The sequence below is a fragment of the Streptomyces camponoticapitis genome (genome assembly GCF_014646115.1).
In the GTDB taxonomy this organism is placed as follows: domain Bacteria; phylum Actinomycetota; class Actinomycetes; order Streptomycetales; family Streptomycetaceae; genus Streptomyces; species Streptomyces camponoticapitis.
The window spans coordinates 293,971-350,503 of record NZ_BMMV01000004.1; the positions used below are offsets into that span (position 1 = coordinate 293,971).

General features: G+C 71.0%; 54 protein-coding genes and 2 pseudogenes (1 of these 56 cut by a window edge). 38 read left to right on the forward strand and 18 right to left on the reverse strand.

What is annotated here, in order from left to right:
• Window positions 1–250 (reverse strand): annotated as a pseudogene (locus tag IEY79_RS37275) (helix-turn-helix transcriptional regulator); the annotation flags it as partial.
• A gap of 159 nt (window positions 251–409) precedes the next feature.
• On the opposite strand from IEY79_RS37275, the gene IEY79_RS08370 reads away from it, so the two are divergent.
• Window positions 410–2,146: an AMP-binding protein gene (locus IEY79_RS08370; protein ID WP_189106695.1), complete on the forward strand. Its 1,737-nt coding sequence runs from the start codon at window positions 410–412 to the stop codon at window positions 2,144–2,146.
• Window positions 2,147–2,206: 60 nt separating this feature from the next.
• Here the strand turns inward: IEY79_RS08370 and IEY79_RS08375 are convergent, their stop codons facing one another.
• Window positions 2,207–2,722: a GNAT family N-acetyltransferase gene (locus IEY79_RS08375; protein ID WP_189106696.1), complete on the reverse strand. Its 516-nt coding sequence runs from the start codon at window positions 2,720–2,722 to the stop codon at window positions 2,207–2,209.
• 47 nt (window positions 2,723–2,769) lie between these two features.
• Entirely contained in the window at window positions 2,770–3,336 is a 567-nt protein-coding gene (locus tag IEY79_RS08380; protein ID WP_229700746.1) for a hypothetical protein, read from the reverse strand.
• Between the two features lie 271 nt (window positions 3,337–3,607).
• On the opposite strand from IEY79_RS08380, the gene gcl reads away from it, so the two are divergent.
• Window positions 3,608–5,395 carry a glyoxylate carboligase gene (gcl, locus tag IEY79_RS08385; RefSeq protein WP_189106698.1) on the forward strand — a complete coding sequence of 596 codons (1,788 nt, stop codon included), beginning with the start codon at window positions 3,608–3,610 and terminating at the stop codon, window positions 5,393–5,395.
• Between the two features lie 115 nt (window positions 5,396–5,510).
• Here the strand turns inward: gcl and IEY79_RS08390 are convergent, their stop codons facing one another.
• The 3 genes from IEY79_RS08390 to IEY79_RS08400 all read right to left on the reverse strand — a co-directional run bounded on the left by IEY79_RS08390 (window position 5,511) and on the right by IEY79_RS08400 (window position 8,165).
• A complete protein-coding gene (locus IEY79_RS08390) occupies window positions 5,511–5,867 on the reverse strand; it encodes a hypothetical protein (protein WP_189106699.1) in 357 nt (118 codons plus the stop codon).
• Between the two features lie 460 nt (window positions 5,868–6,327).
• Window positions 6,328–7,218, reverse strand: a complete 891-nt coding sequence (locus IEY79_RS08395; RefSeq protein WP_189106700.1) for a 2-hydroxy-3-oxopropionate reductase — start codon at window positions 7,216–7,218, stop codon at window positions 6,328–6,330.
• Window positions 7,219–7,298: 80 nt separating this feature from the next.
• Window positions 7,299–8,165, reverse strand: a complete 867-nt coding sequence (locus IEY79_RS08400; protein ID WP_189106701.1) for a TIM barrel protein — start codon at window positions 8,163–8,165, stop codon at window positions 7,299–7,301.
• Window positions 8,166–8,531: 366 nt separating this feature from the next.
• On the opposite strand from IEY79_RS08400, the gene IEY79_RS08405 reads away from it, so the two are divergent.
• The 7 genes from IEY79_RS08405 (at window position 8,532) to IEY79_RS08435 (ending at window position 14,504) form a co-directional block, all read left to right on the forward strand.
• A complete protein-coding gene (locus tag IEY79_RS08405) occupies window positions 8,532–8,786 on the forward strand; it encodes a YkoF family thiamine-binding protein (RefSeq protein ID WP_189106702.1) in 255 nt (84 codons plus the stop codon).
• A 62-nt stretch (window positions 8,787–8,848) separates the two neighbouring features.
• Window positions 8,849–9,160, forward strand: coding sequence for a helix-turn-helix domain-containing protein (locus IEY79_RS08410; protein ID WP_189106807.1), 312 nt, complete (start codon window positions 8,849–8,851; stop codon window positions 9,158–9,160).
• Between the two features lie 170 nt (window positions 9,161–9,330).
• Complete coding sequence (gene uraD, locus IEY79_RS08415; protein ID WP_189106703.1) at window positions 9,331–9,840, forward strand: 2-oxo-4-hydroxy-4-carboxy-5-ureidoimidazoline decarboxylase; 510 nt, start codon at window positions 9,331–9,333, stop codon at window positions 9,838–9,840.
• Window positions 9,841–9,844: 4 nt separating this feature from the next.
• Window positions 9,845–10,267 (forward strand): hydroxyisourate hydrolase, encoded by a 423-nt coding sequence (uraH, locus tag IEY79_RS08420; RefSeq protein WP_189106704.1) that lies wholly within the window; start codon window positions 9,845–9,847, stop codon window positions 10,265–10,267.
• Window positions 10,268–10,270: 3 nt separating this feature from the next.
• Entirely contained in the window at window positions 10,271–11,182 is a 912-nt protein-coding gene (gene pucL, locus IEY79_RS08425; RefSeq protein ID WP_189106705.1) for a factor-independent urate hydroxylase, read from the forward strand.
• 181 nt (window positions 11,183–11,363) lie between these two features.
• Window positions 11,364–12,740 (forward strand): 8-oxoguanine deaminase, encoded by a 1,377-nt coding sequence (locus IEY79_RS08430; protein WP_189106706.1) that lies wholly within the window; start codon window positions 11,364–11,366, stop codon window positions 12,738–12,740.
• Window positions 12,741–13,055: 315 nt separating this feature from the next.
• The gene (locus IEY79_RS08435; RefSeq protein WP_373292495.1) at window positions 13,056–14,504 is read left to right on the forward strand and encodes a nucleobase:cation symporter-2 family protein; all 1,449 of its coding nucleotides are present in this window, start codon (window positions 13,056–13,058) and stop codon (window positions 14,502–14,504) included.
• Window positions 14,505–14,570: 66 nt separating this feature from the next.
• Here IEY79_RS08435 and IEY79_RS08440 read toward each other — a convergent pair whose 3' ends face one another.
• A complete protein-coding gene (locus tag IEY79_RS08440) occupies window positions 14,571–15,434 on the reverse strand; it encodes a chitosanase (RefSeq protein ID WP_229700748.1) in 864 nt (287 codons plus the stop codon).
• A 175-nt stretch (window positions 15,435–15,609) separates the two neighbouring features.
• Here IEY79_RS08440 and IEY79_RS08445 point away from each other — a divergent pair, with 175 nt between their 5' ends.
• Entirely contained in the window at window positions 15,610–16,719 is a 1,110-nt protein-coding gene (locus tag IEY79_RS08445; protein ID WP_189106707.1) for an ABC transporter substrate-binding protein, read from the forward strand.
• A gap of 19 nt (window positions 16,720–16,738) precedes the next feature.
• Here the strand turns inward: IEY79_RS08445 and IEY79_RS08450 are convergent, their stop codons facing one another.
• Complete coding sequence (locus IEY79_RS08450; protein ID WP_189106708.1) at window positions 16,739–17,095, reverse strand: VOC family protein; 357 nt, start codon at window positions 17,093–17,095, stop codon at window positions 16,739–16,741.
• Between the two features lie 83 nt (window positions 17,096–17,178).
• Window positions 17,179–17,997, reverse strand: a complete 819-nt coding sequence (locus IEY79_RS08455; RefSeq protein ID WP_189106709.1) for a chitosanase — start codon at window positions 17,995–17,997, stop codon at window positions 17,179–17,181.
• 143 nt (window positions 17,998–18,140) lie between these two features.
• Here IEY79_RS08455 and IEY79_RS08460 point away from each other — a divergent pair, with 143 nt between their 5' ends.
• Complete coding sequence (locus tag IEY79_RS08460) at window positions 18,141–20,378, forward strand: HEAT repeat domain-containing protein (RefSeq protein WP_189106710.1); 2,238 nt, start codon at window positions 18,141–18,143, stop codon at window positions 20,376–20,378.
• 86 nt (window positions 20,379–20,464) lie between these two features.
• Here the strand turns inward: IEY79_RS08460 and IEY79_RS08465 are convergent, their stop codons facing one another.
• The 4 genes from IEY79_RS08465 to IEY79_RS08480 form a co-directional block, all read right to left on the reverse strand.
• Window positions 20,465–21,079, reverse strand: a complete 615-nt coding sequence (locus IEY79_RS08465) for a TIGR03086 family metal-binding protein (protein WP_189106711.1) — start codon at window positions 21,077–21,079, stop codon at window positions 20,465–20,467.
• A gap of 84 nt (window positions 21,080–21,163) precedes the next feature.
• A complete protein-coding gene (locus IEY79_RS08470) occupies window positions 21,164–21,448 on the reverse strand; it encodes a hypothetical protein (RefSeq protein ID WP_229700749.1) in 285 nt (94 codons plus the stop codon).
• 108 nt (window positions 21,449–21,556) lie between these two features.
• Window positions 21,557–23,179, reverse strand: a complete 1,623-nt coding sequence (gene aceB, locus IEY79_RS08475; protein ID WP_189106713.1) for a malate synthase A — start codon at window positions 23,177–23,179, stop codon at window positions 21,557–21,559.
• Between the two features lie 202 nt (window positions 23,180–23,381).
• Entirely contained in the window at window positions 23,382–24,008 is a 627-nt protein-coding gene (locus IEY79_RS08480) for a nucleotidyltransferase family protein (RefSeq protein ID WP_189106714.1), read from the reverse strand.
• Window positions 24,009–24,276: 268 nt separating this feature from the next.
• On the opposite strand from IEY79_RS08480, the gene IEY79_RS08485 reads away from it, so the two are divergent.
• Both IEY79_RS08485 and IEY79_RS08490 read left to right on the forward strand, forming a co-directional pair.
• Complete coding sequence (locus IEY79_RS08485; protein ID WP_189106715.1) at window positions 24,277–24,588, forward strand: DUF5955 family protein; 312 nt, start codon at window positions 24,277–24,279, stop codon at window positions 24,586–24,588.
• A gap of 29 nt (window positions 24,589–24,617) precedes the next feature.
• Entirely contained in the window at window positions 24,618–24,797 is a 180-nt protein-coding gene (locus tag IEY79_RS08490) for a hypothetical protein (RefSeq protein ID WP_189106716.1), read from the forward strand.
• A gap of 62 nt (window positions 24,798–24,859) precedes the next feature.
• On the opposite strand, the gene IEY79_RS08495 is transcribed toward IEY79_RS08490, so the two are convergent.
• Window positions 24,860–25,672 carry an IclR family transcriptional regulator gene (locus IEY79_RS08495; RefSeq protein ID WP_189106717.1) on the reverse strand — a complete coding sequence of 271 codons (813 nt, stop codon included), beginning with the start codon at window positions 25,670–25,672 and terminating at the stop codon, window positions 24,860–24,862.
• A 392-nt stretch (window positions 25,673–26,064) separates the two neighbouring features.
• Between IEY79_RS08495 and allB the strand changes: the two genes are divergently transcribed.
• Complete coding sequence (allB, locus tag IEY79_RS08500) at window positions 26,065–27,429, forward strand: allantoinase AllB (RefSeq protein ID WP_373292497.1); 1,365 nt, start codon at window positions 26,065–26,067, stop codon at window positions 27,427–27,429.
• Window positions 27,430–27,432: 3 nt separating this feature from the next.
• Window positions 27,433–28,599 (forward strand): allantoicase, encoded by a 1,167-nt coding sequence (alc, locus tag IEY79_RS08505; protein ID WP_189106719.1) that lies wholly within the window; start codon window positions 27,433–27,435, stop codon window positions 28,597–28,599.
• Between the two features lie 11 nt (window positions 28,600–28,610).
• On the opposite strand, the gene IEY79_RS08510 is transcribed toward alc, so the two are convergent.
• Entirely contained in the window at window positions 28,611–29,366 is a 756-nt protein-coding gene (locus tag IEY79_RS08510; RefSeq protein ID WP_189106720.1) for an SDR family NAD(P)-dependent oxidoreductase, read from the reverse strand.
• Window positions 29,367–29,623: 257 nt separating this feature from the next.
• Here IEY79_RS08510 and IEY79_RS08515 point away from each other — a divergent pair, with 257 nt between their 5' ends.
• From IEY79_RS08515 to IEY79_RS08530, 4 genes are all read left to right on the forward strand, one after another.
• Window positions 29,624–30,847: a sensor histidine kinase gene (locus IEY79_RS08515; protein WP_189106721.1), complete on the forward strand. Its 1,224-nt coding sequence runs from the start codon at window positions 29,624–29,626 to the stop codon at window positions 30,845–30,847.
• On the forward strand, window positions 30,844–31,527 hold the full coding sequence (locus IEY79_RS08520) for a response regulator (protein WP_189106722.1): 684 nt from the start codon (window positions 30,844–30,846) through the stop codon (window positions 31,525–31,527). Before IEY79_RS08515 ends, IEY79_RS08520 begins: the two co-directional genes overlap by 4 nt.
• A gap of 95 nt (window positions 31,528–31,622) precedes the next feature.
• Entirely contained in the window at window positions 31,623–32,834 is a 1,212-nt protein-coding gene (locus IEY79_RS08525) for a cytochrome P450 family protein (protein WP_189106723.1), read from the forward strand.
• A 45-nt stretch (window positions 32,835–32,879) separates the two neighbouring features.
• Entirely contained in the window at window positions 32,880–33,302 is a 423-nt protein-coding gene (locus IEY79_RS08530; RefSeq protein ID WP_189106724.1) for a PaaI family thioesterase, read from the forward strand.
• 45 nt (window positions 33,303–33,347) lie between these two features.
• Here the strand turns inward: IEY79_RS08530 and IEY79_RS08535 are convergent, their stop codons facing one another.
• On the reverse strand, window positions 33,348–34,355 hold the full coding sequence (locus IEY79_RS08535; RefSeq protein WP_189106725.1) for a Gfo/Idh/MocA family protein: 1,008 nt from the start codon (window positions 34,353–34,355) through the stop codon (window positions 33,348–33,350).
• A gap of 172 nt (window positions 34,356–34,527) precedes the next feature.
• Between IEY79_RS08535 and IEY79_RS08540 the strand changes: the two genes are divergently transcribed.
• From IEY79_RS08540 to IEY79_RS08590, 11 genes and pseudogenes are all read left to right on the forward strand, one after another.
• Window positions 34,528–35,316, forward strand: coding sequence for a GntR family transcriptional regulator (locus IEY79_RS08540; RefSeq protein ID WP_189106726.1), 789 nt, complete (start codon window positions 34,528–34,530; stop codon window positions 35,314–35,316).
• Window positions 35,317–35,466: 150 nt separating this feature from the next.
• Entirely contained in the window at window positions 35,467–36,480 is a 1,014-nt protein-coding gene (locus tag IEY79_RS08545) for a substrate-binding domain-containing protein (RefSeq protein ID WP_189106727.1), read from the forward strand.
• Between the two features lie 97 nt (window positions 36,481–36,577).
• On the forward strand, window positions 36,578–37,600 hold the full coding sequence (locus IEY79_RS08550; RefSeq protein WP_189106728.1) for a sugar ABC transporter substrate-binding protein: 1,023 nt from the start codon (window positions 36,578–36,580) through the stop codon (window positions 37,598–37,600).
• The gene (locus IEY79_RS08555) at window positions 37,597–38,682 is read left to right on the forward strand and encodes an ABC transporter permease (protein ID WP_189106729.1); all 1,086 of its coding nucleotides are present in this window, start codon (window positions 37,597–37,599) and stop codon (window positions 38,680–38,682) included. Before IEY79_RS08550 ends, IEY79_RS08555 begins: the two co-directional genes overlap by 4 nt.
• Window positions 38,679–39,614 carry an ATP-binding cassette domain-containing protein gene (locus IEY79_RS08560; protein WP_229700750.1) on the forward strand — a complete coding sequence of 312 codons (936 nt, stop codon included), beginning with the start codon at window positions 38,679–38,681 and terminating at the stop codon, window positions 39,612–39,614. The genes IEY79_RS08555 and IEY79_RS08560 overlap by 4 nt, the downstream gene beginning before the upstream one ends.
• Before the next feature lie 243 nt (window positions 39,615–39,857).
• Window positions 39,858–41,009 (forward strand): annotated as a pseudogene (locus IEY79_RS08565) (ROK family glucokinase); the annotation flags it as partial.
• A gap of 215 nt (window positions 41,010–41,224) precedes the next feature.
• Window positions 41,225–41,800, forward strand: a complete 576-nt coding sequence (locus IEY79_RS08570; protein ID WP_189106730.1) for a hypothetical protein — start codon at window positions 41,225–41,227, stop codon at window positions 41,798–41,800.
• Window positions 41,801–41,896: 96 nt separating this feature from the next.
• Window positions 41,897–43,213, forward strand: coding sequence for a bifunctional 3-oxoadipate enol-lactonase/4-carboxymuconolactone decarboxylase PcaDC (gene pcaDC / locus IEY79_RS08575; RefSeq protein ID WP_189106809.1), 1,317 nt, complete (start codon window positions 41,897–41,899; stop codon window positions 43,211–43,213).
• A gap of 116 nt (window positions 43,214–43,329) precedes the next feature.
• Entirely contained in the window at window positions 43,330–43,962 is a 633-nt protein-coding gene (locus IEY79_RS08580) for an MBL fold metallo-hydrolase (RefSeq protein WP_189106810.1), read from the forward strand.
• Window positions 43,963–44,105: 143 nt separating this feature from the next.
• Window positions 44,106–44,885 carry an exodeoxyribonuclease III gene (locus IEY79_RS08585; RefSeq protein ID WP_189106731.1) on the forward strand — a complete coding sequence of 260 codons (780 nt, stop codon included), beginning with the start codon at window positions 44,106–44,108 and terminating at the stop codon, window positions 44,883–44,885.
• Window positions 44,886–44,997: 112 nt separating this feature from the next.
• Window positions 44,998–45,438 carry a DUF6278 family protein gene (locus IEY79_RS08590; protein WP_189106732.1) on the forward strand — a complete coding sequence of 147 codons (441 nt, stop codon included), beginning with the start codon at window positions 44,998–45,000 and terminating at the stop codon, window positions 45,436–45,438.
• Between the two features lie 658 nt (window positions 45,439–46,096).
• Here the strand turns inward: IEY79_RS08590 and IEY79_RS08595 are convergent.
• Window positions 46,097–46,840: a hypothetical protein gene (locus IEY79_RS08595; protein ID WP_189106733.1), complete on the reverse strand. Its 744-nt coding sequence runs from the start codon at window positions 46,838–46,840 to the stop codon at window positions 46,097–46,099.
• A 127-nt stretch (window positions 46,841–46,967) separates the two neighbouring features.
• On the opposite strand from IEY79_RS08595, the gene ggt reads away from it, so the two are divergent.
• Window positions 46,968–48,803 (forward strand): gamma-glutamyltransferase, encoded by a 1,836-nt coding sequence (ggt, locus tag IEY79_RS08600; RefSeq protein ID WP_189106734.1) that lies wholly within the window; start codon window positions 46,968–46,970, stop codon window positions 48,801–48,803.
• 81 nt (window positions 48,804–48,884) lie between these two features.
• On the opposite strand, the gene map is transcribed toward ggt, so the two are convergent.
• Window positions 48,885–49,652 (reverse strand): type I methionyl aminopeptidase, encoded by a 768-nt coding sequence (gene map / locus IEY79_RS08605; RefSeq protein ID WP_189106735.1) that lies wholly within the window; start codon window positions 49,650–49,652, stop codon window positions 48,885–48,887.
• Window positions 49,653–49,694: 42 nt separating this feature from the next.
• Between map and IEY79_RS08610 the strand changes: the two genes are divergently transcribed.
• From IEY79_RS08610 to IEY79_RS08640, 7 genes are all read left to right on the forward strand, one after another.
• Window positions 49,695–49,946 (forward strand): helix-turn-helix domain-containing protein, encoded by a 252-nt coding sequence (locus IEY79_RS08610; protein WP_189106736.1) that lies wholly within the window; start codon window positions 49,695–49,697, stop codon window positions 49,944–49,946.
• A 67-nt stretch (window positions 49,947–50,013) separates the two neighbouring features.
• A complete protein-coding gene (locus IEY79_RS08615) occupies window positions 50,014–50,394 on the forward strand; it encodes a PPOX class F420-dependent oxidoreductase (RefSeq protein WP_189106737.1) in 381 nt (126 codons plus the stop codon).
• Between the two features lie 224 nt (window positions 50,395–50,618).
• The gene (locus tag IEY79_RS08620) at window positions 50,619–52,205 is read left to right on the forward strand and encodes a hypothetical protein (RefSeq protein WP_189106738.1); all 1,587 of its coding nucleotides are present in this window, start codon (window positions 50,619–50,621) and stop codon (window positions 52,203–52,205) included.
• 229 nt (window positions 52,206–52,434) lie between these two features.
• Window positions 52,435–53,277 carry a nitrilase-related carbon-nitrogen hydrolase gene (locus IEY79_RS08625; protein WP_189106739.1) on the forward strand — a complete coding sequence of 281 codons (843 nt, stop codon included), beginning with the start codon at window positions 52,435–52,437 and terminating at the stop codon, window positions 53,275–53,277.
• Window positions 53,278–53,381: 104 nt separating this feature from the next.
• The gene (locus IEY79_RS08630; RefSeq protein ID WP_189106811.1) at window positions 53,382–54,668 is read left to right on the forward strand and encodes an aspartate aminotransferase family protein; all 1,287 of its coding nucleotides are present in this window, start codon (window positions 53,382–53,384) and stop codon (window positions 54,666–54,668) included.
• 115 nt (window positions 54,669–54,783) lie between these two features.
• Window positions 54,784–56,187, forward strand: a complete 1,404-nt coding sequence (gene hydA, locus IEY79_RS08635; RefSeq protein ID WP_189106740.1) for a dihydropyrimidinase — start codon at window positions 54,784–54,786, stop codon at window positions 56,185–56,187.
• A 20-nt stretch (window positions 56,188–56,207) separates the two neighbouring features.
• Window positions 56,208–56,533, forward strand: partial view of a TIGR03842 family LLM class F420-dependent oxidoreductase gene (locus IEY79_RS08640; protein WP_189106741.1) — the 5' end (the start) only. 676 nt of this gene lie beyond the right edge of the window; 326 of the gene's 1,002 nt are visible here — the first part of the coding sequence; it begins with the start codon at window positions 56,208–56,210; the stop codon falls past the right edge of the window.

Genomic DNA, 56,533 nt, shown 5'->3' on the forward strand with positions numbered 1-56,533 from the left:
CGGCCACGGCGGCGTCGTACTCGTGGCTGATGTGCCGCGCCTGCCGGTAGTCGGTCACCGCGCACGGGCGCAGCAGGGCGATCGACTTGCCGCCCAGCCCGTTCCCGACGCAGATCCCGAGTCCGCGCAGCGCGTTCGTCGCCGTGCCGTTCAGCTCCGCGATGCGCACCTGGCGCGTACCGTGCAGCAGCCCGCCGAACGCGACCGGCAGTCCCGTCGCGCGGCGCAGCGTCAGCAGCGCCGTGCGCATCTCGACCGCCTCGACCGCCTCAGTCACAGCGCCTTCCTTCTCCCGGTCCTTCGGGTCTCTCCGCCGGTGACGCGGTCGGTTCACCCCCGTCGGGGGGTGGTGAGACGTACATCACTCGTTACACGATGCTAGTGAACGGGCGAGTGATGAGGAGGGCACATGAGAGCAGTCGATGCGACCGAGCAGTTCCGCGCCGCCAGGGACTTCCTGCTGCGGCACCGGGATGACTACACCGCGGCGTACGAAGGCTTCGTCTGGCCCAGGCCCGCGCTTTTCAACTGGGCGCTCGACTGGTTCGACGTCATCGCCGAGGGCAATGACCGGCCCGCGCTGCACATCGTCGAGGAGGACGGCACCGAGAGCGTCACCTCCTTCGCGGCGATGTCCACCCGGTCCGACCAGGTGGCCAACTGGCTGCGCGCCCAAGGCGTGGCGGCCGGGGACCGCCTCCTCGTCATGCTCGGCAACCAGACGGAGCTGTGGGAGACGGCGCTGGCCGCGATGAAGCTCCGCGCCGTCGTCATCCCGGCGACCCCGCTGCTCGGCCCCCTGGACCTGCGGGACCGGATCGGGCGGGGGCAGGTGCGGCATGTGATCGTCCGGGCCGGTGACACCGGGAAGTTCGCTCAGGTGCCGGGGGAGTACACCCGGATCGTGGTCGGCGCCGAGGGCTCCGAAGTTGACGCCGGGGGCCCGGACGGCGGCCCCGGCGGCGGTTCGGGCCCCCGCGAGGCCGGCTGGCGGTCGTACGAGGAGTCCTACGAGCAGCCCGTGGACTTCGAGCCCGACGGGGTCACCCGCGCCGACGACACGCTGATGCTCTACTTCACCTCCGGCACCACGGCCCACCCCAAGCTCGTCGAGCAGACCCATGTCTCGTACCCGATCGGCCATCTCGCCACGATGTACTGGATCGGACTCAGGCCCGGCGATGTGCATCTGAACATCTCCTCACCCGGCTGGGCCAAGCACGCCTGGTCCAATCTCTTCGCGCCGTGGAACGCCGAGGCGACGGTCTTCATCCACAACTACACGCGCTTCGACGCCGGCCGGCTGATGGCCGAGATGGACCGCGCCGGCGTGACCAGCTTCTGCGCGCCGCCCACCGTCTGGCGGATGCTCATCCAGGCCGACCTCACCCAGCTGCGCAACCGCCCCCGCGAGGTCGTCGCCGCGGGTGAACCGCTCAACCCCGAGGTCATCGAGACCGTCCGCAGGGAGTGGGGCGCGACGATCAGGGACGGGTTCGGCCAGACCGAGACGGCCGTCCAGGTCGCCAACTCACCGGGACAGCTGCTCAAGGCCGGTTCGATGGGCCGGCCGACCCCCGGTTACGTCGTCGAGCTGCTCGACCCGGTCACCGGAGCGCCCGGCGTCGCCGAGGGCGAGATCTCCCTGGACCTGTCGCACTCCCCGGTCGGCCTGATGACGGGCTACCACGGAGACCCGGAGCGTACGGCCGAGGCCATGGCGGACGGTTTCTACCGCACCGGCGACATCGGCTCGCGCGACGCCGACGGCTACATCACGTACATCGGCCGCAGCGACGACGTGTTCAAGGCGTCCGACTACAAGATCTCGCCGTTCGAGCTGGAGAGCGCGCTGCTGGAGCACGAGGCCGTGGCCGAGGCCGCCGTCGTACCGGCACCGGACCCGGTGCGGCTCAACGTGCCGAAGGCGTACGTCGTCCTGGCGGACGGCTGGGAGCCGGGTCCGGACACGGCGAAGCTGCTCTTCGCGCACTCGCGCGCGGTTCTCTCCCCGTACAAGCGGGTGCGCCGGATCGAGTTCGCCGAGCTGCCCAAGACGGTCTCGGGCAAGATCCGCCGGATCGAGCTGCGCGAGCGGACGGCGGAGGGCTCGGCCGCGGAGTACGAGGAGAATGACCTGCGCTGAGAGTGGAGACGCGCGGGACCCAACCGTGCCGCCCGCGCCACGACTTCTCTCCGCCGGGTCTCAACCGGCCGTGGTGGTACGGCGCATGCAGACACGGGGCCAGTGGTCGAGACCGTGCGCGGCCTCGGCGCGCCTGATCTCCCGCAGCCCGTCGGTGAGTTCGTTCTCGGCGAGGGTGCGGAAGCCCAGCCGGGCGTAGTACGGCGCGTTCCACGGCACGTCCGCGAAGGTGGTGAGGGTGAGTCCGGCCAGTCCCGCGGACCGCGCCCGTACGGCGAGGTGCTCGATGAGCGCGCGGCCCACGCCGCGCCCCGACGCCGCGGGGTGGACGGAGACCTGCTCGATATGGGCGGCGCCGTCGACCTCGTCGTAGATCAGATACGCGACCGGGCGGCCCTCGGCGTTCTCGGTCACCCAGGCGTGGCCCGCGCGCAGATAGCGGTCGAGGAGATCGAGGCCCGGGGGGTCGTCGTCGGCGATAGCCGCCATACCGACGGCGCGGAACGGTTCACCGGCGGCCCTCTCGATGTCCTGGAGAAGGGGGAGGTCGGCGGGGACCGCGGGGCGGATTCGCATGGAGAGAGTATGCCCGCGTGACCACGTGCGCGGTTGTGGTGTTCCGGTCAGGCGTGCGAGCCATCCAGCTCGGCGGCGGGGCCGTTGACGGGTCGCGGGGTGCCCGCCGGGTCCAGGACGAAGAGCGGAACCCCGAGGCTGTCGGCCCGGTCGCGCGCCTCGTCCGCGTAACCGGCCAGGGAGAAGAAGGCGCTCACCGCCGACTCGTTCAGCGCGTTGAGCCACAGGCACTCGACGGCGCGCGGGTCGGCGGGACGCGCGCCCGAGTCGACCTGGGCCACGAGTCCGGGACCGCGCAGATCGATACCTGCCTCCGGCGGCACCTGGGCCCGTACGACGTCCTGGAAGCCGATCGCGCGCAGATAGAGCGCGGCGGCGCGCACGGCGTCGTACGTCGCGCCCGCCGTCACCGGCCTGACCGGCACCCGCAGTATGGCCCCGCACTGGCAGCCCAGCTCCGGGTGCGGCCACTGGTCCCGCCGCCCGCACCCGGAGCAGCTGACGGTCACCCACTCGTCGTCCCAGGTGCGGCGCACTATGCGGGTCGCGGGCGCGCCCGCGACCAGGGGCGCCGAGACGGCCGATCCGCAGGGGCAGGGGTAGGCCGGCGCCATGAACAGATGGCTGTGTCCGCAGTCGGGACAGCGCACAGGAAAGCTTTTTCCCACCTTCGGTACCCCCTTTTGCCGCCCATCGTCCATCACCGGACGGCCGTTGGGGAGGGGCTTCGGCGATCCCTTGACGCCGCTGGGAAGGCACTTTAGATTTGATTCCACATAGTAGAACACAGTTTCCGCATTATGGAAAAGAAGGAATCGACTGGAATCGACGCTCTCAGGTGGCGCGACAGAGCCCGAGTCCACCAGGCCGAAGCAGGAGCACTCCATGCCTCGTATGACCGCTGCCAGAGCGGCAGTTGAGATCCTCAAGCGCGAAGGCGTCACCGACGCGTTCGGTGTGCCGGGCGCGGCGATCAACCCCTTCTACAAGGCCCTCGAACAGGCCGGTGGCATCGACCACACGCTCGCCCGTCATGTGGAGGGCGCCTCCCACATGGCCGAGGGCTACACCCGTACGAAGGTCGGCAACATCGGTGTCTGCATCGGCACTTCGGGTCCGGCCGGCACCGACATGATCACCGGCCTGTACTCCGCGACCGGTGACTCCATCCCGATCCTGTGCATCACCGGCCAGGCCCCGACCGCGGTGATCCACAAGGAGGACTTCCAGGCCGTCGACATCGCGTCGATCGCCAAGCCGGTCACCAAGGCGGCCACCACCGTCCTGGAGGCCGCGCAGGTCCCCGGCGTCTTCCAGCAGGCGTTCCATCTGATGCGCTCGGGCCGTCCCGGCCCGGTCCTCATCGACCTGCCGATCGATGTGCAGCTCACCGAGATCGAGTTCGACATCGAGACGTACGAGCCGCTGCCGGTCTACAAACCGTCCGCGACGCGCGCGCAGATCGCGAAGGCTCTGACGCTGCTCACCGGTTCCGAGCGCCCGCTGATCGTGGCCGGCGGCGGTGTCATCAACGCCGACGCGTCCGACCTGCTGGTGGAGTTCGCCGAGCTGACCGGCACACCGGTCGTCCCGACCCTGATGGGCTGGGGCACCATCCCCGACGACCACGACCTCAACGCGGGCATGGTCGGCATCCAGACCTCGCACCGCTACGGCAACGAGACCTTCCTCGCCTCGGACTTCGTCCTCGGCATCGGCAACCGCTGGGCCAACCGCCACACCGGCGCGCTCGACGTCTACACGGAGGGCCGCACCTTCGTCCACGTCGACATCGAGCCCACCCAGATCGGCAAGATCTTCGCGCCGGACTACGGGATCGCCTCGGACGCCAAGGACGCGTTGAAGCTCTTCGTGGAGGTGGCGAAGGAGCTGAAGGCGGAGGGGCGGCTGCCCGACCGCACGGAGTGGATCGCGTCCGTGCTGGAGCGCAAGGGCACCCTGCACCGCAGGACGCACTTCGACAACGTGCCGCTGAAGCCGCAGCGGGTGTACGAGGAGATGAACCGCGCCTTCGGTGCGGACACCCGCTACGTCACCACCATCGGGCTCTCGCAGATCGCCGGCGCGCAGATGCTGCACGTCTACCGGCCGCGCCACTGGATCAACTGCGGCCAGGCCGGACCGCTCGGCTGGACGATCCCCGCCGCGCTCGGTGTCGCGAAGGCCGACCCGGACACGACGGTCGTCGCGCTCTCCGGCGACTACGACTTCCAGTTCATGCTCGAAGAGCTGGCCGTCGGCGCGCAGCACAAGATCCCGTACGTCCATGTGCTGGTGAACAACGCCTACTTGGGGCTGATCCGGCAGGCGCAGCGCAATCTCGACATCAACTTCCAGGTCAACCTGGAGTTCGAGAACATCAACTCACCGGAGCTGGGCGTCTACGGCGTCGACCATGTCAAGGTCGTCGAGGGCCTGGGCTGCAAGGCGATCCGGGTCACCGAGCCCGACCAGCTGCTGCCGGCCTTCGAGGAGGCCAAGAAGCTCGCGGCGGAGTACCGGGTGCCGGTGGTGGTCGAGGCGGTCCTGGAGCGGATCACGAACATCTCGATGGGTGTGCGGATCGACAAGGTGAACGAGTGGGAGGAGCTCGCCACCGAGCCCGGCCACGCGCCGACGGAGATCAAGCCGCTTGTGGACAAGGCTGTGTGACGCCTCGTCAGGACCGCTCAGGGGCCTCCCGCCCGGAACTCCGGTGCGGGGGGCCGCTGCCGTCCCCTGGAACTGGACCTGGACTTGGGACTGGACTTGGGCGGGGACCGGGAGGTCAGCCGCCACAGCCACATCCTCCGCAACCGCCGCACCCGCCGCCGCAGCCCGCTCCGCCGCCGTCCTTGCCCCCGTCCTTGTCCTTGTCGGCGGCCCTGGCGTCCGGCTTGTCGTCCGGTACGCGGTCGGCCCACCAGCTGGAGGCCGCGACGGTCCCGGCAACGCCGACGCCGACCCCGGCAGCGGCGGCGGCACCGTCGACGGGAGCTGACGGCTTCCGGTTCTTGCCGGGCCGGAAGACATCGAGTCCCACGAGCAGGAGAAGGACGACCGGCGGGATCAACCAGGTGGCGTTCCTCTGGACGACCGCCAGGACGACCGCCGCGGTCAGCACGAGGAATATGGCGAGACGCATCTTTTCAGTGTGCCGACCGGACGAGAACGCACAAGGGCCCGGCCGAGGAATCGGCCGGGCATTTCCTGCGCGCCACGGGAGTTGGAGACCGTCCGACGGTGCGAGGCCGGCGCGACTGGACTTTCGCACCGCCGGACGGCGTTGACGGAGCCTCGCAGGGAGGCTGTGGGACCGCGGCGACGGCGACGGGGAGCGCCGGCCGGCCCTCCTCTTGGTCAGGAGGGTGACCGGCGCTCCCCTTGCCACCGCACTGGCTCGCGCGCCGCCGCGGTCCCGGGGAAGTCCCTCCCAGCGGCCACCCCTCACGAGGGCCGTTGGGAGGGACGGCTGTCGGCCCCCGTAACGGTGGGTTGGTGGTTCCCGGGCTGCGGCGGCGCCTGGGCGCGACAGGACAGGTGTCAGCGCCGCCACAACCCGGAGTTCGGTGGGCCCGGTTGGGCCGTGCGGGTCGGACCCGCGGTCAGGCCTGCCGGCCGGAGAGGCGCTCCACTCCGCGCAGGAGCGCCGAGTGGTCGAGACCGCCGTCACCCTGCGCGCGCAGCGACGCGACCAGTTGCGCGACGACCGCGCCGACCGGAAGCGCGGCACCGACATTGCGGGCGGCGTCGGTGACGATGCCCATGTCCTTGTGGTGCAGGTCGATCCGGAAGCCGGGCGCGAACTCGCGGTTGATGAAGTTGTCCTTCTTACGGGCGAGGACGGTCGAGCCGGCCAGACCGCCGGCCAGGACGTCGAGCGCGGCGTTCAGGTCCACGCCCGACTTCTCCAGGAAGACCACGGCCTCGGCGCACGCCTGGATGTTGACGGCGACGATCAGCTGGTTGGCCGCCTTCACCGTCTGTCCCGCGCCGTGCGGACCGCACAGGACGATGGTCCGGCCGAGCGCGTCGAAGACCGGCCTGGCCTGGTCGAAGTCGGCCTGCTCACCGCCGACCATGATGGAGAGCACCGCCTCGACGGCCCCCGCCTCGCCGCCGGACACCGGCGCGTCGAGGACCCGGATGCCCTTCTCCCGGCCGGCCTCGGCCAGATCGATCGACGTCTGCGGGGTGATCGACGACATGTCGATCAGAAGGGCGCCCTGCCGGGCGTTCTCCAGGATGCCGTCCTCGCCGTAGGCGATGGCCTCGACCTGGGGGGAGGCGGGCACCATCGTGATGACGACATCCGCGCCCCTGACGGCGTCGGCGATCGAGGAGGCGACCGTGCCGCCGTTGGCCGCCAGCCGGTCCAGCTTCTCCTGCTCCAGCGTGAAGCCGGTCACGGAGTATCCGGCCTTGATCAAATTCTCGGCCATGGGGGACCCCATGATGCCGAGGCCGATCCATGCCACCTTGGGAAGAGTGCTCATCGGGGGTGCCTCTCTCGCATACGTGTGTGTCTACGTGTGTGCGTCGTGTCCGGGTGTCGTGACCAGGTACGGACTCGGGCTCAGCGCGCCGCCCGCGCGCCGGCCGGCAGCCACTCGAAGGACTCGGCGCTCGGGCGGTCACCGGGCTTGTACTCAAGCCCGACCCAGCCCTCGTAACCGGCCTTGCGCAGCCGGTCGAGCAGGTCCTGGAGCGGCAGCGTGCCGGTGCCGGGCGCGCCCCGGCCGGGGTTGTCGGCGATCTGTACGTGACCGGTCCTGTCGGCGTACGTGTCGATGACCGCGGTCAGCGCTTCGGCGTCCAGACCGTTCATCGACAGGTGGTAGATGTCGAGGAGGAACGCGGCGTTGCCGAGACCCGTCGCGGCGTTGACCCGGTCCACGACGTCGACCGCGGCCTCGGCGCTGACGAGCGGATAGTGCGGGGACTCGGGCCTGTTGAGCGCCTCGACCAGCAGGGTGGCCCCGATCCGGTCGGCCGCGCGGGCGGCGAGGACCAGATTCTCCAGGGCGAGTTCGTCCTGCGCGCGCGGGTCGACACCCTCCACGCGGTTCCCGTACAGCGCGTTGAGCGCCTTGCAGCCCACCGAGGCGGCGAAGCCGGCGGCCACGTCGATGTTCGCGCGGAAGCGCTCCGACTCCTCGCCGGGCAGCGAGAGCGCGCCACGGTCGGGGCCGGGCAGTTGGCCGGCGTAGAAGTTCAGTCCCACGAGCTGGGTGCCCGCGTCGTCGAGGGCCCTCTTCAGGGCGTCCAGCTCGGCCTGCGGCGGGGTGGGGGTCTCGACCCAGGGCCACCACAGCTCCACGGCGGTGAAGCCCGCCGCGGCCGCCGCCGCGGGACGCTCCAGCAGCGGGAGTTCGGTGAAGAGGATCGACAGGTTCACATTGAAGCGCTGCTCGGAGCCGGGCCTGTTCGTGAAGGGGGCCATGAGGGGTTCTGCGCTCCTTCCGTATCGCGGAAGTTAGTTTCTGCTTAACGGAAGATTGCCTGTGGTTCGGGAGGGCTGTCAAGAGGGCGGGCCCGTTTTCGGACCCCCGCGGACCGGTGTGGCCGGCGAGTCGGCGCGCCGGGAGGCAGCTCCAAGCCGCTGAGGCCACCGGCGTACCGGGCGATCGATCCTGCTGGGGCTGGAGTTCCTCGCGGGTGAGCTGACGCTGCCCGGTCACCGGGGGGCCGTTAAAGTCGTGTCGGAGCGACCGGGGCTCACCACGAGGTGGGCACGTGCCCCGGATGCGCCCTCTCAGCCGGAGAGCGGAGAGAACGGGCAGACCGGAGCCGATGCCAGGGGGGCGCAGTGCGATTGAGAGTGGAATTCACGACCGAGCCGTTCGACCTGGACGAGGCCCCCGGCCATGCCGTGGTGGCCCGCGAGGTCATTGAGGCGGCCGAGCTGGACTCCGTGGACGTCGGGCCGTTCGGCAACACGGCGGAGGGCGGTGCGGAGGCCGTCATCTCGGCGGTCGACGCCCTGCTCCACCGCTCCCTGGAAGCCGGCGCCACCCGCGTCTCGCTCCAGGTGAACGTGATCGCGGAGGAGGACGGGAAGTGACCGAGCCCTCCGGTCTTCCCGACCACCCACTCCTCGCGGCGGTGAAGCCGCTCATCGACGCCATGGGCGCGGAGACGGTACGGCCCGACCTGGCCCGGCCCGACGACGTCGTGCTGAACTGGGAGGGCGAGGCGGTCGTCGCCGTACGCCTTCCGCAGCTCTCCGAATCGCTCGACCACATCCTCGTCGCGCTGGAACGCCGGCACGGCAAGCCCCTGCCGGAACTCGACCGCAAGGCCAAGCAGTCGGTGGTGCGCTCGCTGGAGGCGCGCGGGGCCTTCTCCGTACGGCACGGGGTGGAGACCGTCGCCGGCGCGCTCGGGGTCAGCCGTTTCACCGTCTACAACTATCTGAACCGGTCGGAGACGAACTGAGCCCGCCGGGGACGATCCGAGCCCGTCGCAAGACGGGCTGATCGGGCCGGGTCCGGGGTGAGGCGGGTCCGGCGGGACGTCCGCCGAAAAATTTCAACAAACTGTTGACGTGATGTTCGTGAAGGCGTTAGCTGTCCCGCAGCCCGTCAAGCACAGCCACGGAGGCTCCCGTGACGACCGACCCGCCACCGGGCCTCACCCGGTTCAACACCTCCTCCGACAGCGCGGCCCGCGCCGCACTGCGCGAGGTGTGCGCCAGTACGGCGTGGGGGAGCGAACTGCTCGCCCACCGCCCGTACACCACCGCCGACACCCTCTTCGCCGCCAGTGACACCGCGACCGCCGGACTGACCGCCGGCGATCTGGCGGAGGCGATGGCCGGGCATCCGCCCATCGGCCGTCCCGAGCCGGGCGACCCGACCTCGGCCCGCGAACAGCGGGGCATGGCAGGGGCGTCCGACGCGCTCAAGGCGGAACTGCTCGAACTGAACCTCGCCTACCAGGAAAGGTTCGGACACGTCTTCCTGATCTGCGCCACCGGCAGGACCGGTGAGCAGATGCGGGACGCGGTCCGCATACGGATCGGCAACACGCCCGAGCAGGAGCGGGCAGTCGTCCGCACCGAGCTGGGCAAGATCAACCGCATCCGGCTGACCCGCCTCGTACACGCAGGAGAGTGACCCCTTGAGTACCCAGACCACCGCATCGGTGTCCACGCACATCCTGGACACCAGTGTCGGACGCCCAGCCGAGTCCGTCGCCGTCTCGCTCTCCGCCCGTGGCGGCAGCCGCGAGCAGTGGGTGGTGCTGGGCCGGTCGGCGACCGACGCGGACGGGCGGTGCACAGACCTCCCGGCGCTGCCGGAAGGAACGACCCATGTACGTCTCGACTTCGAGACCGAGGCGTACTTCCACGGCCACGGCCACACACAGGGCCCGAGCCGCAGTCAGAAGCGAGCCGAGGCACAGCAGGACGCCCCCGCGCCACGGGACAGCGGTGCGTTCTTCCCGGAGGTGGCGATCACCTTCGCCGTCTCTCCGGGCGAGCACTTCCACGTACCGCTGCTGCTCAACCCGTTCGGCTACTCCGTATACCGAGGGAGCTAGCAGATGCCGACCATTCTCGGCCAGAACCAGTACGGCAAAGCGGAGAACCGCGTCGTCAGGATCGTGCGCGACGGCGACACCCACCACATCAAGGACCTGAACGTCTCCGTCGCCCTCTCGGGCGACATGGAGGAGGTCCACTACTCGGGCTCCAACGCCAACGTCCTGCCGACCGACACCACGAAGAACACGGTGTACGCGTTCGCCAAGGAGCACGGCATCGAGTCCGCCGAGCAGTTCGGGATTCATCTCGCCCGGCACTTCGTCACCAGCCAGGACCCGATCCACCGGGCGCGTATCCGCGTCGAGGAGTACGCCTGGGAGCGCATCGCGGCCCCCGGCGCCGGTGAGGTCAAGCACTCCTTCGTCCGCAAGGGCCAGGAGACCCGCGTCTCCCAGATCACCTTCGACGGCTCGAGGTGGGAGATCATCTCCGGCCTCAAGGATCTGACGGTGCTGAACTCGACCGACTCCGAGTTCTGGGGCTACGCCAAGGACAAGTACACGACGCTCCGCGAGGCGTACGACCGCATACTCGCCACCGACGTCTCCGCGAGGTGGCGTTACCACTGGACCGACGACACCGAGCCGATGCCCGACTGGGACAACTCCTACGACCGGGCGCGCGAGCATATGCTCCACGCCTTCGCGGAGACGTACTCCCTCTCCCTCCAGCAGACCCTCTACCAGATGGGCTCGCGGATCATCGACGCCCGCGACGAGATCGACGAGATCCGTTTCTCGCTCCCCAACAACCACCATTTCCTGGTCGACCTCGAACCGTTCGGCCTGAAGAACGACACCCCCGACGGGGCCGTCTACTTCGCCGCCGACCGCCCGTACGGTCTCATCGAGGCGACCGTGCTGCGCGACGGTGCCGAACCGCGGATCCCGCTCGACATGACCAACCTGTAGCACCACCCGCGGTACCCCCGACGCGCGCGCCGGCGTCACGTCCCAGAGGCCAAGTCCTCGACAACGAGGGCGATACGGGGGAAGAGCGGGGGCATCTGCGCACCGACACGACCGCGGATCCGTATCTCACCCCGCTCGACCCCCGGATCCGTCCACCCAACGGGAAGAACGAGGACCCGCCATGGCGGCTTCGCGCATCGTCATCGAGAACTGTGCCATCGCGACCGTGGACGCGAACGACACCGAGTACGCCTCCGGGTACGTCGTCGTCGCGGACAACCTCATCGAATCCGTGGGCGCCGGCGGCGCGCCCGGCGGCCTGGAGAACGTCGTACGGCGGGTCGACGCCACCGGCCATCTCCTGACCCCCGGTCTGGTCAACACCCACCACCACTTCTACCAGTGGATCACCCGGGGCCTGGCCACCGACCACAACCTCTTCAACTGGCTCGTGGCGCTCTACCCGACCTGGGCGCGCATCGACGAGCCGATGGTGCGCGCCGCCGCCCAGGGCTCGCTCGCGATGATGGCCCGCGGCGGAGTCACCACGGCGACGGACCACCACTACGTGTACCCGCGCGGCTCCGGCGATCTGACCGGCGCCATCATCGGGGCCGCGTCGGAGACCGGCGTACGGTTCACCCTCGCCCGCGGCTCCATGGACCGCGGCCAGTCCGACGGCGGACTGCCGCCGGACTTCGCCGTCGAGTCGCTGGAGGACGCGCTCGCCGCCACCGAGGCGACCGTCGACACCTACCACGACGCCTCGTTCGACGCGATGACACAGATCACCGTCGCGCCCTGCTCGCCGTTCTCCGTCTCCACCGAACTGATGCGTCAGGGAGCCGAGTTGGCGCGCCGTAAGGGCGTACGGCTGCATACGCACGGCAGCGAGACCGTCGAGGAGGAGCAGTTCTGCAAGGAGCTGTTCGGGATGGGACCGACCGACTACTTCGAGTCGACCGGCTGGCTCGGGGACGACGTATGGATGGCCCACTGCGTCCATATGAACGACTCCGACATCGCCGCCTTCGCCCGCACCGGCACCGGCGTCGCCCACTGCCCGTCCTCCAACGCCCGCCTGGCGGCCGGGATCGCGCGCGTACCCGACATGCTGAAGGCGGGCGTCCCCGTCGGTCTCGGTGTGGACGGCACCGCCTCCAACGAATCGGGCGAACTGCACACCGAGTTGCGCAACGCGCTGCTCATCAACCGGCTCGGCGCCCACCGCGAGTCCGCCCTGAACGCCCGTCAGGCGCTGCGGCTCGGCACGTACGGCGGCGCCCAGGTCCTCGGCCGGGCAGCGCAGATCGGCTCGGTCGAGACCGGGAAACTCGCCGACCTGGTGCTGTGGAAGCTGGACACCCTGGCCCACTCCGCCATCGCCGACCCGGTCGTCGCCCTGGTCTTCGGGGCCGCCGCGCCCGTCACGCTCTCCCTCGTGAACGGCAGGACCGTCGTCGAGGACAACCACCTGACCTCGGTGGACGAGGACGCCGTCGCCCGCTCCACGCGGACCGAGGCGCAGCGCCTCGCCCGGATCGCGGCGGCGGGCTGACGCGGCCCGAGCCGACCCGGTCCTCCCGGAAGTCCGGTCGAGGGGGACGGCCCTCGACCGGCGGCCACGGGGCCCGAGCGGGGCTCCTGGCAGCCGCGTCCGGGTGGTGGCACATCGCACAACGGTGCGCCACCACCCGGGACGGTGACTCGTGTACATGAACGGGGACCCGTCCGCGCGACGAAGAGCAACCAGCGACTCGTGCACGCCACACGGGCTCGTTACGTCGCATGTCACCCGCATGATCGCCCCCGCACCCCGCACCTCCCTGACACCCGTGTCACCGCCGACGCGTAACCGACCGGAGGAACATCCGTGGCAGCCAGGCCCAGGCTTCGCAAAGACGTAACCACCCCCGACGAGACACCCGGCCGGGATCGCAGGCACCCGGTCGACGAGACCCTCCCGCCCGTGAAGATGTTCACCAGCGGCCTTCAGCACGTCGCCGCGATGTACGCGGGCGTGGTGGCACCGCCGATGATCGTCGGGCCGGCCGTGGGTCTGAACGCCAGGGACACCGCGTTCCTCATGGGCGCCAGCCTCTTCACCGCGGGCATAGCCACGCTGCTCCAGACCCTCGGCTTCTGGAAGGTCGGGGCACGCCTGCCGTTCGTCAACGGTGTGTCGTTCGCCGGTGTCACGCCGATGATCGCCATCGGGCGCGAGCGCGGCGCCGAGGGCATCACTGTCATCTTCGGTGCGATCATCGTCGCCAGCGTGCTCGGGTTCGTCCTCACGCCGTACTTCTCGAAGTTGGTGCGGTTCTTCCCGCCGGTCGTCACCGGCACCGTCATCACCCTGATAGGCGTCTCACTGCTCCCGGTGGCCTTCAACTGGTCGCAGGGCGGCGATGCCACGGCCGACGGCTACGGCTCCATGAAGAACATAGGAATGGCCGGTCTCACCCTGCTGATCGTGCTGGTCCTGCGGAAGCTGCTGCGCGGCTTCCTCCAGCAGATCGCCATCCTGCTCGGCCTGGTCGTCGGCACCGTCGTGGCCGTCCCGATGAACATGACCGACTTCGACGCGATCAAGGACGCGGGCCTGGTCGGCTTCCCGACGCCGTTCTACTTCGGCGCACCGCAGTTCGAGATCGCGGCGATCATCTCCATGTGCATCGTGATGCTCGTCTGTATGACGGAGTCCACCGCCGACATGCTGGCGCTCGGCAAGATCGTGGACCGGCCGGCGGACGAGCGGGTCATCAAGGGCGGGCTGCGGGCCGACACGCTGGGCAGCGCCATCAGCCCGGTCTTCAACGGCTTCATGTGCAGCGCCTTCGCGCAGAACATCGGACTGGTCGCCATGACCAAGGTCCGCAGCCGCTTCGTCGTCGCGGCCGGCGGCGGCATCCTCGTACTGCTGGGCCTGTGCCCCGTGCTGGCCTCGGTGATCGCGCTCGTCCCGCTGCCGGTCCTCGGCGGCGCGGGCATCGTGCTCTTCGGCTCGGTGGCGGCGAGCGGCATCCAGACGCTGGCGGGCGCCGCGCTGGAGAAGGGCGAGAACGCGCTGATAGTGGCCGCCGCCGTGGGGATCGGGCTGATACCGATAGCGGCGCCGGGCTTCTACCACGCCTTTCCGAAGGACCTGCTGGTGGTGCTGGACTCCGGGATCAGCACCGGGTGTGTGGTGGCGATCGCGCTGAACCTGGCGTTCAACCACTGGGGTGGGAAGGGGAGTTCGGACCCGGCGGACCGGGAGGGCACGGCGGACACTTCAAAGGGCGGGGCCGGACGCGTACCGGCTCCCGCGACACCGCACTGACCACGAGACGGCGCCGGCGGCGGCGTTCTTCTGCCACCGGCGCCGTCGTCGCGGCACGGCGCGGGATCAGCCGATGTGGAAGTCGTCCCCGTACACCTTCCAGTCGAGCGGCGGGTCCAGGCTGAGATTGCCCGCGTCCAGGAACACCCGCTGAGCGGTGTCCACCCGGCTGGTGTCCTCGTGCGCCTCCTCCTGTTTCATCGCCCAGACCCGGGCGTCGAGGAAGGCGTTCAGATACGCGGTCTCGTCGCCGCCCTCCGACGGCGGCCGGGCCTCGTTCAGCGCCCGTTGCCGGATGCCGCTGAAGCTGACGTCGGAGTTCCCGTCGCCGTGCATGACGATCGCGTCGTAGTAGATGAACTGCCCGAGCGTGCCGACGCCGTCCTCCTTGCCGCGGTTCACCGCCGGATCGAAGTAGACCCGGTCGCGCTCGTCGTTCTGCGCGGCCTGGAACGCGGGGTCCCTCGCCGCCTCCTTGAAGGCGTCGGTGTAGCCGGGGTCGAGCCCTTCGTGGGAGTCCGTCCCGTCGACGGCCCGCAGGGCGGGCAGGTAGGAGGCGAGCGGGTTGTCCGGCTCGCGCTCGGTGTAGAGCTCGACCAGGTCCAGCATGTCGCTGGTGCCGGAGCAGAAGCCGATGATGCCGGCGGTGTAGCCGCGGCCGTCGCCGATGTCCTCTATGTAGCCGTACTGGCCTTTCCAGTCGAGCGAGGAGTTCTCGGCGCTGGAGACCAGCCGCATGGCGATTTCCTTCTTCGCCGGGTCGTCCAGGCCGGGAGCGGCCACGGCCACGGCCGCCGCCGTGACGTCGGCGCTGTCGGCACCGGGTACGGCGTGCGCGACGGCCGTCACCGGCCCGGCGGCCAGGACGAGTCCGAGCAGGACGCGGGGGACCACTCCGAACGTGCGGGTACGAGTGTGGGGGGTTGGCACCGGACCTCCATGGGGGGAGTCGATCGTTTCGGTGTTCTGTTAGGAAGCTTTCCTACCGAAGGTTGACGGTGAGGTACACCCATGGCCTGTCAAAGAAATCACCGATGCGCGGGGAGCGTGGCCCGGGGCATACTGCCGCGATGCCCGTGAACCGTCGGTCGGGAGACGCCCACGCATGAGTACGCCACCATCGCCACCTGGGACGGAGCGCGACGGGACGGCCGTCCGGCTCGGCGCCCTCGTCCCGCTGACCCGGCCCGGGTGGGTCGAGGCGGGCCAACACCTGCTGGCCGGGCTTGAGTTGGCCGTGTCCGACGTCAATGAGGCGGGCGGGATCGCCGGACGACCACTTGAACTGGTGGTCCGTGACACCGCGGCCGATCCGGAGAGGGCCGCGGCGGCCGTGGACGAACTCGCCGGCCTGGGCGTGGCCGCCGTGGTGGGGGAGTACCACAGCGTCGTCGCCCGCGCCGCCGCCGCCAGGGCCGACGCCCTCGGCGTGCCGTTCCTCTGCTCGTCGGCGGTTCTCGACGCGCTCACCGAACAGCCGACGGAATGGGTCGCGCGCCTCGCCCCCGCGCAGTCCCACGGCTGGCGGATCTACGCGGACTTCCTCCTCGGCGCGGGCCACAGCCACATCGCCGTAGCGGTGGCACCTAGCGTCTACTGGGCGTCCGGGACCCGCGTTCTCCGGGAACACCTCGCTCGGCGCGGTGGCACCGTCATCGAACTCGACATGAGCGCGCTCACCCCCGCGGCACTGTGCGACGAACTCGTCGGCAGCCGCGCGACGGCTCTCCTTCTTCTCGTCGGCCACCCGGACCCGGCGGTGCCGGTCGTCAAGTCCGTCCGCCACGATCCGCGCCTCGCGGAGATCATGATCGGAGCCCCCGCCGGGCAGCCGGAGTTCGCCGAGTGGGCGGCGTCGCTGGGCGACGACGGCGCCGCGATCCCGTTCCTGCGCTACCTGCCCGCAAGCCTCGGCCCACTCGGTGTACGGGTCGAGAGGGCGCTCCGCGAGCGGCTCGCCCAAGCGCCCTCGTTCGTCGCGTTCGAGGGGTACGACGCGGTCGTCGTCCTCGCCGATGTGCTGCGTTCGCACGGCACGGACCGGGCGCTCATCGCCGAGGCCTGGCCGGGCGCCACGGTCGAAGGAACCCGCGGGCGGATCCACTTCTCCCGCACGCCCGGCATCAGCGTCCGGCAATGGGCCTGGGCGCCGGTCCAGGTCGTCGACCGGGATCCGGCGGAACCAGGCCGTTACCGGATCCTCCACACCGGCTGATCACCGGTAAGGACGGCGCCTAGGACGCACGCGACCGGAGAACGCAGAACTCGTTCCCCTCGGGGTCGGCGAGGGTGACCCAAGTGGCGTCGCCCTGGCCCACGTCGGCGTGGACCGCGCCGGCGGACAGGAACTTCTGGACCTCGGCCTCCTGGTCCGTGGGCCGGAAATCGAGATGGAGCCGGTTCTTCAGGGTCTTCTTCTCCGGGACGGCCACGAACAGCAGCCCCGGCATGCGATCCGGCGCGGGGCGGATCTCGTACTCGTCGTCGTCACCGTCACTGACGACGACCCACCCGAGGACATCGGCCCACCATCGAGACAGCGCCGCCGGGTCGGCCGCGTCCACCACTACCTGTTCCCATTCAAGTGCCATACGGGCAGGGTAGTGCCGCTCCCGCGCTCCGTTCGCGCCCGGTGCGCGGACGGACCGGCCGGTCCGCCTGCCGCCCCCGCCCCTCAGCCCCCGTCGACGCGGTAACTCTCCCCGTACACCTTCCACTTGAGGGGTGGCTGGAGGTCCAGATTGCCCGCGTCGAGGAAGACGCGCTGCGCCGTGTCGACACGGCTGGTGTCCGAGTGCGCCGGTTCGCGCCGCATCGCGGCGACGCGGGCGTCCAGGAACGCGTTCAGATACGCGGTCTCGTCCCCGCCCTTCGCCGGTGACTCGGCCTTCTGCAGGGCCTGTTCACGCATCGTGCGGAAGCCGATCAGGCCGCGCGTGTCGCCGGACCCGTGCATCACGTACGCGTCGTAGTAGACGAACTGCCCCAGCGCGCCGAGACCGTCGGCCTTCGCCGCCCTGACGGCGGGGTCGAAGTAGCCCCGGTCGCGCTCGTCGTCCTGTGCCTTCCTGAACGCCGGATCCTCGTCGGCGGCCCGCTGCCAGGCCCTGGTGAACGCGGTGCCGAGGCCCTTGTGCGAGTCGCCGCGGACCGCGCGGAGCGCCGGGAGGAACGGCCCCAGTACGTTGCCGTCCGGCCGGGCCGCCACGTAGCGCTCGACCACCTTCAGCAGATCGCCGCAGCCGGTGCAGAAGCCGATGATGCCGGCGGTGTAGCCGCGGCCGTCGCCGATGTCCTCGATGTAGCGGTACTGGGCCTTCCAGTCGAGCGAGGAGTTCTCGGCGCTGGAGACCAGCCGCATCGCGATCTCCTTCTTCGCCGGGTCGTCCAGCGCCGTCGGTGTGTCCTCCCGCGCGGCGGCCGTGCACGCCGTGCACAGGAGAACGAGCGCCACCAGAGTTGCGAGCAGCGGTCGGCGGAGCGCGTACGGCATGGAGCGGCCTTTCCTCACGGCCCGGGATCCGGCCCGGCCCAGGTCACGACCTCAGTCAACAGCCCCGCACGGCCCACGCGTCGGCGGTCCGCCCATGACGGCCGGCGGGACGCGTTGTCAGAGGCTCGTGCCAGGATTCCTCCATGGATCTCGTACAGATTTTCGCCGATCTCGACGCGCAGCCCTGGGCGGAGCGGGAGCATGCCTACGGAGGCGCCGAGGATGTCCCCGACCAGCTCCGGGCGTTGGCGAGCGACGACGCCGAGCAGGCGGAGGAGGCGCTGTACGAGCTCTACGGAAACATCGTCCACCAGGGGTCGGTGTACGAGGCCACGGCCTACGCCGTGCCGTATCTCGCCCGGCTCGCCGCCGCCGGCATCAGACCGGGCGAGCTCCTTCCGCTGCTCGGCTGCATCGCCGAGAGCGAGGACGAGCGGAGTAACACGCCAGGCGCGTGCCGGGCGGCCGTGACCGCCCAACTGCCCCTGATACTCCCGCTGATCGAGTCGCCCGACAGCTCCGTACGGCGGGCGGCGGTCTGGGCGGCGGCCAGGACGGGCGCGGCGGAGCAGGTGCTTCCGGCACTGCGGCGGTGCTGGGAGGAGGAGCTGGATCCGCTGGTGCGCGCGGAGGCGCTGGCCGGGGCGGTATGGCTCGATCCGGCGGGCGCGGGGGAGTTCGAGCGGTCCGTGCTCGGTGCCGGCACGCGGGACGGCGCGGCGGCGGCTGAAGCCGCGGACGAGCCCGCGGCGGCGCCGGTGCGGCTGGCCGCGCTGCTGGCGTGCGTGGACGCGGACCTGCCGTGGACCGGGGTCCATCACGAGGCGTGCATCGCTCTGCTGCCCGCCGCGCCGCTGGTCGCGGAGAGGTTCGACCAGGAGCAGGCCGAGCCGCTGCGGTATGTGGTCGAAGGGCTGCTGGACCGGGACACGGACGAGGCGCGGGAGGCGGCGTTCACGCTGGTCGACGCCGGACTGGGGCATCCGGACGCCGACGCGCGCGACGAGGCGGTGGCGGCGGCCGAGCACGCCTGCCAGGTCTCCCGCGCCGCGGCCGCCCGTCTCGCCCGGCCGCTGACCGTGCTGCTCGGCGATCCGGCGACGGCGGGCGGCGTACTCCCACTGGTCAAGCAGCTCGGCGAGCACGCGGCGCCGGCCGCCCCCGCGCTTAGGGCCATCGCCGCCTCCGGCGGAGAGCTGGCCGACCGCGCCTTGGCGGCACTGGTCGCGGTGGCCCCCGAGCAGGCGGCGCCACTGCTGGCCGCGGACCTGGCGATCCGGCCGAGGGCGCTGGACGAGGCGGCGAAGACGAACGCGGGGGGATGGGAGGCGGCCGCCGGTGAGGAGGACCCGGGCGCCTTCCCTTACGTACCGGAGTTGTTGGACGCGATCCGGGCCCGGCTGGCGGACGGCGACATCCCGTGGAACGAGTCGATCCACCTCGGCCTGATCCTGGCGCGGTGGGGGCGACGGGCGGCACCGGCCGTGCCGGACCTGCTCGCCGCCCTGGACCGGTATCCCTTCGTCGCCCTGCGCGCCCTGCCCGCCATCTGCCCACCGGAGGAACGGGAGCGCGTCGCCGTGGCCGTGCGCGCGGCGGACCTCGCCGACCAGAGCCCGCTCGAAGTGGGCTCGGCGCTGCGTCGTCTCACCGGGGAGACGGAGACACTGGTACGGGCCGTCACCGACGCCCTGGTCTCCGGCGGGCGTGATCTGGCCGAGGCGGCGAAACTCGCGGCGGAGCTGGACAGTTCGCGGGCGCCGGAACTGCTGCCGTATCTGCGGGCCGCACTGAGCGACGCCGCCCGCAAGCCGTCAGGATCCGAGTCCGGCTCCGCGGAGCGGAAGCGCGACACGCCCCGCCTCGACGCGGACACGGAGATCGCCCGCGCGCTGTGGCGGCTCACGGGCAGCGCGGACGAGGCCCTGCCGATCATCGCCGGAGTGCTGGAGTCGGCCGACGGCGACTGGATGCGCTGGCAGAACGTCCGCGCGGCGCGAGCCGCGGGCGCGCTCGGCGAGCAGGGCCGCCCGCTCGCCCCGATCCTGGAACGCAAACTCGACCACGGCGACTACGCGGCGGCAGCGGCACTCGCCCTCCTCGCCGTCGACCCGGCGAACCAGGACCTCACCCGGCTCGCGGACGCGGCACTGGCATCGGCCGAGACCGACTCCGAGCCCTGCACGGCTCTGGAGGTCCTACGGGCCGTCGGCGCGGAGAACTTGACGCCGGATCAGCTCCGCCGACTGACCAGCCTCGCGGAACGGGACACCCACGTCTTCATACCCGGTCTCTCCCAGGACCCGGTCCGCGCGGACGCCCGCTTCCGGGAGGAGGCAAGGGCGCTGCTGCGTACGGCCCAGGTTGTGTCTTCGACGTAGCGCCGTCCGCCCGCGGGCCGGGCGGGACTCTGAAGTCACGACCTGGGGCGGCGCGTCCCCCGGGCCGCGCCGCTCCGATCGGTGGGCTACTCCCCGGGCCGCCAGTCCGGGCGGCGTCCGCTCAGCCCGATGACCCGGTCGAGCAGCGGCGCGTCGTCCGGCAGGCGGACCGGCGGGCCGAACAGCCCCTCGGGCCCGTCACCCGTCTCGGCGCTCGCCGCCGCCGGTTCGAGGAAGGAGAGCGTCGCCTCCAGGCTCGCCCGGTCGATCTCGTACGCCTGACCGGTGCTGCGCGCCAGGTCCCAGCCGTGCACCACCAGCTCGTTCAGCGCGACGATCCCCGCCACCTGGCCCGGCAGATCCACCCCGCCGGCCCGGGTGAAGCCCTGCCAGGCATCGGGCGACCGCCAGACCTCGACGAGCCCGTCCATCTGTGTCAGCAGCGCACCGCGCCAGCCGTCCTCCAGCTGGGGCAGCGCCTCGCCGGGGGACGAGTCGGTCGTCGCCCCCAGCTCCTTCTTCCCGGCGTCCCGGAAGGCGAGGGTCAGCCCGACCAGATGCGCGAGCAGCTCCCGCACGGTGTACTCCGGGCAGGGTGTGGGCGACGCGAGGTGCTTCTCGTCAATGCCGTCGAGCAGCCCGGCGATGCTGCGGCAGACGGGGCCGTGGTCAGGAAACCGTGTATCGGTATCGGTGTTCATGCGGGGTAGACCCCACCACCGTCCAGAACTCATCGCCAGCCGGGGGCCGGATCCGGGCTCGCGCTGCCCCGAGTCCCCGACGGCTCAGACCGAGACGTCGTGCCTGCGCAGATAGCGGCGTATGCGCAGGTCGGAGAGGTAGCCGCCGAGGAACACCAAGGGGCCCAGGGCGAGGCCGCCGCCGAGGACGGCTGCGTGGCCGATGCCGTTGACGTACATCCAGATGTTCATCCCGACACCCAGGGCGGTCAGGACGACCCCGTGGACCATCCGTCCCCGTGCGTGGTTGAGGTCGGATCTGATCTCCACCCGCAGGGCCGGTGTCATCGGGCGCGGACCGTCCGGGCCTTCGTTCGACCACCGTTTCATCTGTCCCCCCGCGAGTGATGGCGGGGGGACAATACCCCGTGCGGGCCCGGTCTCACCCGGCGCCGGGTGAACATCGGGAGCGCCGGCGGTGGACGGCGCGGCGGCGGCTCAGCCCCGCAGTTGTTCGTACGCGGGCAGGGTCAGGAAGTCCTCGTACGTCTCGTCCAGGGCCACGGTCAGCAGCAGGTCGTGCGCCTGCTGCCACTTCCCCGTGGTGAACGCGGTCTCGCCGATCTCCGTGCGGATCGCCGCCAGTTCCTCCGAGGCGATCTTGCGGGCCAGATCTGCGGTGGCCGTCTCGCCGTTCTCGAAGACCACCCCCGCGTTGATCCACTGCCAGATCTGGGAGCGGGAGATCTCCGCCGTCGCCGCGTCCTCCATCAGATTGAAGATGGCGACGGCGCCGAGGCCGCGGAGCCAGGCCTCGATGTAGCGGATGCCGACCTGGACCGCACCGACCAGGCCCTGGTAGGTGGGCCGGGCGTCGAGGGAGTCGATCGCGATCAGCTCGGCCGCCGTCACCGAGACGTCCTCGCGCAGCCGGTCCTTCTGGTTCGGGCGCTCACCCAGGACCGCGTCGAAGGAGGCCAGCGCGATCGGGACCAGGTCCGGGTGGGCGACCCAGGAGCCGTCGAAGCCGTCCGCCGCCTCGCGGTCCTTGTCGTCCTTGACCTTGGCGAAGGCGACCTCGTTGACCTCGGGGTCGCGCCGGGAGGGGATGAACGCCGCCATGCCGCCGATGGCGTGGGCGCCGCGCTTGTGGCAGGTACGGACGAGGAGTTCGGTGTACGCGCGCATGAACGGGGCCGTCATCGTGACAGCGTTGCGGTCCGGCAGGACGAACTTGGCCCCGCCGTCACGGAAGTTCTTGACGATCGAGAAGAGGTAGTCCCAGCGGCCGGCGTTCAACCCGGAGGCGTGGTCGCGGAGTTCGTACAGGATCTCGTCCATCTCGTAGGCCGCGGTGATGGTCTCGATCAGTACGGTCGCGCGGACGGTGCCCTGCGGGATCCCCAGGTACTGCTGGGCGTAGACGAACACGTCGTTCCACAGCCGCGCCTCGAGGTACGACTCGGTCTTCGGGAGGTAGAAGTACGGGCCCTTGCCCAGCTCGATGAGGCGCTTGGCGTTGTGGAAGAAGTAGAGCCCGAAGTCGACCAGCGCGCCGGGGACCGCGCGGTCGCCGAAGCGGAGGTGGCGCTCGTCCAGGTGCCAGCCGCGCGGGCGGGTGACGACCGTCGCGAGCTCGTCGGCGGCCTTCAGCGCGTACGACTTGCCGGACGCCGGGTCGGTGAAGTCGACCTTGCGCGCGTAGGCGTCCATCAGATTGAGCTGGCCGGTGATGACGTTCTCCCAGGTGGGAGCCGAGGCGTCCTCGAAGTCCGCGAGCCAGATCCTCGCGCCGGAGTTGAGCGCGTTGATCGTCATCTTGCGGTCGGTCGGCCCGGTGATCTCCACCCGGCGGTCGTCCAGCGCGGCCGGGGCCGGCGCGACCCGCCAGGAGTCGTCCTCGCGTACGGCCGCGGTCTCCGGCAGGAAGTCCAGCGTCGACGTGCGGGCGATCTCCGCACGCCGCTCGGTCCTGCGGACCAGGAGCTCGTCACGCCGGGGGGTGAACCGCCGGTGCAGCTCGGCCACGAAGGCGAGGGCCGCGTCGGTGAGGACCTCGTCCTGCCGGGGCAGGGTGTCGGCGTCGACGACGGCCAGCGGGGACGGCGCTGGTGCGGACATGAGCTGTCACTCCTTCGACGGGCGGCCTCCGGCAGAGACCGCCGGGTCACCGTGGGGGCACTGGGTGCCGGGGCTCCGGCCTGCGGTCACGGGCGCCTTCCGGGGGGTCGGGCGCTTCTGACCTGTGGATAGTAGTTTCCTCATGGTGGAAGTTCAATGGTTTGTTGATGTCGAGATTCTCCGGGGCGAGAGACCGCGGCGCTCAGTGCCACCGTCCTTGCTCAAGGTGCGACAGATCCTCCTCCGTGTCGATGTCGTACGCGTCCGCGACATCCCCGCACTCGACGGGAACGATGTCCCGCGCACGGGATCTCAGATATCCGCGTGCCCCCTGATCGCCCGTCGCATCCGTGGCGATCCCGGCCCAGTGGTCCGCGCCGAGCAGTACCGGGTGGCCGCGCTCGCCTCCGTAGGAGGCGGACGCGAGCGTGCCGGGGGAGCGGTAGGCGGCCCGGACCCGTGACACGGCGGCCGGGCCGATGCCCGGCTGGTCGACCAGCATCAGCAGCGCGGCGCGGTACGTGCCGGCCGCCGTCAGCGAGGCCAGCCCGGCCCGGAGCGAGGAACCCATGCCGCCGGCCCACTCGGGGTTGTCGACCAGGACGCAGCCCGGCAGTCGGGCGCGGGCCCGTACCTCGTCGGCGGCGGCGCCGAGCACCACGTACACCTGTTCACAGCCGCCCTCCCGCAGCGAGCGCACGGCGTGCTCCACCAGCGGACGCTCCCGGTACGGCAGCAGTGCCTTCGGCCGGCCGCCCAGCCGCCGCCCTCCGCCAGCCGCGAGCAGCAGCCCCGCGACCGGCGACTCTCCGTGATTGTTCTTTTCCATAGGTTCTCCTTACCTCACCAGCGCGTTTGCGCGCCGCCGCGCGCCGTCCGCGGGCCCCTTCCGGACGGTGTGTCAGATCGTTGTCAACCGCTCACCTGGCGATACGTCAGCTGAACAAGTTGAATAATGTCCATTCGGTGGCGCAGGGCCTCTGGTGTGGCGTTTACTGTGCGGCGTCTCACGGCGCCAGGCGTGTCAACAGGGAGGCGCCGGAGAGGCGATCACCATGCCGAAGGCACAAGCACGATGGCGTGCGAGGGGGAGAACTTTGTTGCGGAGCGTGGGGCATACGCGAGTGACAGAGCAGGGCGAGGATCCCAGGCTGACCGGGCTGCGGTTCGCCGTGGCGCGTCTCAGACGGGAACTCGCCTCGTATCAGAGCGAGTTCAGAGACAGGGGAATCGCGGAAGAGGAACTCGCCGCGATGGCCGCGATGGTGGCGGGGGGCGATCCGGAGATTCGCCGGATGCGTCGCTCGTTGCTGCTGATCGTCGGCTCGATCGGCTCGGTGAGCGCTTTGGCGCCCACCCTGATGGATGTCAGGAAGGCGGTAGACCTCTTCGGAGAGTTAGGGCACTGAGAAGGACCGGTGCCATCAGCACGATCCGCATGACCAGCACGATCCGCATGACCAGCGCGACCCGCATGACCAGCGCGACCCGCACCACCGGGCAGGACCCGTGGTGCGACCCGTACGACCGCAGGGGAACCGCCGGGAGACAGTTGCCCGGCGAGCGCCGCCGCCAACCCGGTCTTTCAGGTATCGGGTACCGGATCCGAGGCGCCTGAGCGCCGTACGTCCCAGGGGATTGGGGCGTACGGCAGCTCGGGCCTCGGACCGGCGGCCGGGCTCAGGGCTGCGCGTGGGCCGCCGTGCTCGCCAGGACCTCGGACAGGTCCCGCGCCACTTCCTGCAGTATCGGCACGATCCTCTCGGTGGCCGTCTCCGTGACGCGACCGGCCGGACCGGAGATCGAGATCGCCGCCGGGGTGGGGGAGTTGGGCACCGGGACCGCCAGGCAGCGGACCCCCATCTCCTGCTCGTTGTCGTCCACCGCGTAACCGGCCGCGCGTACCAGTTCGAGCGCGTCGAGGAAGCCGTCGGGCGTCGTGATCGTCTTCTCGGTGGCCGCGGGCATGCCGGTACGCGCGAGCAGAGCCCGTACCTCCTCGGCCGACGTGTGCGCGAGCAGCGCCTTGCCCACACCCGTGGAGTGCGGGAGGACCCGTCGGCCGACCTCCGTGAACATCCGCATCGAGTGCTTGGACGGCACCTGGGCGACATACACGATCTCGTCGCCGTCGAGCAGCGCCATGTTCGCCGTCTCGCCGGTCTCCTCGACCAGCCGCGCCAGATATGGCCGCGCCCAGGTGCCGAGCAGCCGCGACGCCGACTCGCCCAGCCGGATGAGGCGCGGGCCGAGCGCGTATCGGCGGTTCGTCTGCTGGCGTACGTAACCGCAGGCCACGAGCGTACGCATCAGCCGGTGGATGGTCGGCAGGGGCAGACCACTGCTGGCCGACAGCTCGCTCAGGCCGACCTCGCCCCCCGCGTCCGCCATCCGCTCCAGCAGATCGAAGGCGCGCTCCAGGGACTGGACGCCGCCGCTCGCGGAGGCGGGCTTGGCAGCGTCGGTGGCGCTGGCGGCGCTGGACGTCGGCACAACAACGGTCCTCTCGGGGCGTCGGGACGGGTGGGGCGAGTCAGCAGTTTACCGGGCGCTCCGGCGGGCCACGGGTGTCCTGATCAGCGGGCCGGCCGGTGGCCGGGCCCATCGGCCGATCCGCGTTTCCGCCGGTCAGAGGGTGTCTGTCCGGGTGCCGCCGGTCACCCGGTGTGATCGGTCCGTACGGTAGAGGGTGGAGCGGTCTTCTGTCTGGCGAAAGTCGATTTTCGCTCTGTGGAATCAGTCAAGTGTAGTCCAGCGGGTCCGGTCGCGGGCGGAGCGGCCTTGACGGACCCTGGTCCGGCATGAAGACTCCTTCAACAGTTCGTTGAATTTTATGGATCTCCCGCTCGGGCATGACGGAGAAGTGAGGGTGGCCGGTGACCGACCTGGACCGGAACGTGGACCTGGTGCTGCGCTCGACGCGTGTCGTCACCCCTGAGGGCACGCGCCCCGCGACGGTCGCCGTCGCCGCCGGCACGATCGCCGCCGTGCTTCCCTACGAGCGGCCCTATGAGCGGGAGTACGTCTCCGGGCTGCCGCCGGGCGCCCGGCTGGAGGATGTCGGCGACGACGTCGTACTCCCCGGCCTCGTCGACACCCATGTGCATGTGAACGACCCCGGCCGCGCCGAGTGGGAGGGCTTCTGGACCGCCACCCGCGCGGCGGCGTCCGGCGGCATCACCACCCTGATCGACATGCCGCTCAACTCCCTGCCGCCGACCACCACGACCGCCCACCTCCGGACAAAGCGTGAGGTCGCCGCCCGCAAGGCGCACATCGACGTCGGCTTCTGGGGCGGCGCGCTCCCCGGCAATGTCAGGGACCTCAAGTCCCTGCACGACGCCGGGGTGTTCGGCTTCAAGGCATTCCTGTCGCCTTCCGGCGTCGAGGAGTTCCCCGAGCTGGACGCCGCGCAGCTCGACCGGTCGCTCGCCGAGATCGCCGGCTTCGGCGGGCTGCTCATCGTGCACGCCGAGGACCCGCACGAACTGGCCGCCGCCCCGCACCGCACCGGCGCCAAGTACGCCGACTTCCTCGCCTCGCGCCCCCGCGACGCCGAGAACGCGGCGATAGAAGGCCTCATCACGGCCGCGCGCAGACACCACGCGCGCGTGCACGTCCTGCACCTGTCGTCCGCCGACGCGCTGCCGCTGATCGCGGCGGCCAGGCGGGACGGCGTACGGCTGACCGTCGAGACGTGCCCGCACTTCCTCACCCTCACCGCCGAGGAAGTCCCGGACGGCGCGACCGAGTTCAAGTGCTGTCCGCCCATCCGCGAGGCCGCGAACAAGGACGCCCTCTGGCGCGGCCTGGCCGACGGGACGATCGACTGTGTCGTCTCCGACCACTCACCGTCCACCACCGACCTCAAGACCTCCGACTTCGCGACCGCGTGGGGCGGCATCTCCTCCCTCCAACTCGGCCTGCCCGCCATCTGGACCGAGGCCCGCCGACGCGGTCACTCGCTCGACGACGTGGCCCGCTGGATGTCGACGGCCCCCGCCGCGCTGGCCGGGCTGCACAGCAAGGGCGCCATCGAGGCGGGGCGTGACGCCGACTTCGCGGTTCTCGCGCCCGACGACTCGTTCACCGTGGACCCCGCCGCGCTCCAGCACCGCAACCGCGTCACCGCGTACGCGGGCAGGACGCTGTACGGCGTCGTCAGGTCGACCTGGCTGCGCGGCCGGCGGATCGTCGCAGACGGAGCCATCGCCGAGCCCTCCGGCCGACTGCTCGAAAGGACCAACTGAACCGTGCCCACAAGCCCGTCGCCCACCTCCTCCGCCCAGACGTCGCCCGAGGCCGCCTTCACCGGTGACGCCGCCCCCTACGGCGGGGGCGACCCGTACGCCGACCACCGCTCAGCCGACCACCCCTTCACCCGCCTCGTCGACCTGGCCGACCGCAGGCTCGGCGCCGGTGTCGTCGCCGCCAACGACGAGTTCTTCGCCGAGCGCGAGAATCTGCTGAAGCCCGGCCCCGCCGAATTCGACCCGGAGCGCTTCGGGCACAAGGGCAAGATCATGGACGGCTGGGAGACCCGCCGCAGGCGCGGCGCGTCCGCCGGGCGGCCGCACCCCACCGACGAGGACCACGACTGGGCTCTCGTACGGCTCGGCGCCCCCGGCGTCGTGCGCGGCATCGTGGTCGACACCGCGCACTTCCGCGGCAACTACCCGCAGGCCGTGTCCGTCGAGGCGACGTCGCTGCCCGGCTCGCCGTCCCCGGAGGACCTGCTCGCCGACGGCGTGACCTGGACAACCCTCGTACCCCGTACGGCCGTTGGCGGACACGCGGCGAACGGCTTCACCGTCGGTGCCGAGCGGCGCTTCACCCATCTGCGGGTCAACCAGCATCCCGACGGCGGCATCGCGCGACTGCGGGTGTACGGCGATGTCGCGCCCGACCCGGTGTGGCTGGCCGCCCTCGGTACGTTCGACCTTCTCGCCCTGGAGAACGGCGGCCGGGTCGAGGATGCCTCCGACCGCTTCTACTCACCCGCCACCAACACCATCCAGCCGGGCCGCTCACGCCAGATGGACGACGGCTGGGAGACGCGCCGGCGCCGCGACAAAGGCAACGACTGGATCCGCTACGGGTTGGCCGAGCGGTCCGAGATCCGCGCCGTCGAGATCGACACGGCCTACCTGAAGGGCAACTCGGCGGGCTGGGCGGCGCTTTCCGTACGCGACGGTGAGCCGGGAGCCGGGACGGACGGGGAGTGGACCGAGGTCCTGCCCCGCACCCGCCTCCAGCCCGACACCAACCACCGCTTCGTCCTCGACCGCCCCGTGACGGCCCGTCAGGTCCGGATCGACATCTTCCCGGACGGCGGCATCTCCCGGCTGCGCCTCTTCGGCTCGCTCACCGAGGAGGGAGCCGCCCGACTGGCCGCCCGGCACCGGGAGTTGGGCGGCTGACCACGGGCGGCTCAGGCCGCGTGCCCGCCGTCCACAGCGAACTCCGCGCCTGTGACGTAGGCCGCCTCGTCACTCGCCAGGAACGCCACCATCGACGCCACCTCGTCGGCGGACCCGTACCGGCCGAGCGCCGTCATCGCGCTCTGACCGGCCGCGTACGGGCCGTCGGCCGGATTCATGTCCGTGTCCGTCGGGCCCGGGTGGACGATGTTCGCGGTGATGCCCCGCTCGCCCAACTCCCGTGCCACCGCCTTGGTCAGGCCGATCAGCGCGGACTTGCTCGTCGTGTAGAGCGTGCCGCCGGGACCGGGCACCCGCTGGGTCATACAGCTGCCTACGGTGACGATCCGGCCGCCGCGTACGAGCTTCGTGGCGGCGGCCTGCGTGGTGAGGAAGACGCCCTGCACGTTCACCGCCAGCAGGCGGCCGACTTCGGAAGCCGGGAAGCTGTCCAGGGGGCCGAGCAGTCCGATCCCGACGTTGTTGACGAGGATGTCGAGCCGGCCGCCGAGACCGTCGACGGCCCGCTCCACCACGCTCACGGCCTGCCCGGGGTCGGCCGAGTCGGCGCGCAGCGCGAGGCCGCGCCGCCCCGTCGCCTCGATCTTCGCCACGACCGCCCGCGCGGCGCTCTCGTCGGCGACGTAGCTGATCGCGACGTCCACGCCCTCCTGGGCGAGCCGCAGGGCGATCGCCGCCCCGATGCCCCGGCTGCCGCCGGTGACCAGCGCGGTCCTGCCGGCCGGCGCGGAACTCGTTACAGACATGGGTACGTCCTTCGGTCGGCCGCCCGCGGGGGCGGGCGGCGAGCGGGTGCTGCGGATGACCTCGATCAAACCGGCCCGGCGCCCGCGGCACCGGCGGGAATCGGACGGTGACAACGGCCCGGGACGCACCCGCGCGGACGTTTATCGGGGACCTCGGGACCGGACGCCCCCAGGCCTTAGGTCGATGAGTCCGCGACTTTGGTAGCTGACCTGGAGCACCAGCGGCGCGCCACACCCCACCTGCATAGATTGGTCGTATGACGCGGACGGAATACCCCTGGCTGCTGCCCTCGGCCATGGCGGGACCCCTCGACCCCGAGCGCGCCGGGACACGGGGCGGGCGCCGGCCCCGGCGTACCGTGCGCGACTGGGTCGTGGACCTGATCGTCTTCCTCTTCGCCGTCTTCATCGGCATGCTCGCGCTGGACGCGTCCGAGCGGGTCGGCAACGGCGAACTGGTCGTCATGGCCGACCTGCTGGTCGGCATCGCGTCTTGCTGCACACTCTGGCTGCGGCGGCGCCGGCCGCCCGCCCTGGCCATCGGCCTCTCGCTGGTGCAGATCGTGTCACCGGCGGCGAGCGGCGCGGCTCTGGTGGCGCTCTTCAGCCTGGCCATCCACCGGCCGTTCAAGCCCGTGGTCTACGTCGGGGCTCTCGCCCTCGCGGCCGCGACGGCTCAGGCGTATCTGCGACCCGACCCGACGACCCCCCGTGTCGTCTCGATCGTTCTCGGAGCGCTCCTCACTCTTCTCGTGATCGCCTGGGGCATGTTGGTGCGGTCGCGCCGGCAGCTCGTGCTGGCGCTGCGCGAGCGCGCCGTACGAGCCGAGACCGAGGCGGCGCTCAGGGCCGAGCAGGCGCAGCGCCTGGCCCGCGAGGCCATCGCCCGCGAGATGCACGACGTGCTGGCGCACCGGCTGACACTGCTCAGCGTCCACGCGGGCGCGCTGGAGTTCCGGCCCGACGCACCGCCTCCCGAAGTGGCCAGAGCCGCGGGCGTGATCCGCGACAGCGCGCACGAGGCGCTCCAGGACCTGCGCATGATCATCGGTGTGCTGCGCGCGCCCGGCGACGACGGCGAGCGTCCGCAGCCCACCCTCGTCACCCTGGACGCCCTGGTCGCCGAGTCCCGCGAGGCCGGGATGGAGGTCACCCTCGACAGCGGCGTCGACGACCCGGCGGCCGTACCCGCCACCACCGGCCGCACCGCCTACCGCATCGCCCAGGAGGGCCTGACCAATGCGCGCAAGCACGCCCCCGGTACCGGCACGACCGTCCTGGTGAGCGGCGGTCCGGGAGACGGAATCACCGTGGAGGTACGGAACGAGGCGCCGCGGGGCCCGGTCCCGAAGGTGCCGGGATCCGGCCAGGGGCTGATCGGGCTGACCGAACGCGCCACGCTGGCCGGCGGACGGTTCGAGCACGGTCCGACGGATGACGGCGGCTTCACCGTCCGGGCCTGGCTACCGTGGTCCGCATGACCACCACGACCATCCGGTTGCTCATCGTCGACGACGATCCACTCGTACGCGCGGGGCTGACGTTCATGCTCGGGGGTGCGGACGGCATCGAGATCGTGGGAGAGGCGTCCGACGGCGCCGAGGTCGGGGCTCTCGTCCGCGAACTCACCCCCGACGTCGTGCTCATGGACATCCGGATGCCCGCCATGGACGGGATCACCGCCACCGAACTCCTGCGGGCGCGCGCCGGTGCGCCCGAAGTCCTCGTCCTGACCACGTTCCACGCCGACGAGCAGGTGCTTCGGGCACTGCGCGCGGGCGCCGCCGGGTTCGTCCTGAAGGACACCCCGCCGGCCGAGATCGTCGCGGCGGTACGGCAGGTGGCGGCGGGCGAGCCGGTGCTCTCCCCGGCCGTCACCCGCCAGTTGATGGCCCATGTCGCGGGCGCGCCGACCGCCGTACGCAAGGACACGGCGACCGGCCGGCTCACCCGGCTCGGGGCACGGGAGCGGGAGGTGGCGCTGGCCGTGGGGCGCGGCAGCTCGAACGCGGAGATCGCGGCGGAGCTGTTCATGAGCCTTCCGACGGTCAAGGCGCATGTCTCCCGCATCCTGGCCAAGCTGGACCTCAACAACCGTGTCCAGATCGCCCTGTTGGTGCACGACGCGGATCTCGTGACGGACGGCGGGGAGAAGGCGTAGGCGCCCTCGGGCGGCCGAGGGAGCGCGCGGGCGGGCGCGTGGGCGGCGACGGTGCCAGGTCGGCGGCGCACGCCGGAGCGACGTAATCTGACGTGATGAGTGTCGTCGACCTGGGCGCTTACGGCCCCGATTTCACCGCCGATCCGTACCCGTACTACGCGAAACTGCGCGAGTCGGGACCGGTCCACCAGATCCGTACGCCCTACGGCGACCGTCTCTGGCTGATCGTCGGGCACCGGGAGGCGCGCGCCGCGCTCGCCGACCCCCGGCTCTCCAAGTCCCCGGCCACGGTGGGCGGCAGCATGCTCGACGAGCGCGTCATCGGCCCGACCCTGCTGGTCGTCGACCCGCCCGACCACACCCGTCTCCGCAAGCTCGTCGCCCGTGAGTTCACCGCCCGCAGAGTGGCAGGTCTACGGGAGCGGATCCAGCGGCTCACCGACGAGCTGATCGACGCCATGCTCCCGGCGGGCCACGGCGACCTGGTCGAGTCACTGTCGTACCCCCTGCCCATCACCGTCATCTGCGAACTGCTCGGTGTGCCGACGGAGGACCGTGATGTCTTCCGGGCCTGGTCCACGGAGGTCGTGGCGCCCGGCGGCGCCGCCAGTGAGTACACGGCCGTGCACGAACTGGGCGCCTACTTCGACGAGTTGATCGAGGACAAGCGCTGCGCCGGCCCCTCCGACGATCTGCTCTCCGCCCTGCTGCGGACCCGTGCCGAGGACGGCGACCGACTCTCCGCCGCCGAACTGCGCGCGATGGCCTTCCTGTTGCTGATCGCCGGTCACGAGACGACGGTCAACCTCATCACCAACGGCATGCGCGCCCTGCTCAGCCACCCCGATCAACTGGCCGCCCTGCGCGAGGACTTCGGGCTGCTCGACGGCGCGATCGAGGAGATGCTGCGCTACGACGGGCCGGTCCTCAACGCCACCGCGCGCTTCACCAGCGAGCCCGTGACCGTCGGCGACACGGTCATCCCCGCGTACCAGGCGGTGCTCGTCGGCCTCGGCGCCGCGGGCCGCGACCCCGCCCGCTACCCGGAACCGGACCGCTTCGACATCCGGCGTACGGCGACGGCAACGGCGACCGGCGCCAAGGGCCAGAACCACGGACATCTCGCCTTCGGGCACGGCATCCACCACTGCCTCGGCGCGCCGCTCGCGCGCCTGGAGGCCAGGATCGCGGTCCGTACCCTCCTCGAACGCTGCCCCGACCTGACCCTCGACCCGGACGCGGGGCCGCTGGACTGGCTGCCCGGAATGCTGATCCGTGGTGTGCGGGGTCTGCCGGTGCGGTGGTAGGCATGAAGGCGCGGAGTGCCGCGCGTACGTCCCGGAGGAGTGACCATGCAGGAGTTCGACATCGTCCTGGCGCGGAAGGTGCTGGAAGGCCAGCCGTTCAGCGGCCTGCTCGGTACCAGGATCATGGTCTTCGGGGACGGCGAGGCCGAGTTGGAGCTGGACATCCGTGAGGACCTGCAGCAGCAGAACGGCTATCTGCACGGCGGAGTCCTGGCGTACGCCGCCGACAACGGCATCACGTTCGCGGCGGGCTCGGTGCTCGGCCCCGCCGTGCTGACGGCGGGCTTCTCCATCCAGTACATGCGACCCGGCACCGGCTCCAAGCTGGTCGCCCGCGCCTCGGTCGTGCACGCGGGGCGCAGGCAGGCCACGGTGCGCTGCGACCTGGTCACGGTGGCCGAGGACGGCACGGAGACGCTGTGCGCGGTGGCGCAGGGCACGGTGCTGCCGGTACAGAGACCCGCCTGAGGCGGAAGGGCCCCCGCGGGCTCTCCCGGAGGACGACGGGCCGGGCTACAACCCGCCCGGGATCTCCTCCAGCCGCACCGGCCGGTGTTCGAGCCGTGACAGCTCGCACGCCTCGGCGATCCGCAGCGCGTGCAGCGCCTCGTGTCCGTCGCACGGGTTCTCCAGCTCGCCGGCCACGACCCGGACGAAGGCGTCCAGCTCCGCCTCGTACGCCGGCGCGAACCGCTCCAGGAAGCCCGGCCACGGGTTGTCGCAGCGCGGCGGACCCTTCGGCTCGGTCGAGGTGATCGGCGTACGGTCGTCGAGACCGACCGCGAACTGGTCCTTCTCGCCCGCCAGTTCCATCCGTACGTCGTATCCCGCGCCGTTGCAGCGGGTGGCCGTCGCGGTGGCGAGCGTCCCGTCGTCCAGGGTGAGCACGGCCGCGGCCGTGTCGATGTCCCCGGCCTCGCGGAACATCGGGGGACCGGCGTCCGAACCGGTCGCGTACACCTCCACCACCTCGCGCCCGGTGACCCAGCGCATGATGTCGAAGTCGTGGACCAGACAGTCCCGGTAGAGACCGCCGGACAGCGGCAGATACTCAGGGGCCGGCGGCGCGGGGTCGGAGGTGATGGCCCGTACGGTGTGCAGCCGGCCCAGCGCGCCGGACCGTACGAGATCGCGGGCCGCGCCGTAACCGGCGTCGAAGCGGCGCATGAAGCCCAGTTGCAGGACCGTGCCCGCCGCCTCCACATCCGTCAGTGCGCTCAGCGTGCCCTTGAGGTCCAGTGCGATCGGCTTCTCGCAGAAGGCGGGCAGCCCGGCCCGCGCCGCGCGGCTGATCAGGTCCGCGTGGGCGGAGGTGGCGGAGGCGATGACGACGGCGTCCACGCCCCACGAGAAGACCTCGTCCACCGAGGGGGCGGCCGTGGAGCCCGTACGGTCGGCGACCTGTGCGGCGCGGGCCGCGTTCGTGTCGGCGACGACCAGGGAGCCGACCTCGCGATGGCGGCTCAGCACCTCCGCGTGGAAGGTGCCGATACGGCCGGTGCCGATGAGTCCGATGCGCATGGCCCCCAAGGTGGCCTTCGGGCTGTCGTCATGTCAAGCGTTTGTCCTGACATTTAGACCTGCTGATGATCTCTGTTCGGACGGTGAACGGCCGCTGCTCGCCGCCTCGCTTGTCCTGACAACCGAACTACAGGACTTTCCGTCAACATCGCACGGGGCTACGCTCGCCCACGTGTCCAAGCAGCCGGAACCAGAGCAGACGGGCGGATCGGCCCCTCAGGCCGCCGCGCTCCAGCTCGGTGTCGACCGCACCAGCCCGGTCCCGCTCTACTTCCAGTTGTCGCAGCAGCTGGAAGCGGCCATCGAGCAGGGCGGACTCGCGCCGGGCAGCCTCCTCGGCAACGAGATCGAGCTGGCGGGCCGGCTCGGACTCTCCCGGCCCACCGTCCGCCAGGCCATCCAGTCGCTCGTCGACAAAGGCCTGCTGGTACGCCGCCGGGGCGTCGGCACCCAGGTCCTGCACAGCCAGGTCAGACGCCCCCTGGAGCTCAGCAGCCTCTACGACGACCTGGAGGCGGCCGGCCAGCGCCCCGCCACCCGCGTGCTGCGCAACGCCGTCGAACCGGCCACCGCCGAGGTGGCCGCCGCGCTCGGGGTCGCCGAGGGGACGGACGTACGGCTCATCGAACGGCTCCGGTACGCCCACGACGAACCCATGGCCCGGCTGCGTAACCATCTGCCCGTCGAACTCCTCGACTGCGACACCGCACAGCTCGAAGCCACCGGCCTCTACCGGATGATGCGGGCCGTCGGCATCACGCTGCACAGCGCGCGCCAGTCGGTCGGCGCGCGCGCCGCCGACGCCGAGGAGGCGGGGCTGCTCGGTGAGGCGACGGGTGCGCCGCTGCTGGCGATGGAGCGCACCACGTTCGACGACACCGGCCGCTCGGTCGAGTTCGGCTCACACATCTACCGGGCCTCGCGCTACGTCTTCGAGTTCCAGCTCCTCGTGCGCCCCTGAGCCCCGAAGCACTCCCGGCGCCCGCCACGGCTCCCGGGCACACCCAATTCTTCGTAAGAATGTTCGGACAAAGTATTGACGGGGCCGCGTGTCCGCCGCTAGAACACCTCCAGCCGCAACGGGGCGGCCGGGAGAGAAGGCGGACCCACCATGCGTACCAACCGAAAGGCGGCGGGCCGTACGGCGGCGGCGCTGCTGACCGCATGCGCACTCGCCCTCGTCGCCGGATGCAGCGGCTCCGGCGGCAAGGACTCCGAGGACAAGGCCGACGACAGCGGCGGCGGCGGTACGGCGGCCAAGACCCCCCGCATGAAGATCGCCATGGTCACGCACTCCGGTGAGGGCGACACCTTCTGGGACATCGTCCAGAGCGGCGCGAAGGTCGCGGCGGCCAAGGACAACGTCCAGTTCCTCTACGCGGCCAACAAGGAGGGCAAGGAGCAGGCCCAGCTGATCCAGAGCTATATCGACCAGGACGTCGACGGACTCGTGGTCAGCCTCGCCAAGCCCGAGGCGGTCAAGGCCGTCCTCGCCAAGGCGGCGGCCGCCGGCATCCCGGTGGTCACGATCAACTCCGGCGCCGAGTTCTCGGAGCCCTTCGGGGCCCTCAGCCATATCGGCCAGGACGAGGCCGTCGCCGGTGAGGCCGTCGGCGAGGAGCTGAACAAGCGCGGCAAGAAGAAGGCGCTCTGCGTCATCCACGAGCAGGGCAACGTCTCGCTCGAAGGCCGCTGCGCCGGCGTCAAGAAGACCTTCGAGGGCACCGTCGAGAATCTGAGCGTCGAGGGCACCAACATGCCCGCGTCCACGTCGTCGATCGAGGCGAAGCTCCAGAGCGCCAAGGACATCGACGCGGTCGTGACGCTCGGGGCGCCGTTCGCCGCCGCCTCCGTCAAGGCGAAGGAGGGCGCCGGCTCCAGCGCCGAGATCAACACCTTCGACCTCAACGCCGACGTGGTCAAGCAGCTCAAGGCCAAGGAGATCGGCTTCGCGGTGGACCAGCAGCCCTATCTCCAGGGCTATCTCGCGGTCGACGAGCTGTGGCTCAACAAGAACAACGGCAACGTGATCGGCGGCGGGAAGCCCGTACTCACCGGCCCCGCGCTCGTGACCGAGAAGGACGTCCCGGCGCTGGAGAAGTACACCGCCCGCGGCACCCGATGACCATGCGCCGTACACCCATGCCTGATACTTGGGCCGCCGGGCGAGGACGTACGACGCCCGGCGGTACCGGGAAGCGCAGCAAGAGGGGCACGGCGTCGTGGCTAGGATTCGAACAGGGGCACGCGCGATCGGCGCGGTGCTGGCGGTGGTTCTCGGGGCGGCGTCCCTGGCGGGATGCAGCAGCACCGGCGGCAAACGCGCCGAGGAGCGGGCCGCGGCGGCCGAGGCCCAGGCACGGGGGCGGGCCGCGGTGAGCACACCGAAGTGGACCGTCGCCATGGTCACCCACTCGGGAGACGGCGACACCTTCTGGGACATCGTCCAGAAGGGCGCCGAGGAGGCCGCGACGAAGGACAACATCAACTTCCTGTACGCGCACAGCGACGAGGGCCAGCAGCAGGCGCAGCTCGTCCAGTCGTACATAGACAAGGGCGTCGACGGGCTGATCGTCACGCTCGCCAAGCCCGACGCGATGAAGGCCGTCGTCGCCAAGGCCACCAAGGCCGGCATCCCGGTGATCACCGTCAACTCGGGCTCCGAGCAGTCGAAGCAGTTCGGCGCGCTCACCCATATCGGCCAGGACGAGTCCATCGCCGGCGAGGCGGTCGGCGACGAACTGGACAGGCGCGGCCGGAAGAAAGCCCTCTGCGTCCTGCACGAGCAGGGCAACGTCGGCCATGAACAGCGCTGCGCCGGAGCGAAGAAGACCTTCGACGGCACGATGCGGAATCTGTACGTCGAGGGCACCAACATGCCGGACGTCCAGGCGTCCATCGAGGCGAAGCTCCAGAGCGACAAGAGCATCGACGCCGTCGTGACCCTCGGCGCCCCGTTCGCCGACACCGCCGTCAAGGCGAAGGAGACGGCCGGCAGCAAGGCCGAGATCGACACCTTCGACCTCAACGAGGCCGTCGCCGGTTCGCTCAAGGCGGGCCGTCTCGGTTTCGCCGTCGACCAGCAGCCGTACCTCCAGGGGTACGAGGCCGTCGATCTGCTCTGGCTCTACCGGTACAACGCCGATGTACTCGGCGGCGGGCGCCCGGTCCTCACCGGACCGCAGATCATCAACAAGCAGGACGCCGCCGAGCTGGAGAAATACGCGGAGCGAGGGACCCGATGACCACAACCGCACCACCCGTGAAGGACCGGCCGGGCGACGGCGACGGCGCCAGGAGCGGCCCGGCCGAGGACGAGCGGCTGCTCGGCGACTCGCCGCTGCGCAAGCTGCTCGGCCGGCCCGAACTGGGCGCGGTCGTGGGCGCCGTGGCGGTGTTCCTCTTCTTCTCGGTCGTCGCCGACTCGTTCCTGAAGACGTCCAGCTTCGGCACCGTCCTGTACGCGGCGTCCACGATCGGGATCATGGCGGTGCCGGTGGCACTGCTGATGATCGGCGGCGAGTTCGACCTGTCGGCCGGTGTGCTGGTGACCAGCTCCGCGCTGATCTCCTCGATGTTCAGCTACCAGATGACGGCCAACATCTGGGTCGGCGTCCTGGTGTCCCTGCTGGTCACCCTCGCCATCGGGATGTTCAACGGCTTCATGCTGACGCGGACGAAACTGCCGAGCTTCATCATCACCCTCGGCACGTTCCTGATGCTCACCGGACTCAACCTCGGTCTGACCAAGCTGATCAGCGACACCGTCTCGACCAAGAGCATCGGCAACATGGAGGGCTTCGAGTCGGCGCGCAAGGTCTTCGCCTCCGAACTCAACCTCGGCGGCGTCGAGTTGAAGGTCACCATCCTCTGGTGGGCGGGCCTGGTCGCCCTCGCGACCTGGATCCTGCTCCGTACCCGCTTCGGCAACTGGATCTTCGCGGTCGGCGGCAACGCCGAGGCCGCGAGGGCCGTCGGCGTCCCGGTGCGGCTGACGAAGATCGGGCTCTACATGGGCGTCGGCTTCTGCGCCTGGGTCTCCGGCCAGCATCTGCTCTTCTCGTTCGACGTCGTACAGTCCGGCGAGGGCGTCGGCAACGAGCTGATCTACATCATCGCCGCGGTCATCGGCGGCTGTCTGATCACCGGCGGCTATGGCTCCGCGATCGGCTCCGCGGTCGGTGCCTTCATCTTCGGCATGACCAGCAAGGGCATCGTGTACGCGGAGTGGAACCCGGACTGGTTCAAGTTCTTCCTCGGAGCGATGCTCCTTCTGGCCACCCTGCTCAACGCATGGGTCCGCAAGCGCGCGGAGGCAACCCGATGACCAGCACGCCCAGCACGCCCACCACCCCGACCGCCCCGACCGCCGGCGGAACGGCGACCACGACACCCCTGGTCGAGCTGGACGACGTCAGTAAGTACTACGGCAACATCCGGGCCCTCGAAGGCGTCTCGCTGGAGGTGCACGCGGGTGAGATCACCTGTGTCCTCGGCGACAACGGCGCGGGCAAGTCCACCCTCATCAAGATCATCGCGGGGCTGCACCGGCACGACTCGGGCGAATTCCTCATCGAAGGCAGGAAGACGGCGCTCGGCTCGCCGCGCGAGGCGCTCGACCTGGGTATCGCCACCGTCTACCAGGACCTCGCCGTCGTACCGCTGATGCCCGTCTGGCGGAACTTCTTCCTCGGTTCCGAGCCGACGAAGGGCGCGGGCCCCTTCAAGCGCCTCGACGTCGAACTGATGCGCCGTACCACCCGCGAGGAACTGCTGCGGATGGGCATCGACCTGCGCGACGTCGACCAGCCCATCGGGACCCTGTCCGGCGGCGAACGCCAGTGCGTGGCGATCGCCCGCGCCGTCCACTTCGGGGCCAAGGTGCTCGTCCTGGACGAGCCGACCGCCGCACTCGGCGTGAAGCAGTCCGGAGTCGTACTGAAGTACGTCGCCGCCGCGCGCGACGCGGGTCTCGGCGTGGTGCTGATCACCCACAACCCGCACCACGCGTATCTCGTCGGCAACCGGTTCGTCGTGCTCAAGCGGGGTGTCATGGCCGGCAGTCACACCAAGCGGTCGATCACCCTGGACGAGCTGACGCGCCAGATGGCGGGCGGCTCGGAGCTCGAAGAGCTGAGCCACGAGCTGGAGAAGGCTCCCGCACCGGCCCACCTCGGTGGCCGTCCGGTGGACGACGGTGGGCAGCTCGTGAAAGAGGACGAGAACGGCGAGCCGCCGGGCGGCGTCGCCAAGCCCTGACCCACCTCCCCACCTTCCTGATGGCAGAATCGGCGGCGGTGGACAACCCCCACCGCCGCCGCCCCGGACACCGGGCGCGACGAGCCCCCGATCCGCAGGGACGACACGACACGTGCGAGTACCCAGGCCGCGTTCCGGTAGCAGCGCCGCCAGCCCGCCCGGCGGCCCCAGCCCGGGAAGTCCCCGCCCCACTCCGGCCGCCCGTCCGGCGTCGGCTCCCCGCCGGCCGAGGGGGCGGCTGGGATGAGCACCTACCGCGACTTCACCCACCGGGGCACCGCGCGCGCCACCGTCCTGCGGACCGTCGGCACCCGCGAACGCCGCTCCCACGCGTCGGCGCCGCGCGTACCCACCGTCGGCATCGACATCGGCGGTACGAAGGTGATGGCCGGTGTCGTCGACCCGGACGGCAACATCCTGGAGAAGATCCGCACCGAGACGCCGGACAAGTCCAAGAGCCCGAAGGTCGTCGAGGACACCATCGTCGAGCTGGTGCTGGACCTCTCCGACCGCCACGACGTGCACGCCGTCGGCATCGGCGCGGCCGGCTGGGTGGACGCCGACCGGGCGAAGGTCCTCTTCGCCCCGCACCTCGCCTGGCGCGACGAACCCCTCAGGGACTCGATCTCCTCCCGGCTCGCCGTCCCGGTGATGGTCGACAACGACGCGAACACCGCCGCCTGGGCGGAGTGGCGCTTCGGCGCCGGACGCGGCGAGGACCACCTCGTCATGATCACGCTGGGGACCGGTATCGGCGGCGCCATACTGGAGGACGGCCGGGTCAAGCGCGGCAAGTACGGCGTGGCCGGCGAGTTCGGCCATATGCAGGTCGTGCCCGCGGGGCACCGCTGCCCGTGCGGCAACCGCGGCTGCTGGGAGCAGTACAGCTCCGGCAACGCGCTCGTCAGGGAGGCCAGGGAACTGGCCGCCGCCGACTCACCGGTGGCGTACAACCTCATCGAACGCGTCAAGGGCCACATCCCCGACATCACCGGCCCCCTGATCACCGAGCTGGCCCGCGAGGGCGACGCCATGTGCGTCGAACTGCTCCAGGAGATCGGCCAGTGGCTCGGCGTCGGGATCGCCAATCTGGCGGCGGCCCTCGACCCGTCCTGCTTCGTCATCGGCGGCGGCGTCAGCGCGGCGGACGATCTGCTGATCGGCCCCGCGAGGGAGGCGTTCCGCCGCCAGCTCACCGGGCGCGGCTACCGGCCGGAGGCCCGTATCGCCAAGGCGCAGCTGGGCCCCGAGGCCGGCATGGTCGGCGCGGCCGACCTCTCACGGCTCGTGGCGCGCCGCTTCCGCCGGGCGAACAGACGCAGGCTGGAGCGGTACGAGAAGTACGAGCTGTACGCGGAGGCGATCCGTACCGGGCGGATGCCCCAGGAACTGCGCGAGGAGCAGGAGCTGCGCGAGGCCGAGGAGTCCCGCGCGGCCGCCGCGCGCGAGGCGCGGGAGACCGCGGCGGCGCGAGCGGAAGCGGAGGCGGAGACCGAGCCGAAACCGGCGTCGGACGAGCACACCTCCGAGGCACCGCGCGCACCGGGAGAGCCGCGGGAACCCCGCGACAACCCCGGCCGAGCCCCCCGCACCAGCCAGGAACCTCCCTCATGACCGTGCCCCATCAGTCGAAGTCTCCGGACGAGGTCCAGAAGCCGCCGGAGAACCACCGCCACATGGTCCGCCGCCGCTGGCTGACGGCGATAGTGATCGTGCTGCTCATCGGCATCCCCGCCGGTTATCTCGTGGTGTCGGCCGGCCAGAGCAGGCGCAGCGGGCTCGACAAGGAGCTGGAGTCCTCGGCCACCGGCCTCACGGACGACGTGCCGTCCCGGATGAAGCAGCGGGTCTTCGAGGTGCCGATCCCCGCGCGCGCCACGAACGTGCGCTACTACGAGACGAGCAACTGGAAGTCCAGCCGCCTGTATGTGCAGTTCAACGTGACGTCGGGCCGGCTCGACACCTTCCTCACCGAACTGGGCACGCACCGCTCGGCGCTCAAGGAGGGCCACGTCAGCATCGCGCCCCGCGACTCGCGCACCGTCGGCTGGAACTTCGTCCCCACCCGCGTGTGGTCCGGCACCACGCACAAGCAGAAGGACCCGCGTCCCACCCAGGACATCACCGTGGACCTGAGCGATCCGGCCATGCCCCGCGTGTACGTCGTCTCCACGACCACCCCGTGACCACCACATGGCGACCACCACCCCGTGAGGAGTGGCGGTGACCATCTCACTAACCTGACGCGAGTGAGTGAAGTGAGCGAAGTGAGTGACACGACGATGCCTGCCCCGACACTGACACTGCAGTACCGCATGGACGGACCGGACGACGCGCCGGTGCTCATCCTGGGTCCTTCGCTCGGTACCACCTGGCACATGTGGGACAGGCAGACGCCGGAGCTGGCCAAGCACTGGCGGGTGGTCCGGTTCGACCTGCCCGGCCACGGCGGCGCGCCCGCCCACCCGGCCACCGGCGTCCCCGAACTCGCGGACCGGCTCCTCGCCACGCTCGACGGACTCGGCGTGCAGCGCTTCGGTTACGTCGGCTGCTCCATCGGCGGCGCGATCGGCGCGGAGCTGGCGCTGCGCCGCCCCGACCGTGTCGCCTCACTTGCGCTGGTGGCGTCCTCGCCGCGATTCGGTACGGCAGACGAGTTCCGCCAGCGCGGTGTCATCGTCCGTACGAACGGTCTCGACCCGATGGCCCGCTCGGCGCCCGAGCGCTGGTTCACGGCCGGCTTCGCCGCCGCCCAGCCCGCGATCGTCGAGTGGGCGGTCCAGATGGTCCGTACGACCGACCCGGGGTGCTACATAGCCGCGTGCGAGGCGCTCGCCGCCTTCGACGTACGGGCCGAGCTGGGCCGTATCGGTGTGCCGACGCTCGTGCTGGTGGGCGCCGAGGACAAGGTCACCGGCCCCGCCGAGGCCCGCACGCTGGTCGCCGGGATACCGGACGCCCGGCTCGCCCTGGTGCCGGGGGCATCCCACCTGGCGCCCGTCGAGCAGCCGGCCGCCGTCACGGACCTGCTCGTCCGCCACTTCTCCACCGCCTGGCAGAACCCCTCGGACACCTCGACGGGTCTGACGGTGCTGCCGGACTGGGCCACCTATCCCGGGCCGGGGGCGCCCGCGGGGCCGCCGACCCTGTCGCCGATGACCTCCCCCGTCGCCGAGATCGCCTCCGCCGAGCAGCCGCAGGCCGTGGCCGCCGTACGCCCGGACCCTTACGAGGCGGGCATGCGGGTCCGCAGGGAGGTCGTCGGTGACGCCCACGTCGACCAGGTCATGGCCGAGACGGCCGGCTTCGCCGGTGACTTCCAGGAACTCCTCACCCGCTACGCCTGGGGCGAGGTGTGGAATCGGGAGGGCCTGGACCGCCGCAGCCGCAGCTGTGTGACGCTCACGGCCCTTGTCGCCGGCGGTCACCTGGACGAGCTCGCCGTGGAGACCAGGGCCGCCCTGCGCAACGGCCTGACCCCGGACGAGATCAAGGAAGTACTCATCCAGGCGGCCGTCTACTGCGGCTTCCCGGCGGCGAACGCCGCGTTCCGCGTCGTCGGCGCTGTCGTCCAGGAGGAGACCACCCCCGACAGGTGACGGCGCCGCCCCGGCCCGCCCGTTTGCTGTCGTGGTGGCGGATGTCGACCATGGGATGGTGCGATGCCGGTGTCGTACGGAACACCGCCCGGGAACCGCAACACGAGGTGATCACGGTGAAACTCACCAAGAAGTCCCATTCCTGCGTCCGACTGGAGAAGGACGGGCGGACGCTCGTCATCGACCCCGGCGTCTTCAGTGAGGAGGACGCGGCGATCGGCGCCGACGCCGTCCTCGTCACGCACGAGCACCCGGACCACTTCGAGGAGGGCCGGTTGCGGGCCGCCCTCGAAAGCAACCCGGAGGCCGAGATCTGGACCCTGCGCAGTGTCGCGGAGCAGCTGTCGGCGGCCTTCCCGGGGCGGGTGCACACCGTGGGCCACGGTGACACCTTCACCGCGGCGGGGTACGACGTGGAGGTCCACGGGGAGCTCCACGCGGTGATCCATCCCGAGATCCCGCGTGTCACCAACGTCGGCTATCTGGTGGACGGTTCGCTCTTCCACCCCGGCGACGCGCTGACCGTCCCCGGCCGGCCGGTCGAGACGCTGATGCTCCCGGTGCACGCGCCCTGGAACAAGGTCTCCGAAGTGATCGACTACGTGCGCGAGGTCAAGCCGCGGCGCGCCTTCGACATCCATGACGCGCTGCTCACCGACCTGGCGCGGCCCGTGTACGACGGCCTGATCGGCCGCCTCGGGGGCGCCGGCCACAGCAGGCTCGCCCCCGGCGAGGCGACCGACCTGTGACCAACGACCTGTGACCACGGACCCGTGACCGCCCACCGGTGACCACGGCCCCGTGACCGCCCACCGGTGACCACGGCCCCGTGACCGCCGAACGGGGACGGTCGCGAGGGTGACTGTCAGACCCCGCGGATAGGCTGTCGTCCATGCGCATCGCCACCTGGAACGTCAATTCGATCACCGCCCGGCTGCCGCGGCTGCTGGCCTGGCTGGAGAGCACGGGCACGGACGTGCTGTGCGTCCAGGAGACCAAGAGCACCCCGGAGCAGTTCCCCTCCGACGCCCTGCGCGAGCTGGGTTACGAGTCCGCGGTCAACGCCTCGGGCAGGTGGAACGGAGTGGCGCTGATCTCCCGCGTCGGTCTGGACGACGTGGTCAACGGCCTGCCCGGCGGCCCGGAGTACGAGGGCGTTGAGGAGCCCCGCGCCATCTCGGCGACCTGTGGCGGCGTCGGGATCTGGTCGGTGTACGTGCCCAACGGCCGCGAGGTCACCCACGAGCACTACGCGTACAAGCTGCGCTGGCTGGAGGCGCTGCGCGCGGCGGTGGCCGACGACAGCGCGGGGGACCGGCCGTTCGCCGTCCTCGGTGACTTCAACGTCGCGCCGACCGACCAGGACGTCTGGGACCCGGCGCTGTTCGAGGGCGCCACCCATGTGACGCCCGCCGAGCGTGCCGCGCTGGCCGCGCTCCGCGACGGCGGTCTGGCCGATGTGATGCCGCGTCCGCTCAAGTACGACCAGCCGTACACTTTCTGGGACTACCGCGAGCTCCGGTTCCCGAAGAACCGGGGTATGCGGATCGACCTCGTCTACGGCAACGGGCCCTTCACCGCTGCCGTCAAGGACAGTTATGTCGACCGTGAGGAGCGCAAGGGCAAGGGTGCGTCGGACCACGCCCCGGTCGTCGTGGATCTCGACCTCTGATGTTCCGGGGGGCGCGGTCGGCATCGGCGGGGCCGACCGTGGGCATTCTGCCTCTGATACCGCCCGCGTGCCCTGAGGTGCGCGGGCACGGGGAAATGGCAGGCTGAGTGGTATGAACATCCCTTTCTTGGACAACTGGCGCAAAAGGAACGGCGCGGACGAGGGGGCTCCGCAGGCGTCCGTCGTCGGGGATGACGCGGAGGGTGTGGCCGAACTGCTCTCGGAGTGCGAGCTGCTGCGTGTCCGGGCGGCGCAGTCCGGGCTCGAACTGGATGATTCCCCGGCCTCGTTGGAAGCCCTGGACCAACTGCCTCCGCGCTGGCGCGACGACCCCGAGGAGCTGCCCTGGCTGGGCAACGACGCGGGGCTGTATCTCGGCACGGTCATCGTCCGTACGGTCGAGGGGGCGGCCTGGCACATCTGGCCCGGTGGCCATCCCGTCGTACGGCTCGTCTCCGGCCGGGAGATCCAGGTGGTGGAGGCCGGTCTCGACTGGGCCGTCAGTGGCGCGCCCGAACTGTCACAGGTGTACGCGGAGGCGTCCGAGGCCTGAGCCGCGAGCCGGGCCCTTGGGTGTTTATACGGCTTATGCCCGATTTATGCGTGTCGGGTGTGAAGTCCCTTGGTGCGCTGGATAGTTTGCGCTGACCTCGACAGAGCCGAGAACGGGGAGGGCAGTGTATGGCCGTCGACCACGGTCCGACGGGCAGTCCGCGGCGGGAGCCGCGGCCGAATCCACGACGCGTCCAGGCACCCCCGACCGGATCCCCCGGTCCGGGAGTTCGGGTACGCGGGCGAGCTCATCGCGGCGGATCTGGACTACGATTTGCCGTTCATCCCCAAGGTGACGGCGACCGTGCCCGCAGAGGCCACGGATGCCGCGCGTGTCCGCCGTGCTCCACGCACGCGGGGATGGTCCCGCCGCCGCCCGAGGCGCGGTAGCTCAAGGGACATGGCCCGCCTCCCGCTTCAGCGGGAGGACCCTTCGGCGGCAGCCGGAGATCACTTCTCGCACCGCGGGACCGACCAGCACGATGGGTCGGGCGTGGCCGGGGAGAAGGTCAGCTGCGCGCCGGGAGGGGCCGTGCCGGACATGGAGCGGGCCCGCGTCGTCGTGAGGCACGGCGAGGGCGCCGCTCTTCTCCTCTTCCGGCCCGTACGCCCTGTTCTCCTCCCGGCCCTCCGCCCGTCTGCCGTCCGCCGGGCGCCGGTCAGCTCGTCGCCCGGTGCGAGGTGCGTACGGCCGGGGCGGGCTCCCGCGCCGCCTTGGTGACATCGGCGACCAGCTCGACCACATCGGGGCCGTATGCCTGCGAGTTCACCACCTTCAGCAGCAGACAGAACGTGTCGCGTCCGTGCCTGCGCGCCAGCTTCTCGTGGTGCCTGGCCAGATAGCGCGAGGCCGCCTGGTTGGTGATGGCCCGCTGTCCGCAGAAGAGGAAGACCGGCCGGGCGTCCTGACCTGCGGTCAGCCGCGCCAGGAGGACGTACTCCGCCACGCCCGGGTCGAGGCGGTACCGCTCGGTCCCGATCTGGAAGGCACCCCGGTCGGGGCCCGGATCCGGATCTGTGTTGATCTTGACACCGGGCAGCAGCGAGGAGAGATGGGCGGCCATCCGGCGGTTCGACGCCGGGCCGCCGAGGCAGAACTCCGTCCGCTCACCGAACCCCTGCTGCGCCGAGTCGTGCTGGACTATCTGGGCGTGTGCGCCACAGTCCTTGATCAGCGCGGACATCTCAAGAAGCGCGAAGACGTCATGACGGTGGACGGCCCCGTCGCCGCCCGCCTCACGGTTGACGACCAGCAGGCACTCGGAGTTGCCCGGCAGCCCGAAGAACGCCTGCTTCCTGTTCAGTTTGCGGCGCCAGAGGTAGGTACGGGCGAGCCAGCCGAGGGAGGCACAGATACCGGCGGCGAGCGCCCAGAGAACGATGTCGCGTACGTCGTCAGTCATGGGCGCGCACTTTAGCGGGACGGCGCCGTGACGGACATCCCGCGCCGACTTCGGGGCAAGTGGTTCTGGCGGGGCGCGAATGGTGAAGTTACGCTCCGCGGACGGTCGTCCCCCGGAGGTACAGAAGATGCGCCGCCTCGCCGCACGTAACGTCTCGATCGTGGCTCTCGCCGCCGCGATGCTCTCGGTGGGGGCGGCTGCCCCGCCGTCCGCACCCCTGCCGGCTCCCGCCACTCCCACCACGCCCACGAAGATCCCCGCCAAGTCACCGGTCGCCGTCGGCCACGGCGGGGCGGTGTCGAGCGTCGACAGGGACGCCTCGGCCGCCGGCATCGAGGCACTGCGGCGCGGCGGCAACGCCGTGGACGCGGCGGTCGCGACCGCCGCCGCCCTCGGAGTCACCGAGCCCTACTCGGCCGGCATCGGCGGTGGCGGCTACTTCGTCTACTACGACGCCAGGTCCCGCTCCGTCCACACCATCGACGGCCGTGAGACCGCGCCCAAGTCCGCCGACGCCACCCTCTTCCAGGAGGACGGCAAGCCGATCCCCTTCGCGGAGGGTGTGACGAGCGGACTCGGTGTCGGTACGCCCGGCACCCCGGCGACCTGGGAGAGGGCACTCGACTCCTGGGGGACCACCTCGCTGCGGGAGCTGCTGAAGCCCGCCGAACGGCTGGCGAAGGACGGCTTCACCGTCGACGAGACGTTCCGCTCCCAGACCGCGTCGAACCAGGCGCGGTTCGCCGACTTCCCCGCCAGCGCGAAGCTGTTCCTGCCCGGCGGTGAACTCCCGGTCACCGGTTCGGTGTTCAAGAACCCCGACCTGGCGCGTACGTACGCGGAACTGGGCCGGCGCGGCACCGACGCGCTGTACCGGGGCGACCTCGCCCGCGACATCGTGCGCACCGTCCGCACCCCGCCCGTCGACCCGGAAGCCACCCGCAAGGTCCGCGCGGGCGATCTGACGACCGGCGATCTGGCCGCGTACCGGACCAAGCGCCAGGCGCCGACGAAGGTCTCCTACCGAGGGCTGGACGTGTACGGCATGGCGCCGTCGTCCTCCGGCGGTACGAGTGTCGGCGAGGCGCTCAACATCCTGGAGAGCACCGACCTTTCGAAGGCCTCGCAGCAGAAGTATCTGCACCGCTTCATCGAGGCGAGCCGGATCGCCTTCGCCGACCGCGGCCGCTGGCTCGGCGACCCCGCCTTCGAGTCCGTCCCCACCAAGGGCCTGCTGTCGCAGCGCTTCGCCGACTCGCGCGAATGCCTCATCAGGGACGACGCGGCGCTGAAGAGCCCGCTCGCGCCCGGTGACCCGTCGAAGCCGGTGCCGTGCGCGGCGGGCGGTACGGCGGCGCCCACGACGTACGAGGGGGAGAACACCACCCATCTGACGGCCGCCGACAAGTGGGGCAACGTCGTCGCGTACACCCTGACGATCGAGTCGACGGGCGGCAGCGGCATCACCGTTCCCGGGCGGGGCTTCCTTCTCAACAACGAACTGACGGACTTCTCGTTCGCCCCGGCGAACCCGGCCGTCCACGACCCGAACCTGCCCGGTCCGGGCAAGCGGCCGAGGTCGTCCATCTCCCCGACGATCGTGCTCGACGACCGTGACCGTCCGCTCCTGGCGCTCGGCTCGCCCGGCGGCGCGACCATCATCACGACCGTCCTCCAGACGCTCACCGGTCATCTGGACCGGGGCCTGCCGCTGGTCGACGCGATCGCCGCGCCGCGCGCGAGCCAGCGCAACGCCGCGACGACGGAACTGGAGCCGGGCCTGTACGACAGCCCGCTGCGCGCCCAACTCGAAGCACTGGGGCACGCGTTCACCAGGAACCCGGAGATCGGCGCCACGACCGGTGTCCAGCGGCTGCCGGACGGCCGCTGGCTGGCGGCGGCGGAGAAGGACCGCAGGGGCGGCGGCTCCGCGATGGTGGTGCGCCCGGCCGGACGGCCGTAACGCGCGAGGCGACAAACGGCCTGCGGCGCCGCCCCGGGGAGGGGCGGCGCCGCACGCGTGTTCGTCGGCCGGGTGCCCCGGTCAGAGTTGCGTCAGGATCCGGGGGCCCTCGTCCGTGATCGCCACCGTGTGCTCGGCGTGCGCCGCGCGGCTGCCGTCCGAGGTGACGACCGCCCAGCCGTCGCGCGCCGTGTAGTGGTCGTCGGTCCCGCTCGCGATCAGCATCGGCTCGATCGCGAGCACCATGCCGTGGCGCAGGGGCATGCCCCTGCCGGGCCTGCCCTCGTTGGGTACGCCCGGGTCCTCGTGCATGGTGCGGCCCACGCCGTGGCCGCCGAAGCCGTCCGGGATCCCGTAGCCGGCCCTGCGGCAGACGCGCCCGATCGCGTGGGCGATGTCGCCGACGCGGTTGCCGACGACGGCGGCCGCGATGCCCGCGTCCAGTGCCGCGAAGGCCGTGTCGACGAGCCGGGTGTCCTCGGGGCGGGCCCGTCCCACGGTGAAGCTGACCGCCGAGTCGCCGACCCAGCCGCCCGTCGAGGCGCCGCAGTCGACGCTGACGAGGTCGCCGTCGCGCAGCGCGTAGTCGTCGGGGATGCCGTGCACGATCGTGTCGTTGACCGACGCGCAGATGACGGCCGGGAAGGGCACCGGCGCCCAGGTGGGGCGGTAGCCGAGGAAGGGCGAGCCCGCGTCCGCCTCCGTCAGCACCGCGCGGGCGACCAGGTCCAGTTCGCGCAGGGTCACGCCGACGGCGGCCCGCTCCCGTACCGCGGTGAGCGCTTGTGCGACGATCCGGCCCGCGACGCGCATGGCGTCCAGGGACGCGTCCGTTTTGATCTCTACCATTCCAATAACTATACCGCTTGCTTGCGGTATTACAATGACGGCATGGTACGCACCCCCCTGACCCCCGAAGAGCGCGAGCGCGGCGAGCGGCTGGGCCGGCTGCTCCGCGAGGCGCGCGGACCACGCAGCATGGTGGAGATCGCGGCCGTCGCCGGGCTCTCGCCCGAGACACTGCGCAAGATCGAGACAGGCCGCGCCCCGACTCCCGCCTTCTTCACCGTCGCGGCGCTGGCCGGGGCGCTGGGGCTGTCGATGGACGAGGTCGCGGCGGCCTGTTCGCCTTTGCCCGCCTGAGAGTTCGGGCGTTCCGGATCCTGGTCGCCGCGCAGGCGTCCCGGCGCCACGGCGTAGGCTCGGCGCCGTGACTCTCGACGCGCTCGGACACAGCCGCTATGTCAGCCTCACCACGTACCGCAAGGACGGCACCGGAGTCGACACCCCGGTCTGGCACGCCGTGGACGGCGGTGAGTTGTACATATGGAGCCGGAGCGACGCCTGGAAGATCAAGCGGATACGCAACAACAGCGCTGTCGTCGTGACCGCGTGCGACGTGCGCGGACGCATCGCGCCGGGCGCGGCGAGCGCCAAGGGGACGGCCCGGCTGCTGGAGGGCGACGAGGTCGCCCGCGTGAACAAACTCCTTGCCCGTAAGTACACCTGGCAGTTCTGGCTCGTCGCAGGGCCCGCCGCGCTCGTACGGCGAGGCAAGCGCGTGCACACCGGAATCGCCATCAGTTTCTGACACCCCTCCGGCGCGCCGACTTGTGAAACAACCTTGACGTGTCACCACATTTTTTCCTCGGAAACGTGACGTCGGACACCCGCTGAAGCCATACTTGAGTGATCGCACCGCACCGTGCGCGACAACCCCGCGTAGCCGTCATGTAACACGGCTGCGGTTTCATGCCGGCGGGCCGGACGGTTCCCTTACGGCAGTGCGCAGCAGGGCAGGCGGGAAAAGAAGCGATGAGCAGACATGAACTTCCGGTGGAGATCGGGGCTTTCGCGCGGTACTTCCGAGGGGTGACGGCGCTCCTCGACCCGGACGGCGGCTGGTACGCGGTGTTCAGACAGCGTGACCCCGACGGGCTCAGGGCCTGCCTGGACGGCGCCGAAGTGCCGCCCTGGGACGTGGTGGAGTCACTGCTCCACGATCTCGCCGCCAGCCACGAGAACCGTCCGGTCGACCGCGAGACGGCCCGCGCGAGCAGACTCCACGCCGCGTCGGCCGCCGCGCACGACCGGCTCCCCGGCGGCCGTGACGCGCTCCACGAGCGGCTGCGGCTGATGCAGCACGAGCAGGCCGCCGCCGCGGGCCGCGCCGACGAGGTGATGCGCCGCCTCCGGCTTGTCGGCGAGGGTTCGCCCGAGGCGGATCAGCTCGAATACGACCTGGCCTGGGTCCGCGACGACTACGCGCGCGCCACCGCCCGCTGCGCAGAGCTGCGCGAACGCCTCGCGACCCTCGCCGCCCAGCCGAACGTGCCGGCCGACGCGCACTCAGGCCACGTCGCACCCGCTCCGCGCTCCGCCTCCCCGGCGCACGCCGCGCCGGACGCGAGACCCACCGCCGCCGACGGGTGGTACCGGGCCGAGGAGCCGGTCGCGGACGAGCAGTCGGTCTTCGGCCGACCCGCCGCCGACCGCCCCACCGCGCCCGAAGAGTGGTTCCGTCCGGAGCCGGGCCGCAACGGCGCGGGGGACTCCGGCGGCGCCGACAGCGGCCGTACGTCGGAGGGCTGGGGCGGCCCCGACAGCCGCCGCGGTCAGGGCGACACCGGCTCCAACCCCGCTGTGAGCGCGGAGGATTCACAGGAAATGGCGCAGGTGCCCGGCCAGCGCCGCAAGCTGCGCAAACAGCGCGGCGCGCGTTTCGCCTTCACCGAAGGCACCGATCCGGCGGAGACGTCCCTCGTCCCGCCCGCCGCCACCGAACCGCCCCGCGGCGCCCGCTTCGGCGGCGCGCCGGGCTCCGAGCGGGCGGGGAGTGAGGGACCGGACGCGGGGATGACGCGGCAGCAGTCCGCGGCGCGGCGCGCCGCGCTCGACACGGTGGCCGTGCTCGTACGGCTGCGGGCGGCCGGCCGCAGCGGTGAGGCGCATGTCGTGCTCTACGAGGCCGCCGCGGGCCCCGCCGAGCAACTGCCCTTCCTCGCCGCCGAACTGCACCGCGCCGAACTCGGCGCCGACTGGGCGTCGGTGCTCTGGGAGGTGTCGTCGCTGCCGCCCGACAGACTCGCCGCGGCGGCGGGCGCGCTCGCGATGGCCGGCCGTGACGCCGACTGCGGCGTACTGCTGCGCCAGGGCGTCTCCCGGTCGGCGGAGGACATCGCCCACGCGGTGGTCGCCCTCGGCGACGCGGGCCGCTCCCAGGAGGTCCAGGCGCTGCTCGGGGCCTTCGTCCGGGCCCGTACGCCCGAGGACGCGGCGCTGATCGCCGCGGTGGACCCGCCCCGGCTGGTACCGCGGCTGATCGAGGCGGCCCGAGGCGTCTCCACCACCCACGAGCGTGATCTCGCGCGTGCGCTGCGGAGCGCGGGGATCAGCGGCTGACCTCGGACGCGTCCGTACGGGGGGTCTTCGGCCGGCCGCGGCGTCGCTTCGCGGCCGGTCCCGGACGTTCTGTGGACCGGCCGGGTGCGAAACATGATCGACTCAGCGGCTTGACAGCGATGGTCTTGCCCCGGTGGGACGGCGGGCTTAGGTTCTCCTCCTACGTACCGTATCTACGGGCGTAGAAAGCCTGAGAAAAAGCCCGACCTTCCCGCCGAAGGAGCAGCTCGTGGCCAGAGTCGTACGCGCCGCACTCGTCCAGGCGACCTGGACCGGCGAAACCGAATCCATGATCGCCAAGCATGAGGACCACGCCCGCGAGGCGGCCCGGCAAGGCGCCAAGGTCATCGGCTTCCAGGAGGTGTTCAACGCCCCCTACTTCTGCCAGGTGCAGGAGCCCGAGCACTACCGGTGGGCCGAGCCGGTGCCCGACGGGCCGACCGTGACCCGGATGCGGGCCCTCGCGCAGGAGACCGGAATGGTCATCGTCGTACCGGTCTTCGAAGTCGAGCAGTCCGGCTTCTACTACAACACCGCGGCCGTGATCGACGCCGACGGCACGTATCTCGGCAAGTACCGTAAGCACCACATCCCGCAGGTCAAGGGCTTCTGGGAGAAGTACTACTTCAAGCCGGGCAACGCGGGCTGGCCCGTCTTCGACACCGCCGTCGGCAAGATCGGCGTATACATCTGCTACGACCGGCACTTCCCGGAGGGCTGGCGCCAACTCGGCCTGAACGGCGCCGAGCTGGTCTACAACCCGTCGGCCACCTCGCGCGGACTCTCCAGCTATCTGTGGCAGCTCGAACAGCCCGCGGCCGCCGTCGCCAACGAGTACTTCGTCGCCGCGATCAACCGCGTCGGCCAGGAGGAGTACGGCGACAACGACTTCTACGGGACGTCGTACTTCGTCGACCCGCGCGGCCAGTTCGTCGGCGAGACCGCGAGCGACAAGGTCGAGGAACTGGTCGTCAGGGACCTGGACTTCGGGGTCATCGACGAGGTGCGCCGGCAGTGGGCGTTCTACCGGGACCGCCGCCCGGACGCGTACGAGGGGCTGGTGCAGCCGTGACCGAAGCGCAAGTGGGTCCGGCCGCCGGTCCGGCCGCCGCGCACGCCGCCGGTCCGGCCGCCGGTTCGACCGCCTCCGCCCCGTCCCACGAGGGACCGGTGCACCTGCCGGCCACCGCTCTGCACGACCGGCACCGCGCCGTCCTGCCCGACTGGCTGGCGCTCTACTACCGCCGGCCCCTCGAACTCACCCACGGCGAGGGCCGGCACGTCTGGGACGCCGACGGCAACCGCTATCTCGACTTCTTCGGCGGCATCCTCACCACCATGACCGCCCATGCCCTCCCCGAGGTCACCAAGGCGGTGAGCGAACAGGCCGGGCGGCTCATCCACTCCTCGACGCTCTACCTCAACCGCCCGATGGTCGACTTCGCCGAGCGCGTCGCCCATCTCTCCGGCATCCCGGACGCACGGGTCTTCGTCACCACGTCCGGCACCGAGGCCAACGACACCGCGCTGCTGCTCGCCACCGCGTACCGCCGCTCCAACCAGATCCTGGCGATGCGCAACAGCTACCACGGCCGCTCCTTCTCCACCGTGTCCATCACCGGCAACAGCGGCTGGTCCCCGACGAGCCTCTCGCCGCTCCAGACGCTGTACGTCCACGGAGGAGTCCGCACCCGGGGCCCGTACGCGCACCTGTCCGACGCCGAGTTCATCGCCGCGTGCGTCGCGGATCTGGAGGACCTGCTCGGGCACACCCGTGTGCCGGCCGCGCTCATCGCCGAGCCGATCCAGGGCGTCGGCGGGTTCACCTCACCGCCCGACGGGCTGTACGCCGCGTTCCGCGAAGTCCTCGGCCGGCACGGCATCCTGTGGATCAGCGACGAGGTGCAGACCGGCTGGGGCCGTACCGGCGACCACTTCTGGGGCTGGCAGGCGCACGCCGACAACGGCCCGCCGGACATCCTCACCTTCGCCAAGGGCATCGGCAACGGCATGTCCGTCGGCGGTGTCGTCGCCCGCGCCGAGATCATGAACTGCCTGGACACCAACTCCATTTCGACCTTCGGCGGCAGCCCGGTCACGATGGCCGCGGGCGTCGCCAACCTCACCTACCTCCTGGAGCACGATCTCCCCGGCAACGCGCGCCGCGTCGGCGGTCTGCTGATCGAGCGGCTGCGCGCGGTGGGAGCCCCCGTCCCTGCCGTACGGGAAGTACGCGGGCGAGGCCTCATGATCGGCATCGAGCTGGTGAAGCCCGGCACCGACGAGGCGGACCCCGAGGCAGCGGCGGCGGTGACGGAGGCCGCGCGCGAGGGCGGCCTGCTGATCGGCAAGGGCGGTGGCCATGACTCCAGCGTGCTGCGCATCGCGCCACCGCTCTCCCTTACGGTCGCCGAGGCCGAGGAGGGCGCGGCGATCCTCGAACGCGCCCTGGGCAGGCTTTAGTTCTCCCTCGTCGGAGCGGCCCTGGTTCTCCACCGCCGGACGGGCCGGAGCCCGTCCGGCGCCCGGCGCCACGCCGGGTCGCGCAGCCATCCAGTCATGTCACGGAGGCCCATTCATGAGTAATCGCACGCTCGTCAGGGGCGGTCTGGTCATCACCGCCGCCGACGAAGTCCACGCGGACGTGCTGACCGAGGACGGCCGTATCGTCGCGCTCGCCTCCAACGGCTCCGACATCGCCGCCGGCTGGACCGCCGACCGGGTCATCGACGCCACCGGCAAGTACGTCATCCCGGGCGGCGTCGACGGCCATACGCACATGGAGATGCCGTTCGGCGGGACCTTCGCCGCCGACACCTTCGAGACCGGCACCCGCGCCGCCGCGTGGGGCGGCACCACCACCATCGTGGACTTCGCCATCCAGTCGCCCGGCCAGGCGCTGCGCGAGGGGCTCGACGCCTGGTACGCGAAGGCGGACGGCAACTGCGCCATCGACTACGGCTTCCACATGATCCTCGCCGACGTCAACGAGCACTCGCTCCAGGAGATGGACCTCCTCGTCCAGGAGGGCATCACCTCCTTCAAGCTGTTCATGGCCTACCCCGGCGTCTTCTACAGCGACGACGGCAAGATCCTGCGCGCCATGCAACGGGCCTCCCACAACGGGGGGTTGATCATGATGCACGCCGAGAACGGCATCGCGATCGACGTCCTCGTGGAGCAGGCCCTCGCCGCCGGACGCACCGATCCGCGCTACCACGGAGAAGTACGCAAGGTCCTGCTGGAGGCCGAGGCGACGCACCGCGCGATCCAGCTGGCACGCGTCGCCGACGCGCCTCTCTACGTCGTCCACGTCTCCGCCGAGGAAGCCGTCGCCGAGCTGGCGGCGGCCCGCGACAAGGGACTTCCCGTCTTCGGCGAGACCTGCCCCCAGTACCTCTTCCTGTCCACCGACAATCTCGCCGAGCCGGACTTCGAAGGGGCCAAGTACGTCTGCTCGACCCCGCTGCGGCCACGCGAACACCAGGCCGCCCTCTGGCGCGGACTGCGCACCAACGACCTCCAGGTGGTCTCCACCGACCACTGCCCGTTCTGCTTCACCGGGCAGAAGGAGATGGGCCGCGGCGACTTCTCCAAGATCCCCAACGGGCTGCCGGGCGTGGAGCACCGGATGGATCTGCTCCATCAGGCCGTCGTCGACGGGCACATCAGCCGGCGCCGCTGGATCGAGATCGCCTGCGCGACCCCGGCCAGGATGTTCGGCCTCTACCCCAAGAAGGGCACCATCGCGCCGGGCGCCGACGCCGACATCGTCATCTACGACCCGAAGGCCGAGCAGACCCTGTCCGCCCAGACGCACCACATGGACGTCGACTACTCGGTGTACGAGGGGAAGCGGATCACCGGGCAGGTCGAGACCGTGCTGTCGCGCGGGGAGACCGTCATCGACGGCCGGAAGTACACCGGGCGCCCGGGGCACGGCATCTACACCCCCCGCGCCACCTGTCAGTACCTCACCTGAAAGTTGGGAGTGGCCCGGCCATGGACTTCGGACTTGTCCTCCAGACCGACCCGCCGGCGTCGGCGGTCGTCGGACTCATGCGGCGCGCCGAGCGCAACGGCTTCCGCTACGGCTGGACCTTCGACTCCGCCGTGCTGTGGCAGGAGCCGTTCGTCATCTACAGCCGCATCCTCGAACACACCACCCGGCTGATCGTCGGCCCGATGGTCACCAACCCGGGCACCAGGAGCTGGGAGGTGACCGCGTCCACGTTCGCCACGCTCAACGAGATGTACGGCAACCGCACCGTGTGCGGCATCGGCCGCGGCGACTCCGCGATGCGCGTCGCCGGCCGGGCGCCCAACAC

Coding starts and splice junctions, on each gene's coding strand:
- IEY79_RS08595 (WP_189106733.1), bottom strand. CDS start 46,840: ATGACTGACGACGTACGCGACATCGTTCTCTGGGCGCTCGCCGCCGGT.
- IEY79_RS08610 (WP_189106736.1), top strand. CDS start 49,695: ATGGTACGCACCCCCCTGACCCCCGAAGAGCGCGAGCGCGGCGAGCGG.
- IEY79_RS08455 (WP_189106709.1), bottom strand. CDS start 17,997: ATGCCGTACGCGCTCCGCCGACCGCTGCTCGCAACTCTGGTGGCGCTC.
- ggt (WP_189106734.1), top strand. CDS start 46,968: ATGCGCCGCCTCGCCGCACGTAACGTCTCGATCGTGGCTCTCGCCGCC.
- IEY79_RS08465 (WP_189106711.1), bottom strand. CDS start 21,079: ATGAACACCGATACCGATACACGGTTTCCTGACCACGGCCCCGTCTGC.
- IEY79_RS08545 (WP_189106727.1), top strand. CDS start 35,467: ATGCGTACCAACCGAAAGGCGGCGGGCCGTACGGCGGCGGCGCTGCTG.
- IEY79_RS08560 (WP_229700750.1), top strand. CDS start 38,679: ATGACCAGCACGCCCAGCACGCCCACCACCCCGACCGCCCCGACCGCC.
- aceB (WP_189106713.1), bottom strand. CDS start 23,179: ATGTCCGCACCAGCGCCGTCCCCGCTGGCCGTCGTCGACGCCGACACC.
- IEY79_RS08375 (WP_189106696.1), bottom strand. CDS start 2,722: ATGCGAATCCGCCCCGCGGTCCCCGCCGACCTCCCCCTTCTCCAGGAC.
- gcl (WP_189106698.1), top strand. CDS start 3,608: ATGCCTCGTATGACCGCTGCCAGAGCGGCAGTTGAGATCCTCAAGCGC.
- IEY79_RS08480 (WP_189106714.1), bottom strand. CDS start 24,008: ATGGAAAAGAACAATCACGGAGAGTCGCCGGTCGCGGGGCTGCTGCTC.
- IEY79_RS08510 (WP_189106720.1), bottom strand. CDS start 29,366: ATGTCTGTAACGAGTTCCGCGCCGGCCGGCAGGACCGCGCTGGTCACC.
- IEY79_RS08590 (WP_189106732.1), top strand. CDS start 44,998: ATGAACATCCCTTTCTTGGACAACTGGCGCAAAAGGAACGGCGCGGAC.
- IEY79_RS08430 (WP_189106706.1), top strand. CDS start 11,364: ATGGCGGCTTCGCGCATCGTCATCGAGAACTGTGCCATCGCGACCGTG.
- IEY79_RS08530 (WP_189106724.1), top strand. CDS start 32,880: ATGCAGGAGTTCGACATCGTCCTGGCGCGGAAGGTGCTGGAAGGCCAG.
- IEY79_RS08400 (WP_189106701.1), bottom strand. CDS start 8,165: ATGGCCCCCTTCACGAACAGGCCCGGCTCCGAGCAGCGCTTCAATGTG.
- IEY79_RS08585 (WP_189106731.1), top strand. CDS start 44,106: ATGCGCATCGCCACCTGGAACGTCAATTCGATCACCGCCCGGCTGCCG.
- IEY79_RS08535 (WP_189106725.1), bottom strand. CDS start 34,355: ATGCGCATCGGACTCATCGGCACCGGCCGTATCGGCACCTTCCACGCG.
- IEY79_RS08570 (WP_189106730.1), top strand. CDS start 41,225: ATGACCGTGCCCCATCAGTCGAAGTCTCCGGACGAGGTCCAGAAGCCG.
- map (WP_189106735.1), bottom strand. CDS start 49,652: ATGGTAGAGATCAAAACGGACGCGTCCCTGGACGCCATGCGCGTCGCG.
- IEY79_RS08380 (WP_229700746.1), bottom strand. CDS start 3,336: ATGGCGCCGGCCTACCCCTGCCCCTGCGGATCGGCCGTCTCGGCGCCC.
- IEY79_RS08390 (WP_189106699.1), bottom strand. CDS start 5,867: ATGCGTCTCGCCATATTCCTCGTGCTGACCGCGGCGGTCGTCCTGGCG.
- IEY79_RS08470 (WP_229700749.1), bottom strand. CDS start 21,448: ATGAAACGGTGGTCGAACGAAGGCCCGGACGGTCCGCGCCCGATGACA.
- pcaDC (WP_189106809.1), top strand. CDS start 41,897: ATGCCTGCCCCGACACTGACACTGCAGTACCGCATGGACGGACCGGAC.
- IEY79_RS08370 (WP_189106695.1), top strand. CDS start 410: ATGAGAGCAGTCGATGCGACCGAGCAGTTCCGCGCCGCCAGGGACTTC.
- IEY79_RS08460 (WP_189106710.1), top strand. CDS start 18,141: ATGGATCTCGTACAGATTTTCGCCGATCTCGACGCGCAGCCCTGGGCG.
- IEY79_RS08555 (WP_189106729.1), top strand. CDS start 37,597: ATGACCACAACCGCACCACCCGTGAAGGACCGGCCGGGCGACGGCGAC.
- IEY79_RS08395 (WP_189106700.1), bottom strand. CDS start 7,218: ATGAGCACTCTTCCCAAGGTGGCATGGATCGGCCTCGGCATCATGGGG.
- IEY79_RS08445 (WP_189106707.1), top strand. CDS start 15,610: ATGAGTACGCCACCATCGCCACCTGGGACGGAGCGCGACGGGACGGCC.
- pucL (WP_189106705.1), top strand. CDS start 10,271: ATGCCGACCATTCTCGGCCAGAACCAGTACGGCAAAGCGGAGAACCGC.
- IEY79_RS08490 (WP_189106716.1), top strand. CDS start 24,618: ATGACCAGCACGATCCGCATGACCAGCGCGACCCGCATGACCAGCGCG.
- IEY79_RS08525 (WP_189106723.1), top strand. CDS start 31,623: ATGAGTGTCGTCGACCTGGGCGCTTACGGCCCCGATTTCACCGCCGAT.
- IEY79_RS08450 (WP_189106708.1), bottom strand. CDS start 17,095: ATGGCACTTGAATGGGAACAGGTAGTGGTGGACGCGGCCGACCCGGCG.
- IEY79_RS08520 (WP_189106722.1), top strand. CDS start 30,844: ATGACCACCACGACCATCCGGTTGCTCATCGTCGACGACGATCCACTC.
- IEY79_RS08620 (WP_189106738.1), top strand. CDS start 50,619: ATGAGCAGACATGAACTTCCGGTGGAGATCGGGGCTTTCGCGCGGTAC.
- IEY79_RS08515 (WP_189106721.1), top strand. CDS start 29,624: ATGACGCGGACGGAATACCCCTGGCTGCTGCCCTCGGCCATGGCGGGA.
- IEY79_RS08410 (WP_189106807.1), top strand. CDS start 8,849: ATGGGCGCGGAGACGGTACGGCCCGACCTGGCCCGGCCCGACGACGTC.
- hydA (WP_189106740.1), top strand. CDS start 54,784: ATGAGTAATCGCACGCTCGTCAGGGGCGGTCTGGTCATCACCGCCGCC.